This is a genomic window from Candidatus Eisenbacteria bacterium (genome assembly GCA_016235265.1).
Lineage (GTDB): Bacteria > Eisenbacteria > RBG-16-71-46 > RBG-16-71-46 > JACRLI01 > JACRLI01.
Genome location: JACRLI010000021.1, coordinates 57,672 through 109,201 on the forward strand (window position 1 = coordinate 57,672; position 51,530 = coordinate 109,201).

At 71.7% G+C, this 51,530-nt stretch carries 44 protein-coding genes and 1 pseudogene (1 of these 45 only partly in view); 3 read left to right on the forward strand and 42 right to left on the reverse strand.

The genetic code is table 11. From position 1 onward, the window contains the following. Window positions 1-31: 31 nt before the first annotated feature. From rplS to HZB25_12070, 32 genes are all read right to left on the reverse strand, one after another. Window positions 32-433, reverse strand: coding sequence for a 50S ribosomal protein L19 (gene rplS / locus HZB25_11915; protein ID MBI5837940.1), 402 nt, complete (start codon window positions 431-433; stop codon window positions 32-34). A gap of 13 nt (window positions 434-446) precedes the next feature. Continuing rightward, window positions 447-1,187, reverse strand: coding sequence for a tRNA (guanosine(37)-N1)-methyltransferase TrmD (gene trmD / locus HZB25_11920; GenBank protein MBI5837941.1), 741 nt, complete (start codon window positions 1,185-1,187; stop codon window positions 447-449). 7 nt (window positions 1,188-1,194) lie between these two features. Next, window positions 1,195-1,746 (reverse strand): 16S rRNA processing protein RimM, encoded by a 552-nt coding sequence (rimM, locus tag HZB25_11925; protein ID MBI5837942.1) that lies wholly within the window; start codon window positions 1,744-1,746, stop codon window positions 1,195-1,197. Continuing rightward, complete coding sequence (locus HZB25_11930; GenBank protein MBI5837943.1) at window positions 1,743-1,982, reverse strand: KH domain-containing protein; 240 nt, start codon at window positions 1,980-1,982, stop codon at window positions 1,743-1,745. Before HZB25_11930 ends, rimM begins: the two co-directional genes overlap by 4 nt. A gap of 46 nt (window positions 1,983-2,028) precedes the next feature. Then, window positions 2,029-3,108 (reverse strand): undecaprenyl/decaprenyl-phosphate alpha-N-acetylglucosaminyl 1-phosphate transferase, encoded by a 1,080-nt coding sequence (locus HZB25_11935; protein MBI5837944.1) that lies wholly within the window; start codon window positions 3,106-3,108, stop codon window positions 2,029-2,031. A gap of 129 nt (window positions 3,109-3,237) precedes the next feature. After that, window positions 3,238-4,593 carry a T9SS type A sorting domain-containing protein gene (locus HZB25_11940; GenBank protein ID MBI5837945.1) on the reverse strand — a complete coding sequence of 452 codons (1,356 nt, stop codon included), beginning with the start codon at window positions 4,591-4,593 and terminating at the stop codon, window positions 3,238-3,240. A gap of 107 nt (window positions 4,594-4,700) precedes the next feature. Continuing rightward, window positions 4,701-5,693, reverse strand: a complete 993-nt coding sequence (locus HZB25_11945; GenBank protein ID MBI5837946.1) for a GDP-mannose 4,6-dehydratase — start codon at window positions 5,691-5,693, stop codon at window positions 4,701-4,703. A gap of 76 nt (window positions 5,694-5,769) precedes the next feature. Continuing rightward, on the reverse strand, window positions 5,770-6,930 hold the full coding sequence (locus tag HZB25_11950) for a glycosyltransferase (protein MBI5837947.1): 1,161 nt from the start codon (window positions 6,928-6,930) through the stop codon (window positions 5,770-5,772). Next, complete coding sequence (gene asnB / locus HZB25_11955) at window positions 6,927-8,888, reverse strand: asparagine synthase (glutamine-hydrolyzing) (GenBank protein MBI5837948.1); 1,962 nt, start codon at window positions 8,886-8,888, stop codon at window positions 6,927-6,929. Before asnB ends, HZB25_11950 begins: the two co-directional genes overlap by 4 nt. Next, complete coding sequence (locus HZB25_11960; GenBank protein ID MBI5837949.1) at window positions 8,888-10,033, reverse strand: glycosyltransferase; 1,146 nt, start codon at window positions 10,031-10,033, stop codon at window positions 8,888-8,890. Before HZB25_11960 ends, asnB begins: the two co-directional genes overlap by 1 nt. Continuing rightward, the gene (locus HZB25_11965; GenBank protein ID MBI5837950.1) at window positions 10,030-11,364 is read right to left on the reverse strand and encodes a hypothetical protein; all 1,335 of its coding nucleotides are present in this window, start codon (window positions 11,362-11,364) and stop codon (window positions 10,030-10,032) included. Before HZB25_11965 ends, HZB25_11960 begins: the two co-directional genes overlap by 4 nt. After that, a complete protein-coding gene (locus HZB25_11970) occupies window positions 11,361-12,830 on the reverse strand; it encodes a flippase (protein ID MBI5837951.1) in 1,470 nt (489 codons plus the stop codon). The genes HZB25_11965 and HZB25_11970 overlap by 4 nt, the downstream gene beginning before the upstream one ends. Next, the gene (locus HZB25_11975; protein MBI5837952.1) at window positions 12,827-14,224 is read right to left on the reverse strand and encodes an O-antigen ligase family protein; all 1,398 of its coding nucleotides are present in this window, start codon (window positions 14,222-14,224) and stop codon (window positions 12,827-12,829) included. The genes HZB25_11970 and HZB25_11975 overlap by 4 nt, the downstream gene beginning before the upstream one ends. A gap of 31 nt (window positions 14,225-14,255) precedes the next feature. Further along, complete coding sequence (locus HZB25_11980) at window positions 14,256-15,344, reverse strand: hypothetical protein (GenBank protein MBI5837953.1); 1,089 nt, start codon at window positions 15,342-15,344, stop codon at window positions 14,256-14,258. Continuing rightward, a complete protein-coding gene (locus tag HZB25_11985; GenBank protein MBI5837954.1) occupies window positions 15,341-16,930 on the reverse strand; it encodes an SLBB domain-containing protein in 1,590 nt (529 codons plus the stop codon). The genes HZB25_11980 and HZB25_11985 overlap by 4 nt, the downstream gene beginning before the upstream one ends. Window positions 16,931-17,066: 136 nt before the next feature. Next, window positions 17,067-18,110, reverse strand: coding sequence for a UDP-N-acetylglucosamine 2-epimerase (non-hydrolyzing) (gene wecB / locus HZB25_11990; protein MBI5837955.1), 1,044 nt, complete (start codon window positions 18,108-18,110; stop codon window positions 17,067-17,069). Window positions 18,111-18,169: 59 nt separating this feature from the next. Continuing rightward, a complete protein-coding gene (gene rfbB, locus HZB25_11995; GenBank protein MBI5837956.1) occupies window positions 18,170-19,201 on the reverse strand; it encodes a dTDP-glucose 4,6-dehydratase in 1,032 nt (343 codons plus the stop codon). After that, window positions 19,194-19,649, reverse strand: coding sequence for a dTDP-4-dehydrorhamnose 3,5-epimerase family protein (locus HZB25_12000; GenBank protein ID MBI5837957.1), 456 nt, complete (start codon window positions 19,647-19,649; stop codon window positions 19,194-19,196). Before HZB25_12000 ends, rfbB begins: the two co-directional genes overlap by 8 nt. Next, window positions 19,650-20,972 (reverse strand): UDP-glucose/GDP-mannose dehydrogenase family protein, encoded by a 1,323-nt coding sequence (locus HZB25_12005; GenBank protein ID MBI5837958.1) that lies wholly within the window; start codon window positions 20,970-20,972, stop codon window positions 19,650-19,652. A 43-nt stretch (window positions 20,973-21,015) separates the two neighbouring features. Continuing rightward, window positions 21,016-21,942, reverse strand: coding sequence for a GDP-mannose 4,6-dehydratase (locus tag HZB25_12010; protein ID MBI5837959.1), 927 nt, complete (start codon window positions 21,940-21,942; stop codon window positions 21,016-21,018). 4 nt (window positions 21,943-21,946) lie between these two features. Beyond that, on the reverse strand, window positions 21,947-22,900 hold the full coding sequence (locus HZB25_12015; GenBank protein MBI5837960.1) for a GDP-mannose 4,6-dehydratase: 954 nt from the start codon (window positions 22,898-22,900) through the stop codon (window positions 21,947-21,949). A 146-nt stretch (window positions 22,901-23,046) separates the two neighbouring features. Beyond that, a complete protein-coding gene (locus HZB25_12020; GenBank protein MBI5837961.1) occupies window positions 23,047-23,790 on the reverse strand; it encodes a PEP-CTERM sorting domain-containing protein in 744 nt (247 codons plus the stop codon). Window positions 23,791-23,998: 208 nt separating this feature from the next. Next, window positions 23,999-24,661, reverse strand: a complete 663-nt coding sequence (pyrF, locus tag HZB25_12025) for an orotidine-5'-phosphate decarboxylase (protein ID MBI5837962.1) — start codon at window positions 24,659-24,661, stop codon at window positions 23,999-24,001. 97 nt (window positions 24,662-24,758) lie between these two features. Beyond that, on the reverse strand, window positions 24,759-25,748 hold the full coding sequence (locus HZB25_12030) for a dihydroorotate dehydrogenase (protein MBI5837963.1): 990 nt from the start codon (window positions 25,746-25,748) through the stop codon (window positions 24,759-24,761). Then, window positions 25,736-26,584: a hypothetical protein gene (locus tag HZB25_12035; protein ID MBI5837964.1), complete on the reverse strand. Its 849-nt coding sequence runs from the start codon at window positions 26,582-26,584 to the stop codon at window positions 25,736-25,738. The genes HZB25_12030 and HZB25_12035 overlap by 13 nt, the downstream gene beginning before the upstream one ends. An 8-nt stretch (window positions 26,585-26,592) precedes the next feature. Further along, window positions 26,593-28,566 carry a tetratricopeptide repeat protein gene (locus HZB25_12040; GenBank protein ID MBI5837965.1) on the reverse strand — a complete coding sequence of 658 codons (1,974 nt, stop codon included), beginning with the start codon at window positions 28,564-28,566 and terminating at the stop codon, window positions 26,593-26,595. Then, window positions 28,563-31,790, reverse strand: coding sequence for a carbamoyl-phosphate synthase large subunit (gene carB / locus HZB25_12045; GenBank protein MBI5837966.1), 3,228 nt, complete (start codon window positions 31,788-31,790; stop codon window positions 28,563-28,565). Before carB ends, HZB25_12040 begins: the two co-directional genes overlap by 4 nt. Then, window positions 31,787-32,974, reverse strand: coding sequence for a glutamine-hydrolyzing carbamoyl-phosphate synthase small subunit (gene carA / locus HZB25_12050; protein MBI5837967.1), 1,188 nt, complete (start codon window positions 32,972-32,974; stop codon window positions 31,787-31,789). The genes carB and carA overlap by 4 nt, the downstream gene beginning before the upstream one ends. Then, window positions 32,974-34,281 (reverse strand): dihydroorotase, encoded by a 1,308-nt coding sequence (locus HZB25_12055; GenBank protein MBI5837968.1) that lies wholly within the window; start codon window positions 34,279-34,281, stop codon window positions 32,974-32,976. The genes carA and HZB25_12055 overlap by 1 nt, the downstream gene beginning before the upstream one ends. After that, on the reverse strand, window positions 34,278-35,237 hold the full coding sequence (locus HZB25_12060) for an aspartate carbamoyltransferase catalytic subunit (GenBank protein MBI5837969.1): 960 nt from the start codon (window positions 35,235-35,237) through the stop codon (window positions 34,278-34,280). The genes HZB25_12055 and HZB25_12060 overlap by 4 nt, the downstream gene beginning before the upstream one ends. Then, the gene (gene pyrR / locus HZB25_12065; GenBank protein ID MBI5837970.1) at window positions 35,209-35,763 is read right to left on the reverse strand and encodes a bifunctional pyr operon transcriptional regulator/uracil phosphoribosyltransferase PyrR; all 555 of its coding nucleotides are present in this window, start codon (window positions 35,761-35,763) and stop codon (window positions 35,209-35,211) included. Before pyrR ends, HZB25_12060 begins: the two co-directional genes overlap by 29 nt. Window positions 35,764-35,990: 227 nt before the next feature. Next, entirely contained in the window at window positions 35,991-36,692 is a 702-nt protein-coding gene (locus HZB25_12070; GenBank protein MBI5837971.1) for a DNA alkylation repair protein, read from the reverse strand. A gap of 265 nt (window positions 36,693-36,957) precedes the next feature. Here HZB25_12070 and HZB25_12075 point away from each other — a divergent pair, with 265 nt between their 5' ends. Then, window positions 36,958-38,457, forward strand: a complete 1,500-nt coding sequence (locus tag HZB25_12075; GenBank protein ID MBI5837972.1) for an acyl-CoA carboxylase subunit beta — start codon at window positions 36,958-36,960, stop codon at window positions 38,455-38,457. A gap of 170 nt (window positions 38,458-38,627) precedes the next feature. Here HZB25_12075 and HZB25_12080 read toward each other — a convergent pair whose 3' ends face one another. The 3 genes from HZB25_12080 to ruvB all read right to left on the reverse strand — a co-directional run bounded on the left by HZB25_12080 (window position 38,628) and on the right by ruvB (window position 41,029). Continuing rightward, the gene (locus tag HZB25_12080; protein MBI5837973.1) at window positions 38,628-39,041 is read right to left on the reverse strand and encodes a hypothetical protein; all 414 of its coding nucleotides are present in this window, start codon (window positions 39,039-39,041) and stop codon (window positions 38,628-38,630) included. 198 nt (window positions 39,042-39,239) lie between these two features. Then, a complete protein-coding gene (locus HZB25_12085) occupies window positions 39,240-39,863 on the reverse strand; it encodes a hypothetical protein (protein ID MBI5837974.1) in 624 nt (207 codons plus the stop codon). A 110-nt stretch (window positions 39,864-39,973) separates the two neighbouring features. Then, entirely contained in the window at window positions 39,974-41,029 is a 1,056-nt protein-coding gene (ruvB, locus tag HZB25_12090; protein ID MBI5837975.1) for a Holliday junction branch migration DNA helicase RuvB, read from the reverse strand. Between the two features lie 195 nt (window positions 41,030-41,224). On the opposite strand from ruvB, the gene HZB25_12095 reads away from it, so the two are divergent. Further along, the gene (locus tag HZB25_12095) at window positions 41,225-43,627 is read left to right on the forward strand and encodes a penicillin acylase family protein (GenBank protein MBI5837976.1); all 2,403 of its coding nucleotides are present in this window, start codon (window positions 41,225-41,227) and stop codon (window positions 43,625-43,627) included. Between the two features lie 15 nt (window positions 43,628-43,642). Here the strand turns inward: HZB25_12095 and HZB25_12100 are convergent, their stop codons facing one another. From HZB25_12100 to HZB25_12130, 7 genes are all read right to left on the reverse strand, one after another. Beyond that, window positions 43,643-44,218, reverse strand: a complete 576-nt coding sequence (locus tag HZB25_12100) for a GGDEF domain-containing protein (GenBank protein ID MBI5837977.1) — start codon at window positions 44,216-44,218, stop codon at window positions 43,643-43,645. 78 nt (window positions 44,219-44,296) lie between these two features. Further along, window positions 44,297-44,932: a Holliday junction branch migration protein RuvA gene (gene ruvA, locus HZB25_12105; GenBank protein ID MBI5837978.1), complete on the reverse strand. Its 636-nt coding sequence runs from the start codon at window positions 44,930-44,932 to the stop codon at window positions 44,297-44,299. Beyond that, window positions 44,929-45,555: a crossover junction endodeoxyribonuclease RuvC gene (ruvC, locus tag HZB25_12110; protein ID MBI5837979.1), complete on the reverse strand. Its 627-nt coding sequence runs from the start codon at window positions 45,553-45,555 to the stop codon at window positions 44,929-44,931. Before ruvC ends, ruvA begins: the two co-directional genes overlap by 4 nt. 13 nt (window positions 45,556-45,568) lie before the next feature. Then, a complete protein-coding gene (locus HZB25_12115; GenBank protein MBI5837980.1) occupies window positions 45,569-46,321 on the reverse strand; it encodes a YebC/PmpR family DNA-binding transcriptional regulator in 753 nt (250 codons plus the stop codon). 100 nt (window positions 46,322-46,421) lie between these two features. Beyond that, entirely contained in the window at window positions 46,422-48,515 is a 2,094-nt protein-coding gene (gene fusA, locus HZB25_12120; protein ID MBI5837981.1) for an elongation factor G, read from the reverse strand. Window positions 48,516-48,715: 200 nt separating this feature from the next. After that, window positions 48,716-50,050, reverse strand: coding sequence for a hypothetical protein (locus tag HZB25_12125; protein MBI5837982.1), 1,335 nt, complete (start codon window positions 50,048-50,050; stop codon window positions 48,716-48,718). 102 nt (window positions 50,051-50,152) lie between these two features. Next, on the reverse strand, window positions 50,153-51,220 hold the full coding sequence (locus HZB25_12130; protein ID MBI5837983.1) for a hypothetical protein: 1,068 nt from the start codon (window positions 51,218-51,220) through the stop codon (window positions 50,153-50,155). Window positions 51,221-51,526: 306 nt separating this feature from the next. On the opposite strand from HZB25_12130, the pseudogene HZB25_12135 reads away from it, so the two are divergent. Then, a pseudogene (locus tag HZB25_12135) lies at window positions 51,527-51,530 on the forward strand (hypothetical protein) (it continues 545 nt past the right edge of the window).

Here is a 51,530-nt window from a genome sequence, read left to right on the forward strand (position 1 = left end):
CGCGGGGGTGGGTCGCCCGGCGGGCCCGGGACTACTCGGCCTTGTCGGCCTTCGGGGCGGACTTCTTCTCGGACGGCCGCTCGGCGGCCACCAGCGACTCCTTCGAGGCCTCCAGGCGGTCGGTCTTCTGCGCGCGCAGGTAGAACAGCTTGGCGCGGCGCACGCGGCCCTTCTTCACCAGCTCGATACGCGACACGCTCGGGCTGTGCATCGGGAAGATGCGCTCCACGCCCACGCCCATGCTGATCTTGCGCACCGAGAACGTGGCCGACAGGCCCGAGCCGCGGCGGTTGATCACGATGCCCTGGAACACCTGCGAGCGCTCCTTCTCGCCCTCGATCACCCGGACGTGCACCTTGATGGTGTCACCCGGGCCGAAGTCCGAGAAAGTCTTCTTCAGGTGGGGGCTCTCCACCGATTTCACGAAGTCCATGACTGGTTCCTCCTCACGAAGCCGCCTCACCCTCGCGGCGGATTTCCGCAAGCAGGCGCTTCTCTTCCTGGGTCAGTGTGCGTGCATCCAGCAGTTCCGGCCGGCGCTCCAGCGTGCGGCGCAGGGCCTCCTTGCGCCGGTGGCGCTCGATCAGGGCGTGATTGCCCGAGAGCAGCACCTCCGGCACCGCCATCCCGCGGTATTCGGCGGGACGGGTGTAGTACGCGCAGTCCAGCAGCCCGTCGTAGAACGAGTCGCCCTCCGCGCTTTCGAAATCGCTCAGCACCCCGGGGAGCAGCCGCGCGACACAGTCCATGATCACGCCGGCCGCCAGTTCCCCGCCGGAGAGCACATAGTCTCCCAGCGAGATCTCCTCGGGATGCCACTGCCGGACCACGCGCTCGTCCACGGCCTTGTAGTGGCCCGCGACGATCGTCAGGTCCGGCCCGCCGGCGTACTCGTGGGCCACCGCCTGGTCGAAGCGCCGCCCCTGCGGGCTGGTCAACACCAGGCGCCCGCGGCGCGACGGCTCGAGGCCCTCCAGGGCCTCGAAGATCGGCTCGGGCTTGAGCACCATGCCCGGGCCGCCGCCGAACGGGGCGTCGTCCACGGTGCGGTGGCGGTCGTGGGTATGATCCCGCAGGTCCACCGCGTGCACCTCGAGCGCCCCGCACTCGCGGGCCACCCGGAGCACCCCGCTCTGCGCGAACGCCGTCACCAGCTCCGGGAAGATGGTCACGACCGTGATGCGCAGCGGCCGGCTACGCGTTTCCGACATCCCGCGGCGCGCCTCCGGGCGTGGGCTCCAGCCCGGGCAGCAGCCGCACGGTCACTCGGCGCGCCTCGAGGTCAATGCCCAGCACCACCTGGTCAATGGCCGGCAGCAGCCACTCGCCGCGCGGGCCCCGGACCACGTAGACGTCGTTGGCCCCGGTGCTCCAGATGTCCTCGAGCCGGCCCAGCGGCGAGCCATCCTCCAGGAACACCCCGAGGCCCAGCATGTCATCGGTGGCGAGCTCGTCCGCGGAGACCTGGATCTCGGCGCGCTCCAGCCACAACTCCGCGCCGCGCAGCCGGTCGCTGTCCTCGCGCCGCGCGAGCTCGGCCAGCCGCAACACCAGGCTGCGCCCGATCTCCTGCGCGCGCTCCAGCGTGAAACGCCGCGGCTCTTCCTCTTCCCGGAACACCCACACGCTGCGCACGCCCTCGGGCAGGGGCCACGCTCCCGGAAGCGCGTCCACCACCACCTGGCCTCGCAAGCCGTGGGAACGGGTCACCGTTCCCAGCCGCAGGTACTCCGGGCCCGGGCTCAACCCTGGATTTCGAGCTGGGCGCGCTCCCCCTTGCGGGACATGTGCGCGCTCAGCACCGCACGCATGGAGCGCGCGGTCTTGCCGTTCTTGCCGATCACCTTGCCCAGGTCGCGGGCGCCGACGCGGAGCTCGTACACCACGCCCTTCTCGCGCTCCTGGCGGGACACGCTCACCTGGGAGGGATCCTCGACCAGGTTGCGCGCCATGAACAGAATCAGTTCGCTGTTCGAATCCATTTCGGATCCCGAAGCCTTTCGCAGAATGTCGCCTTCGCCCGGACCGCTACCGCGGCGTCGCCTGCGGCGGACGGGCGGCCACGCGGGCCAGCCCCAGGCCGAGGCCCAGGAAGATCACGCCCGTGCCTGCAGCCACCGCGAGTCCCACCGGAGCGGCGCCGGAGGCGTGCACCGCCAGCGCGATCCCCGACAGCACCAGGCACAGGGCGTACACCACCAGCGCCGTGGCGCGGTGGTCCTTCAGAAGTCCGTCCAGGCGGTGCGTGGTGTGATCGCGCCCCCCCTGGTAGATCTTGCGGCCCTCGAGCAGCCGCACCGCGGTCACGAACGTGATGTCGAAGACCGGGTACGCCAGGATCAGCAGCGCCGCCACCGTGGCCACCGGATCGGCGGTCCCCGGGAAAGGCACCAGCCCCAGCCTGGCGAAGCCCGCACCGTGCGCGGCGCCGTGCGCGACGCCGTGCGTCGCCCCCAGGGAGAGTCGCGCCAGAGCGGCCCCCACCAGCAGGCTCCCCGTGTCCCCCAGGAAGATGGACGCGGGGCTGAAATTGAAAAGCAGGAACCCGCCACACGCGCCCGCGAGCACCGCCCCCAGGATCGCGCCGAAGGTGTCCCCCATGCGCATCGCCAGCACCGCGAAGCTCAGGCCGGCCACCGCGCCGATGCCGGCCGCGATGCCGTCCATGTTGTCCAGGAAGTTGATGGCGTTCATCAGCGCCACCACCCAGAACAACGTCAGGAACACATCCGCCGGAAACAGCCCGGTGAGGTGCGCGGCGTGCCCCTCGAGCACGAACCAGCCGCCGGCGATCAGCTGGCCGGTGATCTTGCTGCCCGGCCCCAGGCCCACCCGGTCGTCAATCAGCCCCAGGAGCAGGGCGGTGAACAGCCCCAGCGTGGTCCCCGCACCCGGGCGGGGCAGCCCGAGGTTGGCGCCCACCACCATCGCGACCAGCATGCCGATCGCCACGGCCGCCCCTCCCAGGAGCGGGGTGGCCTTCGAATGCACCTTGCGGGCCGCCGGCTTGTCGACGAATCCCAACCGCCATGATAGGGCCCTCACCGCCGGCGTGGATACCGCCGCGCCGATCAGGGCCACGCCGAAAGTCAGGTACATGGGCCACATGGAAGTTCCGAGGATCGATTCGAGACGCAAGCGCACAGGATAGCACGGGTGGGGGACAAGTTCAACCGTTTGGAGAACTTAGGGGATATGGGGAGCGGGGCCCGGCGGTGGCCGGGCCCCGCGGCAGATCTAGCGGACCCGCACCAGCTTCCGGGTCAATTCCTGGCCCCCCGCCCGCAGGCGGGCCCAGTACAGGCCGGAGCCGGCATCGCCGCCTCGCTCGTCCCGGCCGTCCCATTCCAGATTGTGGCGCCCGGAGGAGAAAGTGCCCTCCCAGGAGCGCACCCGGCGGCCGTCCACGCCGAACAGCTCCATCTGGACCAGGCCGGGAGCGGCCAGCTCGAAAGCCAGCAAGGTGTTTTTTGACATTGGATTAGGAGATGCCCCCGCGAATCGGACCCGCGCTCCGGAGCGGGATTCCACGGCCACGGCGGTGGAGGGCCGCAGCAGGAAGGCCCGGGTCTCGCCGCTCCGGATGCCGATGCCCACGATCTCACCCCGGTTGTTGATCCCCCGGGCCTCCACCAGGGTCCAGCCGCTGTCCGGCGGGATGCAGGTATTCAGGTCCACCATGGGGCCCGGCGACGACCACAGGAAGGCGTGCATTTCCCCGCCCACGGTCAGGGAGCTCCCCACGGCCTCGTCCCGGTCGTTCAGCGCGTACGCGGCGCCGAAGGTCCCGCCCAGGGTCCCGAGGTTCTTCTTGCGGCGGATCCAGTCCCACAGGCACGCGGCCTGGGAGGCGTTTCCGGCGGTCTGGGCGCTGCCCGCCACCACGTACTGGCGGCCGAGCGCCTCGCGCACCGCGTAGGCGTAGCTGTTGGAGCCGCCCAGGGTGCCCAGGTCGTAGAGCGCGGTCTTGCGCGGCGGGAGCAGGTAGGCGTGCACGCCACCCGTCACGTAGGAATGGCCCACGATCCAGCCGGAGTCGCTGATCGCGTAGGCGTAGCTGCGGTCCCCGCCCGGCAGGGTGCCCAGGTCCACGATCGTGCCGTCCGGACGGCGCACAAACGCGTGCGTGGTCACGTCGCCGGGGAGCGTGGAATTGCCCACCACCGCGCCGCTGTCGTTGATGCCGTAGGCGTAGCTGACCGTGCCGCCCAGGGTCCCCATGTCCTCGATGCCCAGCCCGTCGCGGCGGAACGCGCGCGGCCGGCTGGAGCCGTCCTGGGCGTAGCCGGCCACCGTGCCGTGGTGGCTGATGGCGTAACCCTCGGCGGAGGGGCCTCCGAGGGAGCCCAGGTCCTCGATGACCAGGTCCCGCCACCGCACGGCGCGGGCCACGGACGGCAGGCCGCCGGAGAGCGACATGCCCGTCACCACGCCGGAATCGTTGATGGCGTAGGCGCGGCTGAGGTTCCCGCCGAGCGTGCCCAGGTTGATCACGTCGAATTGCTGCGCTGCCCCGGGCCCGGCCAGGCCGGCCAGGGCCGCCGTGAGCAGCAGGATTCCGAGTGCGGACTTCACGAAGATGGGGCGAAGCATGGCTGTCCTTTCCGCAGTGAACCGGGGGTACGCACACATATAACGTTTTCACAATTATACAGCCGCCGGGACAGCCGTGCAAGGACTTTGGGGAATCTGTGTAAGTTCTATTTTTGCAGCGAGATACCGACTTGAAGGGAGATGTCGGCGATGGTGAGGCGGAGCAGCTCGTCGAGGGAAACGTGGGGCTCGTAGCCCACATACCGGTGGATCTTCGACAGGTTGGGCACCCGGCGCTCCATGTCCTCGAAGGAGCGGCCGTACACTTCCTCGTAGGGGATGGTCACCACCGGCGCGGTGGAACCGGTGAAGCGCTTGATTCGATCCGCCAGTCCCAGGATGCTGATCTCCTCCTGGGTGCCGATGTTGAAGATCTCGCCGTTGGTGGTGTCGGTGGCCGCCAGAAGCAGCACCCCGCGCACCACGTCGCCCACGTACGAGAAGCAACGTGTCTGCTCGCCGCCGCCATACACCGAGATGGGCTCCCCGCGCAGCGCCGACTCGATGAACCGGGGGATGACCATGCCGTACTCGCCCCGCTGGCGCGGACCGCAGGTGTTGAAGCAGCGCACGATCACCACCGGCAGCTTCTTCTCGTGCCAGTACGAGAAAGCCAGGAATTCGTCCACCGCCTTGCCGGTGGCGTAGCTCCAGCGCGACACCGACGTGGGCCCCAGCACCTGGTCGTCGGTCTCCTTGAGCGGCTCGCCGCTGCCCTTGCCGTACACCTCCGAACTGGAGAACAGGAACACCCGGACGCCGGTCCGGGCCGCCGCCTCGAGCACCACTTCCGCGCCGCGGATGTTGGTGAGCAGCGACTGCAGCGGGCGCTCCACCACGTACTTCACCCCCACCGCCGCGGCCAGGTGGAACACCTGGTCGGCCCGCTCCACGAGCGGGGCCACCGTGAGCGGATCGGTCACGTTTCCTTCGATGAAATGGAACTGCGGGTGGGAGACGTAGGTGGCGAAGTTGGAGCGGCGGCCGGTGGAGAGATCATCCAGCGCCCACACCTCGTCGCCCCTCGAGAGAAGGGCCTCGACCAGGTGGGATCCGATGAAACCCGCTCCTCCCGTGACCAGAATGCGCGTCCGTGGCATGACCACGGTACCATAGCGGGGGGCCAAAACCCCTGTCAAGGGCCAGTCATGCCGGAGGATACGGGGGCCGGTCGGATCAGGCCCCGAGCAGCTCCCGGTAGAGCGCGGCGATGGCCCGAAGCAGTTCGGGCTCGCGGTAGCGCGTGGCGCGCTCGCGGCCCCGTCTGCCGAGGCGGCCCGCCAGGACCGGGTCGCGCAGCAGGCGCAGCAGGGCGGCGGCGAACGCCTCGGGGTCCTCCGGCGGGACCACCAGCCCCGCCTCCTCCTCGCCCAGCAGCTCCCGGACTCCCCCCACGTCCGTGGCCACCACCGGCACGCCGGCGGCCATGGCTTCGATGACCGCCACCGGAAGTCCTTCGTTGCGCGAACTGAGCGCGGACGCGTCGAGGTCGGAGAGGATCGCGCCAAGGTCGCGGCGGAAGCCGGTGAAGTGCACCGCGCCGGATAGGTCGGGCCGGGCGGCACGGCGGCGAAGTGCGGCTTCGCATTCGCCTCCACCCACCAGCGCGAAATGCGCTTCCGGCATTTCCCGGCGCACCCGGGCCGCGGCTTCCAGGAACACCTCGTGGCGCTTGATCTCGGCCAGCCGGGCCACGATGCCCACCAGCGGCACCTCCACCGGCACCCCCAGCTGCGCCCGGAATTCCCCCCGCTTGCGGGGCACGTCAAACAGCGGATCAATCGGCAGGCCCAGCGGGATATGCACCAGCTTCTCCGAGGCCACGATCCGCTCATGCACCATGTCGTCGCGGGTGGCCCGGCTCACCGCGATCATGCGGGTGGTGTGCCGTCCCAGGGCCCGCTCCAGCATCACGATGAAGCGGGTGACCATCGGGTGGAAGTAGCCGTGGAGCAGGTGGCCGTGAAATGTGTGCACCGTGATCGGCACGCCGCACATCCACGCGGCCAGCCTTCCCAGCACGCCCGCCTTGCTGGTGTGCGTGTGCACGATCCGCGGGCGCTCCCGGCGCATCAGGGCCACCAGCGCGGAGAGGGCGCGGACGTCGTTCCACGACCCCATTTTCCGGTGCAGCGCCGGGACCAGGATGGGGTGCACGCCATAGTGGGTCTCGATGTCGGTCATCTCGACCTCGTCGCCGGTGACCGAGCCCTTGACCAGCACCGTCTCGAAGCCGTGCTCGCGCAGGCCCGCGGTGAGCAGGCACACGTGGATGGAAGGGCCGCCGACGTTCATGCGGCTGATGATGCGCATCACCTTCACCGGCGGTTCGCTCATGCGTCTCCCCCGGTTCCGCCTGCGGCGCCGCGGTGTTCCTGGCTCCACAGCTCCAGCATCGCGAGCGCCCAGATCTCCCCGCCGGCGTCGGTGCTGCCGGCCACGTGCGCCTCGAACATCCGGGCGGCCGCGGCGGAGTCGGTGCCCAGCGAGCCGTCGGCCCCGCGCAGCAGCGGCCCCACCCACCGCATCGCGGGCGCGCGCAGCCACTCCGAGACCGGCATGGCGAAGCCGTGCTTCGGGCGGGCCAGCGCCTCGTCTGGCAGGCGCCCGCGCATGGCGCGGCGCATCAGGGCCTTGGGCGTGCCTCCCGCGCGCTTCACGCGCTCGCCCATGGCCTCCGTCCAGGCCAGCCACACCACGTCCAGGAACGGCACCCGCGACTCCAGCGAGACCGCCATGGTGGCGCGGTCTTCCTTGACCAGCAGGTCGTCGGGCAGGTACAGGCGGTGATCGCACGCAGGGCCGAACGCAAGGTCGAAGGGGCGGTCTTCCAGCCCTGCGGCGCGGAGCAGGGTCTCGCCGATGGCGACGGCCTCGGATTCCTGCCCATGGAACAGGGGCGTCCATGCGCCCGGGGCCACGGCGGTGGCTCCGAGGTAAGCCGCGGGCGGATCGGATACCGCGCGAGCCGAGAGCAGTTTGCCCAACCGGACCAGCTTCTCGCCGGCCGCGCTGCGCCGGGACGGCTTCAGGCCGCCCACGCCCCGGGCCAGCAGCGCCGCGGCGCCGCGGGGCAGGAAGCGCACGGCGCGCAGCAGCCCGGGCAGGGCGTAGCGCTCGTAACCAGAAAGCGTCTCGTCGCCGCCCGTGCCGGAGAGCGCGACCTTCACATGCTCCCGGGCCAGTCGCGCCACCTGCAGCGTGGCGTACGCGGACGAATCGGCGAACGGCTCGTCGAAGGCCCGTGCCAGCTCGCGCATGGCGGCCTCGTCGGGCGCTTCCAGGGCGGCGTCGTGGTGCTGCATGCCGAAGCCTGCCGCCAGGCGCGCCGCCTGGGGCCGCTCGTCGAGGTGCCCGCCCCCGGGGGGCCCCACGGTGAATGCGTGGGCCCGCACGCCCAATTCGTGCAGCGTGGCCGCCAGCGCGCCGGAGTCCAGGCCCCCGGACAGGAACAGCCCCACCGGCACGTCGCTGCGCAGGTGGCGCTCCACCGCGGCCCGCAGCCGGGTGGGAAGTTCACGCTCGAGATCGCCGGAGTCGGTGTGCCCCGAACCGGTGCGCACGGAACCGGCGCGCCCCGGGTCACCGGGCGGGCCGGCGCCCGCGCCCGGCCGGGACGCTTCGAACGGGGAATAGGCCCGCGCGAAGCGCACCTGGCGCCGGCCCCCGGCGCCGAAGACGCACGCGGTGCCCGGTTCCAGCCGCACCGCGCCGCGCAGCGCGCTGCCGGCACCGGTCACAAAGCCGAACAGAGCGAAGCGCCGGAGGGCCTCCGGATCGGGCTCCCACGCCAGCAGACCCGCCGCCACCAGCGCGGAAAGCTCGGAGGCGAAGGCCACGCCGTCCGCGCCCGACACCAGGTACAGCGGCTTGATGCCCGAGCGGTCCCGCGCCAGCACCAGCTCCCCGGTGCGTCCGTCGAAGAGGGCCGCGGCGAACATGCCCTCCAGGCGCGCGAGGCCCGCCACGCCCTCGCGGCGGTACAGCCGCCCGATCACCTCGGTGTCCGAGCGGGTGCGGAACACCTCGCCGGCACGCTCCAGTTCGGCGCGGAGCTCCAGGAAGTTGTAGATTTCCCCGTTCTGGCACACGGTCACACTCTCGCCCGCAGCCATGGGCTGGTGACCGCCCTCGATGTCGATGATGGAAAGCCGGCGCGCTCCCAGCAGCACCCCCGGCCCCCGGAAGATCCCTTCGTCGTCGGGCCCGCGGTGGTGCAGCCGCGCGAGCATCGACCGCAGCGCGCGCTCGTCCGGCGCGCCGCCTCGACGGTAGATGCCGGCGATGCCGCACATCAGCGGGCCGCCGCCATGAGCGTGCGGTAGAACGTGACCATCTCCTCCACCTCGCGCTCCAGGCGGAAATGCCTCTGCGCGTGCGCCGCGGCCGCCGCACCCATGCGCGCGCGACGCTCCGCGTCCCACAGCAGGGCGATGAGAGCGTCGGCCATGGGGCGCGCCTCGAACACCGGCACCAGCACGCCGGTCTCGCCGTCCACCACCAGCTCGGGCACGCCTCCCACCGCGGTGGCCACCACCGGGCGCGCCGCGAACGCGGCCTCGTACAGGGTGTTGGGCGTGCTCTCCTCGCTCGACGCCAGCGCCACCACGTCGCAGGCCGCGTACAGGTCGGCGATATCCCGCCGCGAGCCCAGGAAGTCCACCGAGGCCGCGATCCCCAGCCGTGCGGCCAGGCGCCGGCAGGGCTCCAGCATGGGGCCCTGGCCCGCCAGCAGCAGCCGCGCCCCGGGCACGCCCAGCGCCACCTGCTGGAACGCGTGGATCAGCTCGCGGTGCTGCTTGTAGACGATCAGGTTGGCCACGCACAGCACCACCGGCTCCTCGCCCAGGCCCAGTCGGGCGCGGGCCACGTCGCGCGGCGGGCACACCAGCGGCTCGATGCTGTTGCGCACCAGGTGGACGGGGACGGAGCGGCCAAAACGCTCCCAGGTCGCCTGGCGCGCGGCCTCCGAGCCGGTGACCACGGCGTCGGCCTTCGCCCACTGCGTGCTCTCGATCAGGTTGTGCACGGACGCGCGCCAGCGGTCGATGCCGTGGATGGAGATCACGATGCGCCTGCGGATGCCTCTGTGGAAACCGGGGACCCCCGGCGTGCCGCCCGGCGCGCCCTCCCGGCCGAACATGCGCACCAGGAGATTCGCGGCGTACAGGTACCCGTGCAGGATGTCCGGATTGGTGGCCCGGATCCAGTCGCGCAGCCCGAGCAGCCGCGGCAGGTCCATGGGGCCGGCTGCTCCCAGGGCCGTCACCGGCACTCCCGCGGCCTCGAAGTCCGCGATCAGCGGGCCACGCCCCGAGAGCACGCACAGGTGCGGCTCGAACTCCGGCCGCGGGTAGCGGCGCAACAGCCGCAGCAGGGAAAGCTCGGTGCCGCCGATGTTGGCGTTGACCATCACCACGCCCAGCCGGATGCGGCTCATGCTCCCCCCTGCCCGCGCCCCGCGGCACGCGCGGCCACCGCCTCGTGAAACCAGTCCGCCAGGGTGCGTGCCAGCACGGAAGCCTCGCAGTCCCGGGGGGCTTCGGGCGCCGGCAGGGCCGCGGGCAGCGCCCGCAGCCGCTCCAGGGCCCGGCACACACCCGCGACGTCGCCCCGGTCCGCGCGGACGAAGAACGGTGCGCGCCCGAGGATACGCGTGGCCTCCACCTCGCGCGCCACCGCCAGCACCGGCCGGGCGGCACGCAGGTACTCGAACACCTTGCAGGCCACGTTGATGTCGCCCTCGGGCGGCTCGCCCCCCAGGTACAGCAAGGCGTCCGCCCCCAGCATCATCCGCAGCGCCTCCCGGTGCGGTGTGAAGCCGCGGTCCACGACGATTCCCTCGAGTCCATGGCGACGCACCGCGGCGTCGAACTGTTCCCGGTTCTCCTCGTCCTTTGCGCCCGCGAACACCACCCGCATGCCTTCCCGCTGCCCGGGGTTCGATTCCAGGTAGGCGCCCAGGCCGTCGAGGAACGGCCCGGCGGAGCGGTCGCGGTACAGGTTGCCGATGTGCACCAGGGTCCAGCGATCGAAGACCTCGGGCCCCAGGCCTGCGAAGTCCAGCTCGTCGTAACCCGCGGGCAGCGAGCGGAAGCGCTCCGCGGGAAGTTCCGGGAACCGCTCCCGCCAGCGGTCGCGGAGGCGGTCGGTGGTTCCCAGCACGAGGTCGCACTCGCGAAGGACCGAGCGTTCCATTCGCGGCTCCAGCAGCCGCCGGGTGAACGCGGACGGCGGCGGGAACCAGTTGTCCATCCACGGGTCCCCGAACTGGGCCGCCCACGGCAGGCCCGTGCTGCGGCGCAGCCTCCGGCCCGCCAGGTGCACGCTGTGCGGCTGCGACAGGGTGAAGAGCCCGTCGAAGGCCCGGGCGCGGTGCAGCCGCAGCCCCTCGGCGGCGGCGGCCCGGGAGAAACCCACGTATTCGTCGGGGACGAACAGGGTGTCGCGCAGCCAGCGGAGACCGCGACGGAGCGGACTGGAGTGGGACACCCCGGGGGACGAGGAGTAGGAGCCGCCTCGCACGCTCCGCAGCGCCGGGTGCGCCGAGGGCAGGAAGGCCCGGACCCGGCGCACCTCCACCGAGTCGGGGACCAGGCCCGCGAGCGACTCGTCCACCATCGGAAACACCCCCGCCTCGGGCGCGATCACCGTGAGTTGTACCCCGAAGTCCGGCAGGTGACGCACCCAGCGCACCGCTCGGAGCGCCGAAGGGCCGCCGCAGGGCGGGAAGTAGTAGGCGATCATCAGGACGCGCAGCGTGGCGCTCACCGGCCCATGCCCCCTCCCTGCGTCCCCGGCGCGACGGGCAGGCTCTCCGGCCGCAGGCCCCCCGGCAGCAGCGCGCGCCACTCCTCCGGCGTCCACAGACGCAGCGCCGTGCCCAGCACCGCGTAGGCCACCGCGCCGACGGCAAGCGCGGGCCACAGCGACAGGCCCCGCCCGAACCAGAGCACCCCGGCCAGCCCGGCGCAGGCGAGGACCGGCGGCCCCAGCGGGGCCACCAGGTCGGCCACCCGCAGGTCACGCAACACGAACACCCCCTGCAGGAGGAACAGGAACACCTCGGTGAGCAGCGTGGCCCAGGCGGCCCCCGTGATGCCCATGCGCGGAATCCAGGCCAGGTTGAGCGCGGCGTTGGCCACGATCGCCGCGGCCACGGCCACCGCCGGCAGGCGCGGCCGGCCCACGATCAGCGTGCTGCGCACCACGGTGTTGGCGAAGTAGAGCGGCAGGGTCCACACCAGCACCTGCGCCGCCGGGACCGACTCCGCGAAGCCGGCCCCGAACAGCAGCCGCACCGCTTCGTCCGTCCGAAACGCGGCCATCAGCGCCAGCGGGCAGCCGAGCGAGAAGGAGAGCGCCATGGCGCGACGGAAGAGCTTCCTGAGGCTCTCGAGGGACTCGCTGCGCGCGGCGGCCGCGGCCGGCAGGTAGGCCAGCGAGAGGCTCCCGGGGAGGAACACGAACATCTCGAAGAGCCGGTACGCGGCGCCGTACAGTCCCACCTCGCGCTCGGTGCGCAGCCAGCGCAGCAGGAGCACGTCCTGGCGGAAGTAGATGCTCCCGAAGACCCCCAGGAGCACCAGCGGCAGGGCCTGCCGGAGCACCGCAGAGGAATCGCGCAGCTCGAACCTCTGCGGCCAGCGGATCCCGGCCCGGCGCGCCAGGGCCACGGCCGCCAGCGCCGCGGCCAGCGCCCCCACCGACCAGGCGGCGGCCACGCCGACGAGCCGGAAACCCAGCAGCAGCGCGCCGGCGCCGAGCAGGGCCGAGCCCGCCCGCTCCAGGAAGTTGAGCCCGGCCTCGTAGCCCATGCGCTGCCGCGCGCGGAACACCGCGCGGAACAGCTCGCCCAGCATTCCCATCGCCAGCGAGGCTCCGAAGACGAGCACCAGCCACGGGGAAGCCTGGCGGTGCAGGAGACAGGCGGCGGGCACGAGCAGGGCGATCCCGGCACCCAGCAGCGCCAGGCGCAGCGGCAGGTAGCGGTCGAGCAGTTCCTGGGCCGCGCCCGGCCGCGCGGCGGCCTCGCGCGTGTAGAGCGTGCCCAGCGCGAAGTTGAACAGGTACAGGAACAGGCTGACGAAGGTGAACGCGTACGTCCAGCTGCCCAGCCCCTCGGCCCCGGCACGGCGCGCCAGGAGCATGAAGAAGGCGAGCGAGAAGACCTTGATCGCCAGCTCGGAGGCCACCAGCTGGCCCAGGCTCCGGAGCACGCGCGGCGCGCCGCTCACCGGATCTCCCGGGGCAACTCCGGCTCGGGACGCGCGAGCGCGTCCAGCGTGCCCAGCATGACGCCCAGCCACAGGCTCACGTGGAAGATGTTCAGGAACCAGCTGCTGAGCGACTTGCCGGTGAGCGCCACCACGGTGGCCAGAAGTCCGGCGAGCAGGACGGTGCGGTCGTCCAACCGCTCGGCGCGCACCGCCCGGGCGGCGCGCCAGAGGAAGCGCACGAAGAAGTTGAGGTACAGCCCCAGGCCCAGCAGTCCCCACTTGGCCGCGATGTAGAAGAACGAGTTGTGGGTGTAGGAGGAGCTCACCCAGCCCATCCCGGGCATGAAGTAGTGGAACAACGTGCCCGGGCCGGCACCCAGGACCGGGTTGGAAAGGAACGCCCTCCACACGGTCTGGTATTCCACGAAGCGGTGCAGCAGGGCGATGTCCCGGGTGCCCCCGGTCTCCTTGCCGCGCGCCACGATGCCCTGCACCACCGGCACCCCCTGCCACTCGAGCACCTTTACCACCAGCACCGAGGCCACTCCCACCCAGAAAGCCACCGGGAGGAGGCGGCCGGGCCGGCGGCCCATGACCACCAGGCCCAGGACCAGCAGGCCCGCCAGCGTGCCGAGCCACGCACCCCTCGAGTAGGTGAGCACCGTGGCGGTGCCCGAAAGCACCAGCTGCGCGGCCGCGAAGGCCCGCAGGCTCCGCGAGCGGCTCAGCGTCAACACCGCCACCCCGAAGCACACCATGGGCGCGTACACCCCCTCGCTGCCGCCGGTAAGGCGGGCGAAGCCCAGGTTGATCTCGTAGAACTTGGCCTGCTCGTTGTGCAGCGAGTGGAAGATCCCGTAGGCCGAACCGAAGGCGCTGCTCACGAGCAGCGTCCAGATGAGCGAGCGCATCCGTGCCGGCGAGACCAGCATGGCGGGAATCACCAGCGCCACCGCGTAGTGGCCGAAGGGGCGCCAGTCCGCCAGCACCTCGCGCGGTTCGAGCCCGCGGAGGAGCGCGAAGCCGCACATCAGGTAGCAGTAGACCAGCCACAGCAGCAGCGGGCGGGAGAGTCGCGCCGCCCCCCCCCACGACACGCCGAGCACACGGGACAGGCCGAGTCCGAGGGCGGTGGCCAGGCCGACCGCGTCCGGTGGATAGATGGAGAATCCCAGCGCCGTGAGCCGGTACGCCATCATGGCGTCGGCGTGCATGGCCAGGGAGACCGCCACGCAGGTAAGCACCCCCCACCAGGGGCGCAGGGCCGAGAGCACCAGGATCGCCGCGCCCAGCGCGGCGAGGGGACCGATGGGAGTGGCCAGGGCCAGGGCCACCGTGGCGGCGCCGCCCAGGGCGGCGGCCCACAGGGTCCCGGGACCCGGCGCTTCGCGGTGCTGCGCGGTGAGGCTCATGGGGAATGCGGGCGGGCCGGAGGCCCCGGCCCTAGGCCCGGTCGGGGGCGGGACGCGAGACGCGACGGTCCCGGTACAGCGCCCACAGCGTGCTCTCGAGCAGCCCCAGCACCGCGGCGGTGGCGACGATCAGGCTGCGGCGCGGGCGGCTCTTCTTGTCGGGGGCTTCGGCGCGATCCAGCACCTGCACCGTCGGGGTGTCCTTGTGCTCGCGCACCTTGGCCTCCTCGTACTGGGCGGTGAGGAGCGCGAACACCTGGTCCTGGATCTTCACCGAACGCAGCAGCCGCTCCACCACGGTGCCGGTCTGCGGCAGCAGCTTGAGCTCGCGGTCGAGGGCCGCCAGCTCGGCCCGGGCGCGGCGAACTTCCTCGCTGCCCTCGGCCTGGGTCTGCAGCAGGGTCTCGAGACGCACCTGCAGGGCGATGCGCTGGGCCATGACCGAGGCCCCGGTGGCCAGGGCCTGCGAGTTGGCCAGCGCCGGGCCGTGACGCATCACGTAGCCGCGCAGCGAGTCCTCCGCCTGCCGCAGCTCGAAGGTGGTCTGCTCCAGCCGGCGCTCGATGAACAGGCGCGTGCTCTTGCCCGCGGTCATGCGGATCTCGCGGTTGAAGCGGTCCAGCTCCTCGACCATGAAGTTGGTGATCTCGGCGGCGCGCTTCGGCGAGCGGTCCTCCACCGAGACGAACACCACGCCCTCCTTGGTGGTCCCCACGGAGAGGTGGTCCTTGAACCTCTCCATCGCCTGGCTCTCGCGCTTCACCTTGTACGCGCGCACCAGGTCGAAGCGCGCCACCGCCGCGTGCGCCAGGGTGCGGCTGCTGAAGATGGCGCTGAAGATGTCCTCGGGGCTGCTGGTGCGGGGCATCCGGCCCGCAGCCAGGTCCCCGGTGCGAAGCAGGTTGGTGAAGCTCATGGCCAGGTCGGACTCCCCCGTGGGGGGCAGCAGCGTGGCCGTGGCGCGGTACCACTTGGGCATGAGCAGGCTGACCACGGCGGCGGCGGCGACCACCACCAGCCAGTTGACCAGCCAGGGACGGAACTGCCGGCGCACCGCGGTCACCAGCAGCGGCCACCAGTCGGATGGGAACAGGCTGCCTCCCGCAGGGCCGTTGGTCATGGCGTCGTCGAGGTGGAAGTGCCGCGCGTGGCCTCGCGGATCACGAGCAGGATGGTCGCCAGTTGCGCCATCACCGTGATCAGGTCCTTGCCCGCGGACCAGAAGCTGGTGCGGTCCTTCGCGGGCACCCACACCACGTCGCCCGGCTTGAGACTCGACACGTTGTCCGCGGGCACCATCTGTTGCGTCGCGCCCAGCGTCACCCACACGCGGCCGCGGTCGGCGGACTCGGTGAAGCCCCCGGCGGACTCCACGTAGCTGCGGAGGTCCGAACCTGCCAGGTAGTGCACCAGGCCGGGCCGGACCACCTCCCCCTGCACCAGGACCGAGGTGGCCCGCTGGGGCACGGACACGATGTCGCCCTGGCGCAGGGCGGGGTCGGCCGCCGACCCGGGCGCGGCCAGGGCGGCGCGCAGGTCGAGCGAGATCTGCGCGCGCGCACGGGCGCGCATCTTGGTGTACTCACGCTCGAAGCCCTTGAGGTCCTGGCCGCGCAGGAGCCAGCTGACGTAGGCCGTGTCCGGGGGCGGGTTCTCGGTGGGCCGCAGGATGTTCACGCGCTGGGAATCGGCATCCCGGCCGAGCCCGCCCGCCTGCGCCAGGATCTCGGAGAATCGCGTCCTGCCATCCTCGATGGGGTAACCGCCCGGGCGCAGCACCGCCCCCAGGACGTCCACCGTGGCGGCCTCGTGGTAGTGGGCCCGCACGTCCACGAAGACGCGGTCCCCGTCCTTGAGGGGAACGCGGCTCAGGAGCGGTGCCGACGCGCCGCCCACGCTGAGGGTCTCCGAGTTGAAGGCGTCCCGGAAGCGCAGGATGCGCGCCCGGGTGGTGTCCGCGGCCGGCACGTAGCCGCCGGCCAGCTGCACCAGCCTCCCCAGCAGGTCGTCCGGGCGCAGCTCGTAGGCCCCGGGCAGCGCGATGCCGCCGCCCAGGTACACCACGGAGCGGACCGGCTCGGCCACCAGCACGTCGCCGTCCTCGAGATAGGGATTCTGGGACAGGTCTCCGAGTCGCTGGAACGCCATCAGGTCCAGCGCGGATTCCCGGCCCGCGCGGCGCAGGGTCAACCCGCGGCGCAGGCTGCCCGGGTAGCCGCCCGCCAGCGTAAGCGCGTCCCAGGCGCGGGAGGGGCCGGCCAGCGTCACCGGGCCCGGCCGGACCACGTCGCCGGCGACCACCACCTTGAAGCTGCGCGGCCGGGTGAGCATCACGTCCACTGGCGCACGGTTGAAGTAGGGCTTCAGCCGGCTCGACAGCTCCGCCCGCACCTGGGCCAGGGAAGACCCGGCCACCCTGACCACCCCCAGGTTGGGGACGCGAAGGGTTCCCTCGGGGCTCACCGTAAGCGTGTGGGTCCACTCGGACATGCCGCCCGCGCTGAGCGTGAGCACGTCGCCGGGGCCCAGCCGGTAGGCGGCGGGGTCCACCGCGCCGTCCATCGGCACCGGGGCGGGGGCGGAACGGTCCACGCCCCGCTCGAGCGCCATGCCCGCGGGCAGCTGTGGGAGATCCGCCGCGAGCGCGGTCCGGGGCAGGCACGGGACGAGGGAGATGAGGACCAGGCAGCGGGCGAGGTGGCGCATCGGGATGGACAGCCTCCGGCGAAGGGGCCGCGGCGCAACTGCCCCGGCACGAAAGTGTGATTCTACCACCTCGGGCCTCCGGGCGCAATTCGTTCGAGGGCGTAATCTCTTGAGGCCATGTAGCTTAGGCTGCGCCTCACACCAGCCGCTCGAGCAGCTCCGCGATCCGGTCCGAGGCCCGGCCGTCCCACAGCTTGGGGATGCGGCCCGGCTTGGTGCGCCCGGTCAGCACCTTCTTCCACTCCTCGCGCAGCTTCGCCGGGTCGGTGCCCACCAGCACGTTGGTGCCCTCGGTCACGGTCACGGGCCGCTCGGTGTTCTCCCGCAGCGTCACGCACGGAACGCCCAGCACGGTGGTCTCCTCCTGGATGCCGCCCGAATCCGTCAGGGCGACGCGCGCGTCCTTGACCAGCTTGAGGAAATCCAGGTAGCCAAGCGGATCCAGGAAACGCAGGCCGGAGCCTTCGGGAGGGGCCCAGCGGTCCTTGAGCCGTGCCAGCGTGCGCGGGTGCGTCGGGAACAGGATGGGCATGTCCTTGGAGAGCGCGCTCAGCAGCTCCAGCAGCGGCACCAGCACCCCTTCGTCGTCCACGTTGGAGGGGCGGTGCAGCGTGAGCACCGCGTAGCCGCGCTTCTTGAGGCCGAGGCGCGGCAGGACCGTGGACTGGTCCGCGGGGGCGAGGTGCTCCTTGAGGGTGTCGATCATGACGTTGCCCACGAAGTGGATCCGCCTGGGGTCCACGCCCTCGCGCAGCAGGTTGGGCCCGGCGTCCTCGCAACTGGTGAACAGCCAGTCGGAGAGCTGGTCGGTCAGCAGGCGGTTGATCTCCTCGGGCATGCCCCGGTCGCCGCTGCGCAGCCCGGCCTCCACGTGCCCCACGCGCACCCCCAGCTTGGAGCACACCAGCGCGCAGGCGACGGTGGAGTTCACGTCCCCCACCACCAGCACGGCGCGCGGCCGGCGTTCCAGCACCACCGTCTCGAACTCGGTCATGATCCGGGCGGTCTGGCGGGCGTGGGTGTCGGAGCCCACGCCCAGGAACACGTCGGGCCGCGGCAGGCCCAGCTCCTGGAAGAACACCTCGGACATCATGGGATCGTAGTGCTGGCCGGTGTGCACCAGCGCGGCGGGCAGGCGGCCGCGGCGCTGCAGGGCGTGCATCAGCGGGGCGACCTTCATGAAATTGGGCCGCGCGCCCGCGACGAGGAGGATCTCTCCGGTGGCCGAGGAGGCGGACACTACTTCAGCACCCCGTAGCGGGCCAGGTACTCGCGTTTGAACTCGCCGGACTTGATGGGCCCCCACCACTCCGGGTGCTCCCTGTACCAGCACACCGTCTCGGCCAGCCCCTGCTCGAAGCTGCGCTTCGGCTTCCAGCCGAACCGCGCGCGGATCTTTCCGGTGTCCACCGCGTAGCGGCGGTCGTGGCCGGGGCGGTCCTTCACGTGGCGCACCAGGTCCGCGGGCTTGCCCAGGACCTCGAGGATGCGCGCGGTGATGCCCAGCACGTCGTACTCGTTCCCGGCGCCCACGTTGAACGTCTCGCCCTCCACGTCGTCCCCGCCCAGCACGGAAAGCAGCGCCTCGCAGTGGTCCTCGACGTGCATCCAGTCGCGGGTGTTTCTCCCGCTCCCGTATACCGGCAGCGGCTGGTCCTCGAGCGCGTTGGTGACGAACAGCGGGATCAGCTTCTCCGGGTACTGGTGCGAGCCGTAGTTGTTGCTGGCGCGGGTCACCACCACCGGGGTGTCGTAGGTGGCGAAGTAGGAGAACGCCAGGCGGTCGGCGCCGGCCTTGCTGGCGGCGTACGGGTTGCGCGGCATGAGCGGCGCCTCTTCCGGGGCCTCGCCCTCCAGCACCTCGCCGTACACCTCGTCGGTGGACACCTGCAGGAAGCGCTTCAGGCCGTGCCGGCGGGCGGCCTCCAGCAGCACGTAGGTGCCGTACATGTCGGTAAGCACGAACTGGCCGGGGTCGTCGATGCTCTTGTCCACGAAGCTCTCGGCGGCGAAGTTGGCCACCGCGTCGTGCTGCGCCAGCAGCCCGTCCACCACCCTAGGGTCGCAGATGTCGCCCTTCACGAAGGCGTAGCGGGGATCGCTCTCCACCCCGGCCAGGTTGGCCAGGTTGCCCGCGTAGGTGAGCTTGTCCAGCACCGTGATCCGGATCCCGGGGTGGCGCGCCAGCGCCATCTTCACGAAGTGGCTGCCGATGAAGCCCGCGCCGCCGGTCACCACCAGGCGCGCGGAGCCCAGGTCCAGCCTAGCCATCGTGGCGCTCCCACTTGTACGGGATGTCGTTGTCGTGCGGATGCACGCGAAACTCGTCGGGCTCCGCGTAGACGTAGTGCTCGGTGGGCACGTTGACCAGGTACGCCGGCTCGGTGCCGATCCCCTTCATGCCGTGCAACACCAAGTTTGGGATCACCAGCAGGATGGGGTTCTGCTCGCCCAGGAAGAACTCGTTCACCTCGCCGCGGGTCTTGGAGCCCTCGCGCCCGTCGTAGAGCACCACCTTCATCATGCCCTTCACGCAGGTGAAGTGATCGGTCTGCTTCCTGTGGTAGTGCCAGCCTTTGACCACGCCGGGATAGGCCACGGTGAGGTACACCTGGCCGAACTTCTGGAAGAACTCGTCGTCGTCCCGGAGCATCTCCATCAGGAAGCCGCGCTCGTCCGGGATCACCTTCAGCTTCTTGATCTTCACGCCCTCGATCATCTACGCCTCTCCCCGGCCCACGCCCTGGTACCGGAACCCGATCTCCCGGACCGTGCGCGGGTCGTAGATGTTGCGGCAGTCCACGATCGCGGGACGCCGCATGATCCGCTTGAGCTTCCCGAGGTCCAGCTCCCGGAACTGGTTCCACTCGGTCACCACCACCAGCACGTCCGCGCCGCGGGCGGCGGTGTAGGCATCCGGGCAGTACGTCAGGCCGGGCAGCTCCTGCTGCGCCCCGGGCATCGCGATGGGGTCATAGGCCTTCACCTTGATGCCCGCGCGCAGCAGCCAGCGGCCGAAATCCATCCCCACCGACTCGCGCAGGTCGTCGGTGTTGGGCTTGAAGGCGAGGCCCAGCAGCGCCACGGTCTTGCCGCGCGGGGAGCCCAGGCCCGCGAGGATCTTGTCGTACACGAAGCGGCGCTGGTCGCGGTTCACCTTCATCACCGCGCCGGTCAGGGGCGTGGGGGCCCCGAACTGCTTCGAGAAGTGAAGCAGGCTGGCGCAGTCCTTGGGGAAGCACGAGCCGCCGAAGCCCGGGCCGGCGTGCAGGAACTTCGAGCCGATGCGCTTGTCCAGGCCCACCGCCTTGGCCACCACGTTCACGTCCACGTGCGGCCCGATGGCCTCGCACACGCGGGACATCTCGTTGATGAAGGAGATCTTGGTGGCCAGCGCGTTGTTGGCCGCATACTTGATCAGCTCCGAGGTCTCGAGGTTGGTGAGCACCATCGGGGTTTCGATCAGGTACAGCGGGCGGTACAGGCCGGCCACGGCCTTGAGCGCCTTCTGCGAATCCGCGCCGATCACGATGCGGTCCGTGTGCATGAAGGTGTCCACCGCCGCGCCCTCGCGCAGGAACTCGGGATTGCTCACCACGTCGAAGCGGGCCTTCGAGCCGCGCTTGAGGTGCTGCCGCACCAGCTCGGCGAGCTTCCGCCCGGTGCCCGGGGGCACGGTGCTCTTCTGCACGATCACCTTGTAGCCGGTGAGGTGCGGGGCGATCTGCTTCGCCACGGTGAACACGAAGCCCAGGTCGGTGGCCCCGCTGCGGCCCTGCGGCGTGCCCACCGCGATGAACACGAAGTCGGTCTCGCGCACCGCGCGGCCCAGGTCGCCGGTGAAGCTCAGCCGGCCCTGGCGCACGTTCTTGGCCACCAGTTCCTCCATGCCCGGCTCGTAGAAGGGCATGTGCAGGCGGCGGAGCTGGTCGAGCCGCTCCGGGTTGGAGTCCACGCAGGTCACCTGGTGCCCGAAATCGGCGAAGCAGGCCCCGGTCACCAGTCCCACGTAGCCCGTGCCGATCACGCAGATCTTCGACATTCCGTTCCTCGATTCGTTCGCCGGCCGGTTGGGCCGGCCGGCCCTACCTCCGCCACCACTCCAGCAGCCCGTCCAGCGCCTCGGTCACGTCGTGCCTCGGGGCCCAGCCCAGCCGGGCCAGGCGGCCGGCGTCCCCGACCATGAAGTTCAGGTCCTGCGCGCGCAGCCGGGAGGGGTCGGTGTGCACCACCAGCGGCACGCGCGCGTGCGCCACCATGTGGTCCAGCAGGTCGCGCATCCGGCGCCCGGTGCCCGAGGCGATATTCACCGTCGAGCCGGGCTCCGGGCGTTCCAGCAGCACCCGGTAGGCCTCCACCACGTCGCGCACATCGAGATAGTCGCGCACCACGTCGAGGTTTCCCACCTGCAGCGTTCCGGGCCGGCCTTCACGCTCCGCGGCGGCGATCTGGCGCGCGAAGCTGCTCAGCGCGAACCGATCGTCCTGGCCGGGACCGGTGTGACTGAACGGGCGCACCGTCACCACCGGGATCCCGAAGGCGGTCCGGTACGCTTCGCCCACGGCCTCGGCGGCCAGCTTGCTCGCGCCGTAGGGGCTCACCACCGCCGGCGGCGAGTCCTCGGACACCGGCCGGTCCGAGGCCTGCGGGCCGTATACCTCGCTGCTGCTGACCAGCAGCGTGCGCGGCCGCGCCCCCGCCTGGCGCAGGCCCTCGAGAAGTCCCAGCGCGGAGCCCAGGTTGTTGCGGAACGTCCCCTCGGGGTCGCGGAAGGAGGCGGCGGCCGAGCTCTGGCCCGCCAGGTGCAGCACCGCCCCCGGCGGGTGCGCGCGGGCCGCGGCCGTCACGCGCGCGGTGTCTCCCAGGTCGAGCGACACGTACCGGGAGGGGTCGAGCCACCCGGGGCCGGCCGGCTCGAGGCCGAAGCCGACGACGTCGTGTCCGTCCGCGCGCAGGGCCGGGATCAGGTGGCGCGCCACGAAGCCGGACGCGCCCGTCACCCAGGTTCGCACGCGGCTACCTTTCCCTCCAGTACTGCAGCAGGTCGCGCAGGGTCTGCTCGAAGGGGATCTCGGGGACCCAGCCGGTCTCGCGCTTGAACTTGTCGTAGTCGCACAGCAGGATGGGCACGTCCGAAGGACGCATGCGCTTCGGGTCGGGCTTCACCTCGATCACCTTGTCCGTCATGGACAGGATCATCTTGAGCATGTCCCCGATCACCCAGCAGCGATTCGACCCGATGTTGTACACCTCGCCCGGCTTGCCCTTCTCCAGCGCCAGCCAGTAGGCGCGCACCACGTCGCGCACGTCGGTGAAGTCGCGCTTGGCCTCCAGGTTGCCCACGTGCAGCACCGGCGGGCGCCTGCCCTTCTCGATCTCCGCCACCTGCTTGCAGAAGTTCGAGGTGACGAACACGGAGCCGCGGCGCGGCCCCTCGTGGTTGAAGGCGCGCGTGCGCACCACGTCCAGCCCGTAGGAGCGGAAGTACTGGTAGCCGAGCATGTCCTGGGCCACCTTGCTCACCGCGTAGGGCGAGAGCGGCCGGAGCGGGTTGGTCTCCCGGATCGGCACCTCGTCGGCGTGAACGTCCCCGTACTCCTCGCTGGATCCCGCGACGAGCACGCGTGTCTTCAGCCCCAGCCTGCGGATCGCCTCGAACAGGTGCAGCTGGCCGATCACGTTGGTGCTGAGCGTCTCCTCCGGCTGGTGCCACGACGCCGGCACGTAGCTCTGGGCCGCCAGGTGGTAGACCTGGTCGGGCTTCACCTCCGCGATGATCTCGTGCACCGAGGTGGCATCCCGGATGTCGCAGTCGTGCAACGTGAGCCCGGTGGTGATGTGGTCGATGTTCTCGGTCCGGCTCCGCCAGCGGTGGATCCCGTGGACCTCGGCCTTGGGCTGGGTCCGGGCGATGTACTCCACCAGGTGGCTGCCAACGAACCCCGTGACGCCGGTGATCAGAACGCGCATCCAAGCTCCTTGACTCGAGTCATTTCCAGCGGAATAACCGGCTTACGGTAAGGCAATCCCGGCGCAAGGTCAACGCCGCCTCCGGGCACGCGAAGAGGGCGCGTCCAGGCTCGGACGCGCCCTCCGGCGAAGCGGAAGCTACGGTGCTAGGCCCTGCGGCGCAGCATCACCAGCCCGGCGATGCCGACACCCATCAGCAGCAGCGTGCGGGGCTCCGGGATCACCGGCGCGCTCACCAGCCCGTAGTGGAATGCCACCGGCACACCGATTTCCAGGTCCGGGTCGATGCCCCAGCTGTGCACGTCGGCCATGCGTTCGCCGATCCCGACGAAACCGTCCACGGTGTAGGCGAAGAACGCGGTGCTGAGCGGCGCGACCCCGTTGCCGACGGTGGTCGTGGGAAGCTCCGGGTACAGGCCGTAGGTGTTCGGAGTGAAGGGCTCAAGGCCCCACGTGGCTTCCCACTCGGGCGCGAACTCGTTCGCCGGACCGGAAATCGCCAGCCACGGGTTGCCGGTGACCGGGTCCACGGGGAGTTCCCCGACGTAGTTGTAGTGGAACGGGCCGATGTCCAGCAGCTCGAAGCCGCTGAGGCCGTTCATGCCCTCGGTGGGCATGTAGCCGAGATTGGTCACCCGGTAGATGAACAGGGTCACGTCGCCGGGAGCCGCGACACCGTAGACGGCGGGCCCATTCCCCTCGAGATAGAAGTCCACCTGGTCCACGGACACGATGGCGTCGCGGGGGCGCTCCCCGTTGATCTGGGTGGAGCCGTCCGCCTTCCACCAGTAGGTCGCCGTGAAGGCCGGCGCCGGGAGCGCCGAGGCCACCGCGGCCAGCGCGCACAGCAGGCCGGTGCAGAGCAAGATGCCGAAGGAGTAGCGACGCATGGAATCAGGTGCTCCTTTCCATCCGGGAGGCGAGATACGCCCTTGGTACGTGCCCCCGCCGGCTGCGGCGAAATTCCGGGCCAGGGCGCTCCGATTCATTTCAGTGCTAACAAGATTATCATGGATCCGGCCGCAATTCAATGCGGGAATCCACAACCTTTGTAACTGGTTGTGAAATAATGTCTTGAAGCAACGCTCTCGACGAGTCTCAAACTCGCCCGCGGCGCCCCGAACGGAACTGGGCCAGGGCCCTCGCGAGCGCGGCCGCGGGATCGGCCGCCCCGAACACCGCGCGGCCCAGGACCATGGCGTCCGCGCCTTCTCGTCCCGCAACCCCGGGAGTCGCCACGCGCGCCTGGTCGTGCGCGACGCCGTCGGCGAAACGGATGCCCGGCGTGACCAGCAACAGCCCCGGCCCCACCGCGCGACGCGCGGCGCGCGCTGCCTCCACCGACATCACCAGGCCATGAGCGCCGGCCGCGGCGGACTCGCGCGCGAGCCGGAGCACGCGGCCCGCCACGTCGCCGCCCTCGCTGGTGAGCACCGTCACCGCCAGGATCTGCGTGCCGCTGCCGCGCGCGCCCGCCACGGCCGCGGCCACGCCCCTGGGCCCCGCGGTGGCGTGCACGGTGAGCAGGTCCGCCCCCAGCTCCGCGGCGGAGCGCGCCGCGCCCTCCATGGTGTGCGGGATGTCATGAACCTTCAGGTCCAGGAACACGCCGTCGGCCTTCAGCCGCCGCACCAGCGGCGGGCCGGCGGCGGTGAACAATTCCAGGCCCACCTTCACGCCGCAGCGCGCCCCCCCCAGCCGGCGCAGCTGCGCCAGGGCCTCGCGCGAGGTGGGAAAGTCGAGCGCCAGGAAGGCGCGCACGCCGCCGGGCGGGCGCGCGGGCCGGGTGCGGATGGTGGTCACGGGAGCCTCCGAACGAAACCTGCGAACGTGGCGCGCCGCGCGGGTTCGGGACAGTTCACTTCAGCGTGGCGCGCTGTCCGAGCGCGCCGACAAGGTCGCGGCAGCTCGACGCGCCGATTTCCGCGAGCGCGCGCCGCAGCGCGGCGGCCCGCACGCCCGCGCCGGACGGGTCCAGGAACAGCGCCGTGCCCACCTGCACCGCCGCGGCGCCGGCCAGCAGGAAGCCCAGCACGTCGCGCGCCTCCATGATGCCGCCGATGCCGATCACCGGGATTCGAAGAGCCCCCGCCAGGCGCCGCACCATCGCCATCGCCACCGGCCGCACCGCGGGCCCGGAGAGCCCGCCCGCGCCCGGCGAGGGCAGCGCGGTGCGCGACTTCCAGTGCACATCGGCGCCCACCAGCGTGTTGATGGCCGACACGGCGTCGGCGCCGGCGTCCTGCGCCGCCCGGCCCAGGGCCACGATGTCGTGCGTGTTGGGCGTGAGCTTGGCGACCAGGAACCGCCCGGTGCGCGCGCGCACCCCGCGCACCACCCCGGCCACCTGCGCCGGGTCGGTGCCCAGGTCCAGGCCGCCGCGGGCCACGTTGGGGCACGACAGGTTGAGCTCGAAACCCTCGAAACCGTCGTGCCCTTCGAGCCGCTCCGCCTGGGTCGCGTAGTCGCCCGGGGAGTAGCCGCCCAGGCTGACCAGCCGCAGCGGCGGCAGGGCGCGAAGCAGGGGCAGCTTCTCCCCCACGAAGCGGTCCAGCCCCACGTTCTCGAGCCCGATGGAATTGAGCATCCCCGATGCCGTCTCCGCCACGCGCGGGGCGGGGTTGCCAGGGCGGGGCTGCAGCGTGACCGTCTTGGTGACGAACCCGCCGATCTCCTCCATGGGCAGCGCCCCGGCCAGTTCCGGGCCGTAGCCGCAACAGCCGGACGCCAGCAGCACCGGCGTGCGCAGCGTGAACGGGCCCAGCTTCACGGCCAGCGCGCCGGGCGCATCCGGGCCGCACCCGCCCGCGCCCGCGCCCCCCGCGTCCTGCCCTCTTACGTCCGGCATGCCGCCTCCCTCTCCCAGTCGATCCGCCGGGCGTCGAACGCCGGCCCGTCCTCGCAGGCCATGGCGAAAGTCGGCGCGGGGGGCTCGCCCGCGGGCACGGGCGATCCCCCTGGATCCGCGTGCGCCACCGGCACGGCGCAGCCGCGGCACACGCCCACGCCGCAGGGCATGGGCGCTTCCACCGACACGTACGCTTCGAGCGCCCGCTCGCGCGCCAGCGCGGCGGTGGCGGCCAGCAGCCCCATGGGGCCGCACGCGAACAGCGTCGGCGCGGGGCCCGCGCCGGCAGGGATCGCATCGAGAGCGCGGCGCACCGCGTCGAGCACCGTGCCGCGCTCCCCGCGGGAGCCGTCCTCGGTGCAGATCACGGAATCGAGCGCGGCCAGCTCCGGGGAATCCCACAGCAGGGGCGCGCGGGTGGCGCCGTAGAAGAAGCGCACGCGGGCCGGGTCGGAGGCCCCGCGCGAGACGTACAGCAGCGGCGCGACCCCGTAGCCTCCCGCGACCATCCACAGCGGGCCGGGCAGTCGCGGGAAGCCGCGCCCCAGCGGGCCGTGGCCCTCGAGCCGCGAACCCAGCGGCAGGCGGGCCAGCGCGCGCGTGCCGCGGCCGGCTTCCGAGAACAGGATGCGGAACGAGGCCGGCCCCGCGCCGCCGGCATCCCAGTCGAGCAGGCTGAACGGGCGGGGCCAGAAGACCTCGGGAAGGTTGAGCTGGACGAACTGGCCGGCGGATGCCCCGGGTGCGGAACAGTTCAGGACGAAGCTCGCGAGATGCTGACGCTCGGCCACCGCCTGGCGTTCGCGCAGCTCCGCGCGGAAGCGGATCCAGCCCACGCGCGGGCCTACCGGTTGCCCGGCGGGGCGGCCCCGCCGGTATCGGGCTCGGCCGGGGCGCCCGGCATGTGCGGCAGGCTGTCGGGCGGGGCCGGGCCGCCCGGGGCCGCGCCCGCAGGCGGCGGTACAGTCGGCGGCGCGGCCGGCGGCGCGGCCGGCGACGCGGGCGCAGATCCGGGTGGCGGACTGCCCTTCGGCGCGGCGGAGGTGTCTGGGGGCGTGGAGCCCGGCGGAGGCGCAGAGCCCGGCGGGCCGCCCCTTCGCACAGCAGAAGTATCCGCCGTCACCGGCGGCACGCTGTCCATCTCGGCCGCCTGGATCGAGGGCACCGAGCTGCCCGCCGGCACCATCGGCCTCGAGATGCCGCGCGAGGCCGCGGTGGCCCGCGTCACCGAATCCGCGCGCATCGCCTCCGCGCGCTTCAGGGCCTCGCGGCGCAACGAGTCCGAGTACGCGATCAAACGTATGGAATCGGCCACTGTCTTCCTGCGCAGCGAGTCCGCGCGCGCCGCCTGGGCGATGGAGTCGGCGATGGCCTCGGGCGGCTTGGGGCACGGGATGTTGGTGGTGTCCCGGCCGCCGGCGGCCAGCACGGAGTCCGCGGCGGCCCCGAAGTGCCGCTGCAGCGTGTCCTGCGCCGCCAGCCCGAACGCGGTGCTCGAGTACCGCGCGGCCACGCGCGCGTACGCGGAATCGGCCGCGGCCGGTCGCTTCATCTTCGCCAGCACCCAGCCCGCCGCGAAGGCGGCCTTGGGTCCGAAGCGGGTGAAGCTGTAGGCGCGCTCCACCCCCAGGTACTCCACCAGGGCGCGGTCCAGCTTCTTCATGTCGAAGCAGTAGAGCTCGGCCAGCAGGAAGGCGGTCTCCGCCCGGCCGTCGAAGTGGCTCTTCGAGTCGGCCATCATCTTCTTGTACTCGGCGGCCCGGGCCAGCCCGGAGTTCCGTTCCTTGGCCACGTCGGTGAACTCGGAGCGCGGCATGGTGTTCACGGCGTCGTAGAACTTGCGCGCCTGGTCGAAGTCCTCCCTGTTCACCTCCTGGATGTAGCCGAGCTGGTAGGCGGCCACCGAGCCGAACCGGTCGTTGGGGTGCGCCTCCTTGATCGTCGTGTACTGGTCCACGGCGCGGTCCACCTGGCCGCGCAGCGCCTCGCACCCCGCGATCCGCAATTGAAGGTCGGGATCCCGCATCTGCTGGAGGTCCTTGGGCTGCGCGCGGACGTCAATCTGCTGCTGGCGGTAGTAGGTGATGGCTTCCTCGAAGCGGCGGGCGCGCTCGAGGGCCTCTCCCACCTTCAGCCGGGCGGCGAAGCGGTCCTCCTCGCGCGGGGCGTCGAGGGCCACCTGCGAGAACTCGGTGCGCGCGCTGTCCCATTCCTCGAGCTGGAAGTAGGCCTCGCCGCGGTAGGTCTGCGAGCGGTAGCGCTCCTCGCTGGCGGGACATTCGCGGATCAGGCGGGTGTAGGTCTCCAGCGCCTCGCGGCTGCGCTTCTGCTGCCGGAACCCGTCGCCCAGGGTGATCAGGGCCTGGTCCTTGCCGGCGTAGTCCGGGAACCGGGCCAGCACCTGGTTCAGCGTGCTCTCGGCGTCGGCGAAGCGGCGCAGCCGGGTCAGCGCCTGGGCCTGGCCGGTGAGGGCGTCGGGAACGAACCGGCTCTGAGGCAGGCTGTCGCACAGCAGCTGGAACTGGGTCACGGCGCCCTCGTAGTCGCCCTTGCCCAGCTGGCAGCGCCCGATCAGGAGCACCGCCTCGTCCACGTACTTGCTGTCGGGGAACTTGGTGAGCAGGTTGGTGCACGCGCGCATGCACTGTTCGTACTGGGCCAGCTCGGCCGCCGAGGCGCCCTGGAGCGGGTTGCGGGCCCTCTCCTCCATGGCCTTGTCCCAGGCCTTGCGTGCCATGTAGAAGGTGTTGTAGTACGCACAGCCACCCAGGAACAGCGTGACCAGGAGAGCGACCAGCGCGACCGGGATGCGCCTCACGATCCGCCCCCGCCGGGATGCAGGTCTTGAAGCGCGTACACCGGGAAGTCCCCGCGCTGCAGCGCCTCGATGGCGTGGATCGCGGCGGACGCGGCCGCCAGCGTGGTCAGGCACGGCACGCGGCACTGCAGCGCGGCGCGCCGGATGCGGACCTCGTCGAACTGCGACTCCCGGCCCAGCGGCGTGTTGATCACCAGGTCCACCTCCCCGCGCGTGATCAGATCCTCGGCGTTGGGGCCGCCCTCGTGCACCTTGAACACCGGGCGCGCCGGGATGCCGTTGCGCCTGAGCATCAGCGCCGTGCCGCCGGTGGCCAGCAGCTCGAAGCCCAGGTGCCGGAGCTGCTTGGCCATGAACACGATGGCCCGCTTGTCCTGGTCGCACACCGACAGGAACGCGCGCCCCTTCAGCGGCAGGCGCTCCCCCAGCGCCAGCTTGGCCTTCGCGTAGGCCAGGCCCATGTTGTCGGAAATCCCCATCACCTCGCCCGTGGACTTCATTTCCGGGCCCAGCAGCGTGTCCACTCCGGGGAACCGGTCGAAGGGCAGCGCCGGGTGCTTGAGCGACACGTGCTGCGGGTCGCCCTCGACCGGGGGGCGGTCCGAGGGCAGCTTCCCGCCCGCCATCACGCGCGCGGCCACCCGCGCCAGCGGCCAGCCCGCGGCCTTGCTCACGAAGGGCACCGTGCGCGAGGCGCGCGGGTTGGCCTCGAGCACGTACAGCGTGTCGTTGCGCAGCGCGAACTGCACGTTCATCAGTCCCACCACCGGCAGCGCCAGCGCCAGCTTCGTGGTCTGCGCGGCGATCTCGGCCAGCGTCTCGCGGCCCACCGAGAACGCCGGGATGACGCACGACGAGTCGCCGGAGTGGATGCCCGCGGCCTCGAGGTGCTCCATGATGGCGCCCAGCCACACGCGCTCGCCGTCGCACACGGCATCCACTTCCAGCTCGATCGCGTCCTCCAGGAAGCGGTCGAGCAGCAGCGGCTCCTCGCGCGAGATGGCGACTTCCTTCAGCAGCGCCGCCAGGTCGTCCGGGCCGAACAGGATCCGCATCCCGCGGCCCCCCAGCACGTACGAGGGCCGCGCGAGGATGGGCCAGCCCATGCCCTCGGCCGCGGCGACGGCGTCGTCGGCGTTCCAGGCCGTGGTGCACACCGGCTGTCGCAGCCCCAGCTCGCGCACCAGCTCGGAGAAGCGCAGGCGGTTCTCGGCGCGGTCGATGGCGTCCCAGCCGGTGCCCAGGATGTTGACCCCGGCCTCGGCCAGCCCGCGCGCCAGCGAGAGCGGCGTCTGCCCGCCCAGCTGCACCAGCACCCCGATGGGACGCTCCGTCGCCACCACCGCCAGCACGTTCTCCAGCGTCAGTGGCTCGAAGTACAGCCGGTCGGACACATCATAATCGGTGCTGACGGTTTCGGGGTTGGAATTGATCATCACCACCTGGTAGCCGGCCTCGCGCAGCTCCAGGCACGCCTGGACGCAGCAGTAGTCGAACTCCAGGCCCTGCCCGATCCGGTTGGGGCCGCTGCCCAGCACCAGGATGGTCCTTCCCGCACCGGCGCGGGATTCGTCCTGCTCGCCGTAGGTGGAGTAGAAGTACGGCGTCTCGGCCTCGAATTCCGCGGCGCAGGTGTCCACGGCCTTCATCGCCGGGACCAGGCCCGCGGCCTCGCGGGCCGCGCGCACCCCGGCTTCGGGCGATCCCGAGAACGCCGCCAGATCCGCGTCGCCGAAGCCACGGCGCTTGGCCCGCTCCAGCAGCGGCAGGTCGGTCACGAAGCCGGTGCCGGCCGCCCGGACCTCCTCCTCCAGCTCCACCATCTGGCGGAACTGCTCCAGGAACCACGGGTGCACGTGCGTCCAGCGGGCCAGCTCTGCGGGGCTCCGCCCCTCGCGCAGCGCCTGTCGCATGGCCAGCCAGCGCCCGGGTCGGGCCCTGCCCAGCTCCTCCGGGCCCAGCGGCCCGGCGCCATACTCGCCGCGCCAGCCCTGCGAGGGCGACTCCAGCGAGCGCAGCGCCTTGAGGAACGCCTCCTGGAAGCTGCGCCCCAGCCCCATCACCTCGCCCACGGACTTCATCTGCGTGCCCAGCACCGGCTCGGCGGCGGGGAACTTCTCGAACGCCCAGCGCGGGATCTTCACCGCCACGTAGTCCAGGGCGGGCTCGAAGCTGGCCGGGGTGCGGCGGGTGATGTCGTTGGGGATCTGGTCCAGCGTGGCGCCCACCGCCAGCCACGCCGCGATCTTGGCGATGGGGAAGCCGGTGGCCTTGGAGGCCAGCGCGGAGCTGCGCGAGACGCGCGGGTTCATCTCGATCACGTAGCGCTCGCGGGTGCGCGGGTCCACCGCGAACTGGATGTTCGAGCCGCCCGTCTCCACGCCCACGGCGCGCATCACCTTCAGCGCGTCGTCGCGCATGCCCTGGTACTCGCGATCCCCCAGCGTCTGCTGGGGGGCCACGGTGACGCTGTCGCCGGTGTGCACGCCCATGGGGTCCAGGTTCTCGATGGAGCACACCACCACGGCGTTGTCCGCGCGATCGCGCATCATCTCCAGCTCGAACTCCAGGTGGCCCAGCAGGCTCTGCTCCACCAGCGCCTCGTGCGTGGCGCTGGCCTGCAGGCACAGCTCCAGGCGGCGCCGCAGGTCGGCCTCGTCGTGGGCCGCGCCGCTGCCCGCGCCGCCCAGCGCGAAGGAGGCGCGCACGATCACCGGCAGGCCCACCTGGCGCGCGAAGCGCACACCGTCCTCCACCGTGCGCACGGCGCGGCTGTCGGGCAGCTTCAGCCCGGCGGCGAGCATGCAGTCGCGGAACACCTCGCGGCTCTCGGCGCGCCGGATGGTCTCCAGGGAGGCGCCGATCATCTCCACCCCGTGCCGCTCCAGGGCCCCGGAGACCGCCAGCTCCACCGCCACGTTGAGCGCGGTCTGCCCGCCCATGGTGGGCAGCAGCGCATCCGGCTTCTCGATGGCGATCACGCGCTCCACCACGTCGGCGGTCACCGGCTCCAGGTAGGTGCGGTCGGCCATGGGAGCGTCGGTCATGATGGTGGCCGGATTCGAGTTCACCAGCACCACCCGGTAGCCCACCGCGCGCAGCGCGCGGCACGCCTGCGTGCCGGAATAGTCGAACTCGCACGCCTGCCCGATCACGATGGGCCCGGAGCCCAGGATCAGGATGGTCTCCAGGTCGCGGCGCGTCTCGAAGCCCGGCGTGCTCACATTGTCCCCGTGCCCGCGGCCCGCGCGGGCGCCAGCGTGCGGGCGAAGTCGTCAAAGGCCGGTCGGGCGTCGTGCGGCCCGGGGCCCGCCTCGGGATGGAACTGGATGGCGGTGACCGGCAGCGAGCGGTGGCGGAAGCCCTCGAGGGTGCCGTCGTTGAGATTGCGCAGCGTGGGCTCCCAGTCGCGGGCGCGAGCTTCGTCCCAGCGCACGCAGTAGTTGTGGTTCTGCGAAGTGATGGCCACCCGCCCGGTGGCGATCTCGCCCACCGGGTGGTTGCCGCCGTGGTGCCCGTAGCGGAGCTTGTAGGTCTCCATGCCCAGCGCCCGTGCCAGCACCTGGTGGCCGAGGCAGATGCCCAGCACCGGCAGGGTGCCGATCAGCGAGGCGGCCAGATCCACCACGTGGGGCACGTCCACGGGATCGCCCGGGCCGTTGGAGAACACCACGCCGTCGGGCCGCCACGCCAGCAGCTCCGCGCGCGCCACCCGCGCCGGGTACACCCTCACCCGCGCGCCTCGCTCCGCCAGCTGGCGCAGGATGCTGCGCTTCACGCCGCAGTCCACCACCGCCACCCGGGGGGCTGCGCCCGCGAGCGGGGCGGGCACCGGGCGCGGCACGAAACTCGCGGACACGCCGCCGGGCCCGGCCGGCGCGGGCCCGGGCGGCACGGGATCCTCGAAGTCGTACGCGGCGGGGGCGCTGACTCGGTCCACGAAGTCGCCCCCGGTCACTTCGGGGTGCGCACGGGCGCGGTCCACCAGCTCGGAGGCCGCCAGGCCCGTGGAGTCGATGCAGCCCTTGAGCACGCCGGCCTCGCGCAGCCGGCGGACGAGAGCCCGGGTGTCCACGCCCCGGATGCCCACCACGCCGCGCTCCGCGAGCAGCGGCTCCAGCTCGGGAGCCACGCCCCCGCTGGTGGTGGCCTCGCGCACCACCACTCCCTCGGCCTGGAAGCGGTCCGACTCGTGGTCGTCCGGGCTCACGCCGTAGTTGCCGATCAGCGGGTAGGAGAAGGTGACGAACTGCCCGCGGTAGGACGGATCGGTGAGGATCTCCGTGTAGCCGGCCATCGAGGTGTGGAACACCACCTCGGCACAGGCGGTTCCGGCGGCCCCGTAGGCGAAGCCCCGGAAGACCGTGCCATCCTCGAGCGCCAGCAGGGCGGGGCGCAACCCGCCCATCAGGAGCGGGCCCCCGCGGCCGAGGGCAGGTCCGAGTGCGTGGGGCGGCCTTCCAGCAGCGTCAGCACCGGCTTGCCGGTCATCTCCAGGCCTTCGAAGGGGGTGTTGCGGCAGCGGGACGCGAAGTCCGCCCCACGCACCGTCCAGCGCGCGCGGGGGTCGAACACCGCCAGGTCGGCGGAGGCGCCGGCGGCGATCGGCGCGGGCGGCAGGCCCAGCGCCTCGCGCGGCCCGCGCGCCCACAGCCACGCCCACACCAGGGGCGAGAGCCGCCCGGACTCCACCAGCGCGGTGTGGCTGGAGGCCAGCGCCGTCTCCAGCCCCACGAAGCCCGGCGGGGCCTCGCCGAACGGGCGCGCCTTCTCCTCGGAGGAGTGCGGCGCGTGGTCGGTGGCCAGCGCGGTGAGCGTGCCGTCGCCCAGCGCCTCGAACAGCGCCTCCTGGTGCTCCAGGCTGCGCAGCGGCGGGTTCACGCGGAAGGTGCCGTCGTGCACGCGGGTGTCCTCGTCGGTGAACCACAGATAGTGCGGCGCGGTCTCGCCGGTGATGGGCAGCCCCTCCGCGCGCGCGCGGCGGATGGCGGCCACCGCGCTGGCGGTGGACACGTGCGCGAAGTGGATCCGCCCGCCGGTGAGCCGCGAGAGCACGATGTCGCGCTCCACGCACAACTCCTCGGAGGCCGCGGGAATGCCCGCGCGCCCCAGTTCCAGCGACACGCGGCCCTCGTGCATCACGCCCCCGCCCGAGAGCGCCTCGTCCTCGGCGTGCTCGATGAGCGTGCGGCCCTCGGAGGACAGCCACTCCAGCACCTTGCGCGCCGCGCCCGCGCTGCGCACCGGGTCGCCGTCGTCACTGGCTGCCACCGCGCCCGCGGCGAACAGCGCCGGCAGGTCCGAGGGCGCCTCGCCCCTGCGGCCGGAGGTGGCGGCCACCACGGGGTGCAGCCGGCAGGTGCCCGCGCGGCGCGCCTGCTCCAGGAGCGCCAGCACCAGGAAGGGATGGTCGAGCGGCGGGTTGGTGTTGGGCATGCAGGCGACGTCGGTAAAGCCGCCGCGCGCCGCGGCGGCCAGGCCGGTCTGCACCGTCTCCTCGTCGCTGCGGCCCGGCTGGCGCAGGTGCACGTGCATGTCGAAGCAGCCGGGCAGCACCCACATCCCGGCGCAGTCCATCACCTCCGCGCCCGCGACTGGAAGGCCCGGGCCCACCGCGGCGATGCGGCCGTTCTCGATGCGCACGTCGGCCGCCTCGTCGGCGCTGCGGAATGGATCCAGCACCCGCCCGCCGGCCAGCAGCAGCGCCCGACTCACGATGCCACCCCCAGGTCCGGGCGCCACAGCAGCGCCAGCACCGCCATCCGCGCGAAGGTGCCGTTGCGCACCTGCTCCAGGATCCGGGACTGCCTCGAGTCGGCCACTTCGTGGGTCAGCTCCACGCCGCGCTGCACCGGGCCGGGATGCAGCACGAAAAGCTCCGGGCGGCGCCTGAGATGCTCCAGCGTGAGGCCATAGCGGGCGCGAAGCGTGCCGCTGGAGGCCGGCGCGTCGCCCTGGATGCGCTCGCCCTGCAGGCGCAACCCCATCACCGCGTGCGCGCCCTCGAGCGCCTCGTCCAGGCGCCAGGTGACCGTGGCCCCGAGCTCGCGCCAGCGTGGTGAGACCAGCGTGGGCGGGCCGCAGAACACCACGGAGGCACCCAGCGTGCGCAGGCCGAAGAAGTTGGAGCGGGCCACGCGGCTGTGCTCGATGTCCCCCACCAGCACCACCCGCTTGCCCGAGAGGTCGCCCAGGGCGTCCTCGAGCGTCAGGATGTCCAGCAGCGCCTGGGTGGGGTGTTCGCCGGTGCCGCTGCCCGCGTTCACCACGGGGATGTCCACCTGGGTGGAGAGGTAGTCCGACGCGTCGGGATCGGGGTGGCGCACGATGATGATCTCGATGCCCTGCGCCTCCAGCACGCGGCCGGTGTCGCGCAGCGACTCGCCCTTGCGCGCGCTGGAAGTGTCGGCATTCAAGACCAGGGCCACGGCGCCCAGGCGCGCCACCGCCGACTCGAAGCTCATGCGGGTGCGGGTGGAGTTCTCGTAGAAGAGAAGAGCGGCCTGCCGGCCCGGGGCCACCCGGGCGTGGGCGTCGAAGCCGCGGGTGCGGAACTCGCGCGCGGTATCCAGGAACAGGCGGAGCTGGCCGGCCGTGAGGTCGCGGATCCCGGTCAGGTGGCGGCGCGCGAGGAGCCCCGGCTCACTCCAGCTCGCGAATCGAGATGCCATCGACCCCGTCCTGCTCGGTCACCTTGACCGCGATGATCTCCTTCTTGGAGGTGGGCACGTTCTTGCCCACGTAGTCGGCGCGGATGGGGAGCTCGCGGTGGCCGCGGTCCACCAGGACCGCCAGCTGGATGGAACGAGGGCGGCCGACGTCCATGATCGCGTCGAGCGCGGCGCGGACCGTGCGGCCGGTGTAGAGCACGTCGTCCACCAGGACCACGACCCGGTCGGTCAGGTCGAACGGGATCTCGGTGCCCGAAACCAGCGGCTGGTCGCCGACGGTCTTCAGGTCGTCGCGGTAGAGGGTGATGTCGAGGATGCCCAGCTGCAGCTCCACGCCCTCGAATTCCTTGATCTTCTCGCGAACCCGCTTGGCCAGGTGCACCCCGCGCCGGCGGATGCCCACCAGCACCACGTCCTTGGTGCCGTGGTTCTTCTCCACGATCTCGTGGGAGATGCGGGTGAGCGCGCGGCGGAGACCCTCCGCGTCCACGATCTGCGCCTTTTCACGGAGCAGGGACTCGTCCATCGAAACCTCCTGCAAAAAAGCCACCCCACCGGGCGCGTGCGGGATGGCCGTGCAGTCATGGGACACTGGAGTTCCTCCTTTCCGCCCTCTCGGGAGCGGTTAAAAGGGATCTGCGTGGTCGGTAGTGGTCAACCGGGGAGGTTAGCATCCGGGCCTCGAGGGGCACAAGCGGAAAACTGCCGCGTCGGCGGCCGGGCCCCGCCGGGGCGCCCGGGGCGCCCCCGCGCTCAGACCTCCAGGCGGGCGCGCACCGCCGCGCTTTCCAGCTCCCGCAGCGCGTCCGAGGCGATCCAGCGGGAGGACTTCGAGTCCATCCCGGCGATGCGCCGGGCCGAGGCCGAGGCCGCGCGGTTCAGCGCCGCGTTGCGCTTGCCGATCCCGCGCAGCGCCCAGTTGACCGACTTCTTCACGAAGTTGCGCCCGTCGGTGGACGCGGCCTCGATCCGCGGCAGCAGCGCCGCAAACCTGCTGTCGGGGGACTCCCGGTCGTGGGTGGCCAGGCAGGCGATCAGCGCGAAGCCCGCCCGGCGCACGAACTCCCCGTCACGGGCCGTCCACGCGGCCACCCGACCCCACGCCCTCGGGGAGCGGCAGAAGAGGTTCAGGCACACCTGGTCGCACACGTCCCAGGAGTCGAAGTCGCGCACCCACGCGTCCATCCCGCGCACCGTGAGTCGCGCGGGGTCGGCCAGCAGGCTGGCCAGGATGCGCGCGTCGGGAACATCCGTGTCCCAGAGTGCGAGCGCCAGCGCATGGTCGGGACCGATGTGCTTCGCCATGGCGCGCAACACCGGAATGCGGATTCCCAGGCGGCCCTTCCCCACGATGCCGAACCGCGCCATGCCGGCGAGGTCCCCCGGGCCGGCCTGGTTCGCGCGCAGCTCCGCCAGCACTTCGCGGGCGGTGGTCCGCCTCTCCTTGCGGGGCATGGGTTCCCTCCTCCCGCTCCCGGCGCCCCCCGCCTGCCGGGAGGCCCCCGCGCAGTGTAGCACCGGCGCGCGGGGGCACGCCGCGAGCCGCGGCAGTCCGCCGCCGCGGCAAAACCCGCCTTGACCGGCCTTCGGCCGGTGGTAGATTGAAACCCTACGTTGGCTGCGATCCCGGGGTCAGAGGTTCCCTAATACCGTGAGGTTCAACGTGATCGACGTCAAGCGGGACAAGCTGGAAGACCTGCGCCGGCGGCGCGCGGAGGCGATGCTGGGTGGTGGGGAAGAGCGCATTGCCAAGCAGCATGCCCAGGGCCGCCTGACTGCGCACGAGCGCGTGGAGTTGCTGATGGACCCGGGCAGCTTCGAGGAGCTCGGCACCTTCGTCACCCACCGCTGCACCGATTTCGGCATGGACAGGAAGCACGTCACCGGCGACGGCGTGGTGACCGGCGTGGGCCTGGTGGACGGGCGCCAGGTGTACGTGTTCGCCCAGGACTTCACCGTGTTCGGCGGCACCATGAGCGAGGCCAACGGCCAGAAGATCTGCCGCATCATGGACCTGGCCATGGAGAACGGCGCGCCGATCGTGGGGCTGAACGACTCCGGCGGCGCGCGCATCCAGGAGGGCGTGGTCTCCCTGGGCGCCTACGCCGAGGTGTTCCTGCGCAACGTGCTGGCCTCGGGCGTGGTGCCCCAGATCTCCGCGGTGCTGGGACCGTGCGCGGGGGGGGCGGTGTACTCGCCCGCCATCACCGACTTCACCATCATGGTGAAGAACACCAGCAACATGTTCGTGACCGGCCCGGACGTGATCAAGACCGTCACCAACGAGGAGGTCACGTTCGAGGAGCTGGGCGGCGCCATGACGCACAACACCAGGAGCGGCGTGGCCAACTTCGCGGTGGAGGACGACCAGGACGCCATCGACCACATCAAGCGCATCCTGGCCTTCCTGCCCTCCAACAACATGGAGGACCCGCCGCGCATCGCCGCCACCGACGATCCCGACCGCATGGACGAGGCGCTGAACACGCTGGTGCCGGACTCGGCCAACAAGCCCTACGACATGAAGGAAGTGGTGCGGCGCATCGTGGACGACGGGGACTTCCTGGAGGTGCACGAGCATTACGCGCCCAACGTCATCGTGGGCTTCGCGCGGATGGGTGGACGGCCGGTGGGCATCCTGGGCAACCAGCCCAAGGTGCTGGCCGGGGTGCTGGACATCGAGTCGTCCATCAAGGGCGCGCGGTTCGTGCGCACCTGCGACTGCTTCAACGTGCCGATCATCACCTTCGAGGACGTGCCCGGCTTCCTGCCCGGCACGCAGCAGGAGTACGGCGGGATCATCAAGCACGGCGCCAAGCTGCTGTTCGCCTACTGCGAGGCCACCGTGCCCAAGCTCACGGTGGTCACGCGCAAGGCCTACGGCGGGGCCTACGACGTCATGAGCAGCAAGCACATCCGCGGCGACTACAACGTGGCGTGGCCCTCGGCGGAGATGGCGGTGATGGGCGCGGACGGCGCGGTGAGCATCCTGTACCGCGACGGCATCAAGAAGGCCTCCGACCCGGCGGCCGAGCGCGCCCGGCTGATCGCCGAGTACAACCAGAAGTTCGCCAACCCGTACGTGGCCGCCCAGCTGGGCTACCTGGACGACGTGATCGAGCCTAAGGAGACCCGGCCCAAGCTGATCCGGGCGCTCGGATTCCTCGAGAACAAGCGGCAGACGCTGCCGGCGAAGAAGCACGGGAATATTCCGCTGTAGGGGGTGCTGACGCGGCGGCCTGGCGGGGGGCGGCACCACCGCCCGGCGCGGGAAGCGCAGCCTCCGGAATTCCCGGGCGACCCAAAGCGAACGGCCTCCGCGCTTCGGTGCGGAGGCCGTGCTGTGATTGCCGGAGCCTGGTCCAGCCGCCGGGCCGGGCCCGACCCGCCTCAGACCTCCAGCGCCTTCGAAGCCCGCTCGTACTCGTCCGGCCGCACGTACAGGATGTACCCGTACGCGCCGCGGCCGTCGGTGACGCAGCTGGAGGCGAACACGTTCACTTTCGCGTTGTAGAGCTTGGCGTGCACCGCGGCGAGCGCGCCCATTTCGTCGTCGCCCTGCACCAGCAGCGCGCGGTGCGGCCCGTCGAGCAGGATGCCGGCGTTCTTGGCGGCGTCGGTCAACTTGTTGCTGTTCTCGGGGAAGAGCGTCATCTGGGTGCGCTCGGCGCCCACCGGCACACCGTTCACGGCGAGCAGGTTGACCCCCAGCTTGGCCAGCCGGTTGAGCAGCTGGTACGCCTCGCCCGGGTGGTCATCCACCATCGTGTAATAGTAGTCGACCCGGCGGATCTTGAAGGCCATGACTCCCCTCCCGACTGCGCGGCTTCCGCGCCCTTGAGTGCTTCCCTCACGTCCGGCCCGCCCGGCGGAGCGCCGGAGGCGGAGTTCCCTGCCACCCGTGCCGCAACCCGGACGCCGCGCCGCGCGTCCCGAGGGGTCCCGGCGAAACTTCGAAGATAGGCAAACCGCGGGAGGCGGTCAACGCCGGCCCATGTCCGCCTAGCGCTGGTCCTCCAGCGGTGTCGCCGAGACCTGGAAGATCGCAAAGACGAACTTGGCCGGCCCGCCCGCGACCTTCAGGTACACGGAGTGCTTCCCCTCCGGCACCACCACCTCGAAGGCGCGCGGCACGCCGAAGGTCATCCCGGGCACGCGGGTGGTGTAGAGCGGGTTGCTGCGCCGGGTGTTCAGGGGCAGCGCCTGCGCGTCGCCCTCGTCCAGGCGGATGGCCACGGCGTAGTCCATCGCGAAGCCCAGGCCGGAGTGCTCGAAGGGCATCATGGTGATCACGGTGAGCGCGATCGGCCCTTCGAGGTCCACCCGCGCCTCGCGTTCCTTCACCAGCCGGTACAGCGGCTTGTTCACCCACACCGCGGAGGAGGTGATCATGGTGTCGCGCTCGGTGCTGTCGGAGAGTTCCACCGACTGGGCCACGTTGATGAATGGCGTGAGGTCCTGCGGTCCCACCACCCCGACGGTGCCCACGATGCCGATGCGGCGGGCCAGCACCGGGCCCTGTTTCGCGTCCTTCGCGTCCTTCTCATCTTTGCCCGCGGACGAAGGGGCGAAAGCGGCGCACAGCGCCAGGATGACCAGGGGCAGGACCAGGAACCGCGACTTCATGAAGCCTCCCTCGACCCCCTCCCGCCGGCGGCGCCGCGCGGGGAAGATCCATGTGCCGGAACCGGCGCGGCCCGGGGGAGTCCGCGCGATGCGTGTGAAATCGGTGCCACTCACTCGAACAATTCGCTCTGCGGGGGCGCGGGCGCAGACCCGGCCGGCCTCGCCAGGGGCCGCCGGATGCCCAGGTGCTCGTAGGCCCGCGCGGTGGCCTCGCGGCCCCGGGCGGTGCGCTTGAGGAAGCCCTCCTGCACCAGGTAGGGCTCGTAGACGTCCTCCAGCGTGTCGGCCTCCTCGCCCAGCACCGCGGCCAGGGTGCCGATGCCCACGGGGCCGCCCTCGTACTTGGAGATCAGCGCGTCCAGCAGCCGGCGGTCCATGTCGTCGAGGCCCATGCGGTCCACGTCGAGCAGCCGCAGCGCCTCCTCGGTGACCGCCAGCGTGCCCACGCCCTGGCCCTTGATCTGTGCGAAGTCGCGCACCCGGCGCAGCAGCCGGTTGGCCACGCGCGGGGTGCCCCGCGAGCGCAGCGCCACCTGCTCCACCGCGTCCTCGTGGATCTCGAACTGCAGCAGCCGGGCGGAGCGGCGCACGATCTCGGCCAGCTCCGCGGCGCGGTAGTAGTCCATGCGCACGGTGAGGCCGAAGCGCGCGCGCAGCGGCGAGGAGATCAGCCCGGTGCGCGTGGTGGCGCCCACCAGCGTGAAGCGCTCGAGGTTGAGGCGCAGCGAGCGGGCGCTGGGGCCGCGGTCGATCATGATGTCCAGCCGGTAGTCCTCCATGGCCGGGTAGAGGTACTCCTCCACCACCGGATGCAGCCGGTGGATTTCGTCCACGAACAGCACGCTGCGCGGCTCGAGGTTGGTGAGCAGCCCCGCGAGGTCGCCCGGGCGCTCGATCGCCGGCCCCGAAGTGTGCGTGATGGGCACGCCCATCTCCGCGGCGAGGATGTTCGCCAGGGTGGTCTTGCCCAGCCCCGGGGGCCCGTGCAGCAGCACGTGCTCCAGCGCCTCGCCGCGCTGCGCGGCGGCCTGCAGAAAGATACCCAGGCTCTCCTTGACCTGCGCCTGCCCCAGGAAGTCGTCCATCCGGCGGGGACGGAGGCTGTTCTCCAGCTGCGCCTCTCCCTCGGCCAGGCCGGGGTCGGTGATGCGCGCGGGAACCGGCATGGGATCCGCGGCGTCGGTCTGTCGGATGGATGGGCTCATGTCCCGGCAATGCTATCATGGCCCCGGCGGTGGCTCAACGCCGCCGGAGGCGCGACGGGCCGCGCCCATCGGGGAGCCCGCGAACTCGCCCTGCAACAGCCCGCACGCTGACCATCCCCAGGAGCGTCCGCCTTCGACTCGAAAGGGGCCGCACTCATGCGTCGATTCGCCACCCTGCTCTCCGCGCCCGCCGCGCTGCTCGCGGTGTGCCTCGGCGGCTGTGTCCCCGGATCCCGGGCACCCGACACCGAAACTCCGCCGCAGCCCGGCTTCCCGGTGCGCGCCACCATCGCCACCGACCATGCCGGCGTGCCGCACATCACCGCGCGCGACCAGGCCTCGCTCTTCTACGCGCTGGGCTACGTGGAGGGCCGCGACCGGCTGTGGCAGCTGCAGTACTGGCGCGCCATTTCCGAGGGCCGCTCCAGCGAGTTCGTGGGCAACGACGGGCTGCAGTCCGACGGCTTCTTCCGCGCCATGGGCCTGGTGGCGCGCTGCGACCGGGCGTGGGCGGGCCTGCCCGCAGAATCGGTCCTGCGGCGCCGCGCCCGGGCGTTCACCGCGGGGCTCAACGCCTACATCGCCGAGGTGCGCGCTGGGCGCCGGCCGCTGCCGCGCGAGTTCCGTCTCACCGGCACCCGGCCCGGGCCATGGAGGGAATCCACCACGCTGCAGCTGTTGTTCCTGCAGGGCGTGAACCTGGACCTGTCCACCGCGGCCGCCGGGCGCGACTCGTGGGCGAAGGCCAACGGGGTGGCGGCCGTGCGCCGCCGCTGGGCGCTGTGCGCGGACGACCTGCAGTACGTGACCCTCCCCTCACCGGCCGCGGGGGGCGCCGCGCGGGTCGCGCGGGGCGCGGCCGGCGGCCGTGCGGCCGCGGAGGCGGCGGGCGGAGACCGCTCCGACGCCGCCGACGGCGACACCGGGCCCGTCGCCCGCCGGATGGCCGCGCTGCGGCTGTGGGGGCCGGGGGCATCCAACGAGTTCGCGGTGGGGGGCAGCCGCACCGTGAGCGGCAAGCCGCTCCTGGCCAACGACGCGCACCTGGAGCACCTCACACCCTCGCAGTGGTACGCGGTGGCGCTGGAGGTGCCGGACACGCTGGTGGCCGCGGGCTTCACCGTGCCGGGCATCCCGCTGGTGGTCTCGGGGCGCAATCGCGACGCGGCCTGGGGCGTGACCGCGCTGGGAGCGGACGTGTCCGCGGTGACCGCCGAGAGCCTGAGCGCCGACGGGAAGTCGGCGCTGCACGCGGGCCGCTGGGAGCGGATCCGCGAGGTGAAACTGGACCTCTCCTACCGCCTGGGGCCCTTCCGCTTCCCGCTCTTCTGGGTGAAGGCGCGGATCGCTCCGCACGGGGTGCTGCTCAGCGAGGACCGCAAGGCGCGACGCGCCCTGGCGCTGGACTGGTACCCCCTGCGCGACCATGAATTCCGGACCGGCAGCCTCGAGCCGGAGCGCGCCACATCGGCGCAGGCGGCGGTGGATGCCTTCGGCGGCATCCCCACTCCCACGCTCAACCTGGTGGCCGCCGACCGCGCGGGCCACCTCGCCTACCGCACCGTGGGCTGGGTGCCAGGGCAGCAGCGCCCGCGCAGTCCGCTGCCCGAGCCGGGCTGGGAACCGGCGTCCGAGTGGGCCGCGCCCATCCCCGCCGACTCCATGCCCGCGGGCACGGATCCCGCGACCGGCTACTTCGTGAACTGCAACAACCGCCCCGCGGGGCCGGAGTATCCCTACGCGCTTTCCGATTTCTACATGGACTACCGCGCGTTGCGCGTGGACGAGCTGCTGCGCGCCGCCGCACCCCTGGACGTGCGCGGGCTGCAGCGCGTGCAGCTCGACGTGGCATCGCCGCAGTGGAGGCGCTTTGCGCCCCGCTTCCTGGAGGCCGTGGCCGGCGAGAAACTCTCGGAGGAGGCGGGCCGTGCCCGGATGGCGCTGGCGGCATACGACGGGCGGCCCGACTCGATGACGCTTGCGCCGGTGATCTTCCGCACCTGGTACGCGGAAACCCGCGGCCGGTTCGGCCCGGTGAGCATGGACGGGTTCCTGGACGCCGTGCTCGACGGGCGCGCCGGCCCGGCGGGCCCGGGAGATTCCACTTCGGGGCCGGCGTTTTCGCGTCTGATGGCGGGCACGCTGGAGCGGGCCGTCAAGCGGCTGCACCGCACCCTGGGACCGCTGGGGATGAACTGGGCGTGGGGCCGCGCGCACCGGGCCCATTTCGAGCACGCGCTGGAGAAACGCGACCCGAAGCTGGCGCCGCCCGACGTGTGGGTGGCGGGCGACAACCAGAGCGTGAACGTGGGCACCATGCCTCTCTCGAAGCTGCCGCGGGTCTCGGCGGGGCCGAGCATGCGCCACATCTCCGACCTGGCCCAGGACAGCACCGTGCTGCTGGTGATCCCGCCGGGCAACTCGGGCGATCCCGCCTCGCCGCACTTCGCGGACCACCTGGAGGCGTGGGCGCGCGGCCGCTACATGCCGGTGCGGCTGGGGCGCCTGCCGGCGCACGAGGTGGAGAGCGTGGTGGAGCTGGACCTGCCGCGGCGGTAGGCGCCGGGGAATCGGCTAGGGCTCGTCCTTGCGCGGCAGAACGTCGGCGCGCGTGACGCAGTTGCGGCCGCGGGCCTGGCTGGCCAGCAGCGCGTAGCCGGTGCGCTTGATCAGCGCCATGCCGTCCTCGCCCATCTCCAGCTCGGCCACGCCCATGGAGAGCGTGAGCGGCGGCAGCGCGCCGATGATGATCCCGCCGCAGGTGCGGCGGAGCCGTTCGGCCGCCAACACCGCGGCGTCCAGCTCGGTCTCGGGCAGCAGCCACAGGAAGATGGTGTCCGACCAGCGGCTCAGGATGTCGCAATCGCGCTGGACGGAGCGGGTGCAGCGCACGAAGCGGCTCAGCACGGTGGACTTGTCGGCGTCGCTCAGCTGGGAGCCGCTGGCCAGCACGTCCAGCTCCACCAGCGCCAGGCTCAGCGAGTGATGGTAGCGGATGGCACGGGCCACTTCCTGGGACAGGCGCACCTCGGCGTCGGAACGGCCCGGCAGCGCGGGCAGCACGGTGGCCTGCTGGCGCGACGAGGGACGCTGGGGACTGCCGGACGTGGCCGGGGCCTTGCGCGGCTCGGGCTTCTCGCTGGGGTTCATGGGCTCCCCGGAAGGAAATTGGGCGCTCGAGGGCGCAGACACGCGGGCGCGCGGCCGGCCCCTCCGCTGACGGGAGACTTATCGGCTCGCGGCGGGGGGAACTTGAGACGGCCGCCCCGGGCCCCGCGCGGGCCCCCGGGCAAGCGTGAGCGCCTTGCGCAACAGCTCCTCCGCGGAGAGCCCCGGCTCACCCTCGGCCGCCTGGCGCACGAAGAGCACCGCCTGCGGGCGGGGGTAGCCCAGCGCCACCAGGCCCTCCACCGCGTCGCCGGACTCCGCCCCCGGGGCGGCGGAGGGCGCCTGCTCCCACTCCTCCCCGATCTTCTCCTTGAGCTCCACGAGGATTCGCTGCGCGGTCTTGCGTCCGATCCCGGGGACCGTGGTGAGCAGGTCCACGTCGCCCGCCGCGATGGCTCGGCGCAGCAGGTGCACCTCCGCACCCGAGAGCACCGCCACCGCGAGCTTCGGCCCGATGCCGCTCACCTGCAGCAGCAGGTCGAACACTTCGCGCTCGGCCAGGCTGTGGAACCCGAACAACTCCATGGAGCTCTCCCGCACCACCAGCCGGGTGTGCAGCGTGGCTTCCGAACCCGGGGGACCCAGCTTGCTGGACGTGGACAGCGGCACGGCCAGCTCGTAGCCCACGCCGTGCACATCGAGCACCACGCGGGTGGGGCTGCGCTGCGCCAGGGTGCCGGAGAGCCGGGCGATCACGGGCGGGCCTTCGCGCGCGGAGCGCGGGTGCCCACGGGCGGGGCAGGCGCGGTTCCGGACCGGGGCGCGGCAGCCGCGGCCGAAAGTTGCGCGGCCTTGGCGCGCCACAGCGCCGCCTCGCCGGCGGCCTTGCGCGGGGTGCGCGCCGGCAGGCGGTGACGCGCGCGGTGCAGGTGGCACAGGGCCAGCGCCATGGCGTCGGCCTCGTCGGCGCGCGGCGCCTTGGGAAGCGAAAGGAGCCGCCGCACCATGTACTGCACCTGTTCCTTGGTGGCGCTCCCGCGGCCGGCCACCGCCATCTTCACCTCGCGCGGCGCGTACTCGGCCACGTCCAGGCCCCCGAGCCCGGCGGCCAGCAGGATCACGCCACGGGCGTGACCCAGCACCAGCGCGCTGCGCGCGTTCTTCGCCTGGAAGGGGGACTCCACCGCCACGGAGTCGGGGCGGTGCGCGTCGAGGACCGCGGAGAGGCCGCGGTACAGCGCGGTGAGTCGTCCGGTGAGCGCGCCGCCGCCCAGGCTCAGCTGGCCGGAGGCCACACAGGTGACGGCGCTGCCGCTCTCGCGGACCAGCGCCCAGCCGGTCACGACGCTGCCGGGATCAATGCCCAGGACCGTGCGCATGCGCGTCGCCCGCCTATCCGCCCAGCCGGGCCAGCAGTTCCTCGGGAATCTCGAGATCCGACCACACCTTCTGCACGTCGTCGAGCTCCTCGAGCGCGTCCATGATCCGGAGCACGCGCGAAGCTTCGGCCTCGTCGAGCACCACGGTGTTCTGGGGGATGCGGGTGATCTCCGCGGCGGTGACCGCGATCTTGTGGCCCAGCAGCGCCTGGCGCACCGGCTCCAGCGAATTGGGCGGGGTGATCACCTCGTGGTGCGCGGGGTCGGAAGTGTCCACGTCCAGCGCGCCGGCGTCCAGCGCCACGGTGAGCAGTGCGTCCTCGGAAGTGGTGGTGGCGTCCACCGTGACCACGCCGCGGGTCTCGAACTTCCACGCCACCGAGCCGGGGGCGCCCAGGTTCCCGTGGTTCTTCACGAAGGTGTGCCGCACGTCGTTGGCGCAGCGGTTCTTGTTGTCGGTGAGGCAAAGCGCCAGGATGGCCACCCCGCCGGGCCCGTAGCCTTCGTAGATCAGCTCCTCGTAGATCACGCCGGGCAGCTCGCCGGTGCCCTTCTTGACCGCCCGCTCGATGTTGTCCGCAGGCATGTTGGCGGCCTTGGCGGTCTGGATCACCGTCCGCAGGCGCGGATTCGCCTCCGGGTCCCCGCCGCCATGGCGCGCGGCGACGGTGATTTCCTTGATCAGCTTGGAGAAGAGCTGGCCGCGCTCCTGGTCGGCCCGGCCCTTCTTGCGCTTGATCTGGCTCCACTTGGAGTGACCGGACATGGGATACCTCGATCCTTAGGTCCCCGAACAGCGCGGCTCGCCGGCCCGGCGGGCCCCGGTTCCACGGGGCCCGCCCACGCCCTGAGGCGGTGGGTCCCGCCTAGTGCGCGTGCTCCGCTTCCTTCTCCTTCCGGTGCTCCTCGACCAGGCGGTCCGCCTGGTCGCGCGGCACCTCCTCGTAGTGCGAGAACTTGAAGGAGTGGTGGGCGCGGCCCTGGGTGAGGCTGCGCAGGTGCGAGGAGTACTTGTACAGCTCGCCCATGGGCACCAGGGACTTGATGCGCTGGTGGCGGCCGGTCTCCTCCATGCCGAGGATCTTGCCGCGCTTGCTGGACAGGTCTCCCATGATGTCGCCCATGTAGTCCTTGGGGGTGTGCACCTCCAGCTCCACGATGGGCTCGAGCAGCACCGGCTGAGCGCGGAGCATGCCGTTCCTGAAAGCGTTGAGCCCGGCGATCTTGAACGCCATTTCGCTGGAGTCCACGGTGTGGAAGCCGCCGAAGAACAGCGCCACGCGCACGTCCACCACCTCGTAGCCGGCCAGCGGGCCCTCCACCAGCGCCTCCACCACACCCTTTTCCACGGCCGGGATGTACTGGTTGGGCACCACGCCGCCCTTGATCTCGTCCACGAACTCGAAGCCGGCGCCGCGGGGGCGCGGCTCGAGGCGCAGGTGCACGTCGCCGAACTGGCCGCGCCCGCCGGTCTGCTTCTTGTGGCGGTAGTGCTCCTCCACCTTGGTGCGGATGGTCTCCTTGTACGGGATGCGCGGCTTCACCAGCTCCATCTCCACGCCGTACTTGCGCTTCAGCTTGTCCACCACCACGTCCAGCTGCACCTCGCCCATGCCGTGCAGCAGCATCTGGCGGTTGGCGCCATCCACCTCCATGCGCACGGTGGGGTCTTCCTCGTGCAGCTTGTGCAGGCCGGCGGCCACCTTTTCGTCGTCGCCCTTGGCCTTGGCACGGAACGCCACGGTGAGCTGGGTGGCCGGGAAATCAATGGGCGGGAACTGTACCGTGCGCTCCCGGGCGCACAGGGTGTCCCCGGTGGCGGTGCTCTTGAGCTTCACCGCGGCGCCGATGTCGCCGGCCACCAGGCGCGGCACTTCCTTGCGCTCCTTGCCCAGCACCGCGAACACCTGTCCCAGCTTCTCGGGGTGGTTGCGGGTGGTGTTCTGCACTTCCTTGCCCGCCTCGATGACCCCGGAGAACACCCGGAACAGCGACAACTCGCCCACGTGCGGCTCGCTGACGGTCTTGAACACCTGCGCGGCGAACGGCTCGGCCGCGTCCGGCTTGCACACCACCTCGTCCTCGGTGCCGGGCTTCACGCCCTTCAGCGGCTCCCGGTCGGCGGGCGAGGGCAGCAGGCGCACGATGGTGTCCAGCAGGCCCTGGATTCCCTGGTTGTGGTAGGCGCTGGTGCACACCGCCGGCTGGCACTTGCAGCCCAGCACCGCGGCCCGCAGGCCGCGCTCGATCTCCTCGGGGCCCAGGTCGCCCTCGGCGAAGAACTTCTCCAGCAGCGCGTCGTCGCCCTCGGCGGCAGCCTCCACCAGCCGGGTGCGGGCCTCGTCTGCCGCCGCCTTCAGCTCGTCGGGCACCGGCTTTTCTTCTTCCTTGCCGTCGCCCTTGTGGTAGTAACGGGCCTTCATGGACAGCAGGTCCACGATGCCCTCGAAGGTCTCGGCCTGCCCGATGGGCAGTTCCAGCGCCACGGCGCGGCCGTCCATCTTCTTGTTGAACGCCTCCAGCGCGCCCTCGAAGTTGGCGTGCTCCTTGTCCATCATGTTCACCACGACCAGCGTGGGGACCCGGCGGTCCTGGAACACCTGCCAGGCGCGCTCGGTGCCCACTTCGGGGCCGGTGGAGGCACGCAGCAGCAGCAGGCCACCGTCGGCGACCCGCACCCCGCTCATGAGCTCGCCCTCGAAGTCCGCGTAGCCAGGGGCGTCGATCATGTTGATCTTGTGGTTCTTGTATTCGCAGTAGCCGACACCGAGGGAGATCGAGATCTTGCGGTTGATTTCGTCGGGGCTGTAGTCGAGGTGGGTGTTGCCTTCGTCGATCCGGCCCATGCGGCCGGTGGACTTGGTGTCGAAGAGCATCGCTTCGGCGAGGGTGGTCTTGCCAACCCCGCCATGTGAGGCCAAGACGACATTCCTGATGTTCCTGGTTTCGTAGTCCTTCACGGGTCACCTCCACGCCGACGTCCCAGGCACTCCGGGCGCGCGAGGCGGGCCCAAAGCCCAAACCTAAGTTTCGGACTGACAGACAGTAAAGGCTAGCACAGGCGGGGGCTCGAGACAATTGGAAGGGGGGATCCGCCGGGTCCAGGCGGGGCGAATTCGGTCTCCCGGGGGCCCGGTGGCAGCCCGGGGCGGGGAGCTCGCTAACGTCCCCCCGGCCGGAAGGCGTAGCCCAGTTCCAGCCCCACGAACACGATGTGATTGGTGTCCGTGGGGTCGTCGTGGACCTCCACCTGGTAGTCCAGGGAGCCCTTCAGGGAAAGCGCGCGTCCCAGGGGCTGGGAAAGCAGCAGCGAAGCCGAATACATGTGGAAGTCGGAGTGGGTGGAAAGCACCGTGGAGTCCCCCGCCGCGCCCGACACCGTCGGCGTCAGGTAGTGCCGCCGGCCCGCCTCCAGCGACAGGTCGGCGAAACCTCCGTCGAGGCGCGTCAGTCCCAGGCGCAGGGTGAACTGCCGGTAGTCCTCTCCTGGCTGGGCCGGGGCCCGGAACCACTCGTAGCGCGGCCGCAGCTCGGCTTCCACCGGGCCCAGCGTGCGGCCGGCACCCGCCTCCGCGCGGAGCAACCGGCTGTCGTAGAAGGTCTCGTCCGGATTGCGATAGTCGTAGCGGTCGGCCTCGAGACGCGCGCGGGCCACCCACGGATCGGGCTGCAGGCGCACCTCCGCATCCCCATGCAGGCGCGAGAACAGGTCGTGGCGCGACTGGGCGTCGGTGCCCCACCGGTTCTCGGCCTCGCCCACGAGCGAGCCGCGGAGCGCGCCCGCGAGCGGCAGGTCCCAGCGCACCCCCAGGTAACCCTCCCGATAATCCCTGAGTGCCGAGTCGGGATAGGCGCGCGTGCCCACGTACGCATCCAGGTCCAGGAGCGCGCCGGACATCCCCAGGTGGGTGGCGGAGATCTCCGCGCGGGCGCCGCGGGAGTCCTGGAAGAAGCTGCCCGCCGAGCCCCCGGTGTGCTCCACCTGCACGCGGGGCCGGAAGTCCACCGCCCACGACAGGTCGGCGCTGCGCAGCCCCAGGGAACCGGTGAACGTCTCGGTGTTGTAGAGACGCGAGAGCCCGAATCGCTGGTCCAGCGTGTGCTCGAACCGCTGGTCGGCACCCAGCACCAGTCCGTGCCCGGTGCTCCAGCGGAACGCGCCGTACACGTGGCCGGTCACCAGGGCCCGCGCCATGCGCAGTTCCGGCTCCAGCCAGTAGAAGCGCTCACTGGCGACGGTGTCGCTCACCGAGATCCGCAGGAACACGCCGGCCGCGCCCTCGGGGCTGGAGGCCAGGACCACCGAGTCGCGGAACACCGTGGAGGTGTCATGCAGCAGGCTGTCGAAGACCGTGCCGACGTAGATGGGCTGGCTGGAGCGGTACACCAGGTTGGTGAAGTCGTAACCGGGGCCGAAGTCCAGCCGCAGGCGCGGGCCGGCGGAGGCGGCCCGGGATCCCGCGCCGGCCGCCGCGAACAGCAGGACCATAAGCATCGCGAGCGGGCGGGCCTTCGCGGAAAGGCCTGCCCGCCGCGCACTCGAGGGACTGCCGGTCGGAGGCTGGGTCGCTCGGGTCAATCGCGGGTTCCTGTCGGGTTACGGGGGTGTGCCCAGGGCCCTGAGCGCCAGCGTGCGCGCGGCGCGCGCGTTGAGCAGCGCCACCCACGGGCGGCCCGCTTCGCGCTGCTCCAGCGCCCGTGCGTAGCGGGTCTCGGCCTGTCCCAGCAGGCGGGAACCCATGGGGCTGAGCGTGGACGTCCGGGCGCGCTCGATGACCGTCTGCGCGGCCTGGAGGGCGCGCTCCAGTTCGGCCGCGTCCACGCGGTCGGCGCCCGCGAGCGCGCGCCGCACGATCTCGCGCGCGCGCAGCGTGAGGCGCAACGCCTCGGGGTACTCGCGCTGCTCGAAGTGGCGACGGGCGCGCTCCTCCAGCGCGCGGGCGACGTCAATCTGTTCGGCGGCGGAGGAGCCCGTGCCGGCGGCGGTGCGGCTCCACTCCACGGCCGTGGCAATCTGCTCGTCCGTCTGGCGCAGTTCCTCGGCGATCCGGTCGGGGTTCATGCCGCGGTTGTCGCCGCCGAAGTTGAACGCCAGGCGCGCGCCGTCGCGCGCCTTCATGGTCATCTCCAGCGCGGAGCGCAGCTTGGACTCATCCGCGCGGCCCGAGACGGTGGCCTCGCGGAACAGCCCCCAGGCCCGGGCCTGACCCTGGAGGGAACGGTCGAGGATGATCTGCGAGCGGTCGTTGCCGCTCTCCCTCACGCGCGTGGCCACCCGGGAGAGCACTTCGTCGGTGCGCTCCAGCTCGCGTCTCACGAATTCCGGCTGCGCGCGGCGCTCCCCGGCACCGGGGCGCGCGCGGAGCAGCGCCTCGTTGGCCAGCTCGCGCGCCTTGCCGGCCATGCGGGCGGCCTGTGCGCAGCGGCTGTTGGAGAATTCCATCTTGGCGCGGTCCAGCAGTTCGCGGGCCTTGCCGAAACGGTCCAGCGCGTCGCGGTCGCCGGATTCGCGGACCACCGGGCCCACCAGGTCAAGCTGGCGGTCGGCGGCAAGGATCTCGCGCTGCGCGTCGGCGCAGGACTGGGCCCTCGCGCCGCCGGCGGCCAGCAGCGCGCCCAGCACCAGGATGGGGCCGAGCAGGCGAAGGATTCGGGGGGTCTTCATGGCGTCACTCCAGGCGTTTATATCACAGAACTGCCGGGCCGGTCTTGAAACTTCCACCCCCGTGCAATGCATCGGCCGTGCCGGGGAATCCTGACCGCTCGAGGAGTCTACTGCGTTGTCCGGCAATGAGTTGTAAATTCACTTCGAAGGTCCCCGGAGACCCGATGTCCCCCTTCGTCCAACCCCGGTTCCAGGGCGTACCTCCCGGGACACCGGATGCCCTATACTGTGTTCAAGTAGATGGTCCCACGGAACTTCCCGCGGAGCGTCCGCCCGGCTCCCGTCACACTCATCCGGAGGAAGATCATGC

Bases quoted from the DNA above. Each gene is read 5' to 3' on its own strand.
- HZB25_12100 (MBI5837977.1), bottom strand. From the start codon at position 44,218: ATGAACCCCAGCGAGAAGCCCGAGCCGCGCAAGGCCCCGGCCACGTCC.
- rplS (MBI5837940.1), bottom strand. From the start codon at position 433: ATGGACTTCGTGAAATCGGTGGAGAGCCCCCACCTGAAGAAGACTTTC.
- rfbB (MBI5837956.1), bottom strand. From the start codon at position 19,201: ATGGCTAGGCTGGACCTGGGCTCCGCGCGCCTGGTGGTGACCGGCGGC.
- HZB25_12015 (MBI5837960.1), bottom strand. From the start codon at position 22,900: ATGCGCGTTCTGATCACCGGCGTCACGGGGTTCGTTGGCAGCCACCTG.
- HZB25_12020 (MBI5837961.1), bottom strand. From the start codon at position 23,790: ATGCGTCGCTACTCCTTCGGCATCTTGCTCTGCACCGGCCTGCTGTGC.
- HZB25_12125 (MBI5837982.1), bottom strand. From the start codon at position 50,050: ATGCTTATGGTCCTGCTGTTCGCGGCGGCCGGCGCGGGATCCCGGGCC.
- HZB25_12075 (MBI5837972.1), top strand. From the start codon at position 36,958: ATGCTGGGTGGTGGGGAAGAGCGCATTGCCAAGCAGCATGCCCAGGGC.
- HZB25_11950 (MBI5837947.1), bottom strand. From the start codon at position 6,930: ATGAGCGAACCGCCGGTGAAGGTGATGCGCATCATCAGCCGCATGAAC.
- ruvC (MBI5837979.1), bottom strand. From the start codon at position 45,555: ATGCGCACGGTCCTGGGCATTGATCCCGGCAGCGTCGTGACCGGCTGG.
- wecB (MBI5837955.1), bottom strand. From the start codon at position 18,110: ATGAAGGTCGCCCCGCTGATGCACGCCCTGCAGCGCCGCGGCCGCCTG.
- carA (MBI5837967.1), bottom strand. From the start codon at position 32,974: ATGGGCGGGTTGCGCCCCGCCCTGCTGGCGCTCGAGGATGGCACGGTC.
- HZB25_12030 (MBI5837963.1), bottom strand. From the start codon at position 25,748: ATGCCGGACGTAAGAGGGCAGGACGCGGGGGGCGCGGGCGCGGGCGGG.
- asnB (MBI5837948.1), bottom strand. From the start codon at position 8,888: ATGTGCGGCATCGCCGGCATCTACCGTCGAGGCGGCGCGCCGGACGAG.
- ruvB (MBI5837975.1), bottom strand. From the start codon at position 41,029: ATGCCGGTTCCCGCGCGCATCACCGACCCCGGCCTGGCCGAGGGAGAG.
- HZB25_12115 (MBI5837980.1), bottom strand. From the start codon at position 46,321: ATGTCCGGTCACTCCAAGTGGAGCCAGATCAAGCGCAAGAAGGGCCGG.
- HZB25_11975 (MBI5837952.1), bottom strand. From the start codon at position 14,224: ATGAGCCTCACCGCGCAGCACCGCGAAGCGCCGGGTCCCGGGACCCTG.
- HZB25_11960 (MBI5837949.1), bottom strand. From the start codon at position 10,033: ATGAGCCGCATCCGGCTGGGCGTGGTGATGGTCAACGCCAACATCGGC.
- HZB25_12080 (MBI5837973.1), bottom strand. From the start codon at position 39,041: ATGGCCTTCAAGATCCGCCGGGTCGACTACTATTACACGATGGTGGAT.
- HZB25_12005 (MBI5837958.1), bottom strand. From the start codon at position 20,972: ATGTCGAAGATCTGCGTGATCGGCACGGGCTACGTGGGACTGGTGACC.
- HZB25_12095 (MBI5837976.1), top strand. From the start codon at position 41,225: ATGCGTCGATTCGCCACCCTGCTCTCCGCGCCCGCCGCGCTGCTCGCG.
- HZB25_12130 (MBI5837983.1), bottom strand. From the start codon at position 51,220: ATGAAGACCCCCCGAATCCTTCGCCTGCTCGGCCCCATCCTGGTGCTG.
- HZB25_11940 (MBI5837945.1), bottom strand. From the start codon at position 4,593: ATGCTTCGCCCCATCTTCGTGAAGTCCGCACTCGGAATCCTGCTGCTC.
- HZB25_12070 (MBI5837971.1), bottom strand. From the start codon at position 36,692: ATGCCCCGCAAGGAGAGGCGGACCACCGCCCGCGAAGTGCTGGCGGAG.
- HZB25_12085 (MBI5837974.1), bottom strand. From the start codon at position 39,863: ATGAAGTCGCGGTTCCTGGTCCTGCCCCTGGTCATCCTGGCGCTGTGC.
- HZB25_11945 (MBI5837946.1), bottom strand. From the start codon at position 5,693: ATGCCACGGACGCGCATTCTGGTCACGGGAGGAGCGGGTTTCATCGGA.
- HZB25_12000 (MBI5837957.1), bottom strand. From the start codon at position 19,649: ATGATCGAGGGCGTGAAGATCAAGAAGCTGAAGGTGATCCCGGACGAG.
- HZB25_11935 (MBI5837944.1), bottom strand. From the start codon at position 3,108: ATGTGGCCCATGTACCTGACTTTCGGCGTGGCCCTGATCGGCGCGGCG.
- HZB25_11930 (MBI5837943.1), bottom strand. From the start codon at position 1,982: ATGGATTCGAACAGCGAACTGATTCTGTTCATGGCGCGCAACCTGGTC.
- HZB25_12060 (MBI5837969.1), bottom strand. From the start codon at position 35,237: ATGGCATCTCGATTCGCGAGCTGGAGTGAGCCGGGGCTCCTCGCGCGC.
- pyrR (MBI5837970.1), bottom strand. From the start codon at position 35,763: ATGGACGAGTCCCTGCTCCGTGAAAAGGCGCAGATCGTGGACGCGGAG.
- HZB25_11985 (MBI5837954.1), bottom strand. From the start codon at position 16,930: ATGCGCCACCTCGCCCGCTGCCTGGTCCTCATCTCCCTCGTCCCGTGC.
- HZB25_11980 (MBI5837953.1), bottom strand. From the start codon at position 15,344: ATGACCAACGGCCCTGCGGGAGGCAGCCTGTTCCCATCCGACTGGTGG.